Raw genomic sequence first — 55,668 nt, forward strand, 5'->3', positions numbered from 1 at the left:
TGGCCTCATGGGCCATCAACAAAGCCTCTTCGCCATCGGCGGCTTCAAGCACATCAAAGCCCTCTGATTTCAGGTTGTAGGCCAGAACCGCCCGCTGCGCAGGCTCATCTTCAACCAGCAGGACGACGGGTTTGGCTGTGCTCATGAGACGTCGCTCACATTGGTATTTGTAGACGTGATATCGCCTTTTTTGCGGGCTTCGTCAGGCTTTTGGCCAGTGACAAGATAAACCACTTGTTCGGCGATCGCGGTGACATGGTCGCCCATGCGCTCGGTGTTTTTGGCGATAAAATGCAGGTGCATACAGGCGCTGATGTTGCGCGGATCTTCGAGCATGAATGTGAGAAACTCGCGAAACAGCGCATTGTAGAGCTGGTCAATGTCGCGGTCGCGTTCGATCACATCCATGGCAAGCGTGGCGTCGCGCTCGATATAGGCGTCGAGCGCGTCCTTGAGCATATGCTGCACATCACGCGCCATCCGGCGCAGCGAGACATGGGCCTCGTCAATCGCGGGGAGCTGGGCCAGAACGCTGGTGCGCTTGGCCATATTCTTGGCATAATCGCCGATCCGCTCAAGGTTGCCCGAGATTTTGAGAACCGAGAGCACAAGGCGCAAATCAATCGCTGTGGGCGCGCGCAGGGCAATGAGCTGGGCAGCGTCGTCATTGATGCGCTCTTCAAGTGCATCAATCACCGCGTCTTTGGCGCGCACGTCTTCGGCTTTTTCCTCGTCGCGTGCGGCGAGCGCGTCGGCGGCGTCCAGAATGGACATTTCAACAAGCCCGCCCATCTTCATAATCTGGGCCTGGATGTCCTGAAGGTCGCGATCAAAGGCAGAGGCGATATGTTGGTCGTTCATGGGAGTGCTCCTTAGCCGATCCGGCCGGTGATATAACTTTCGGTGCGCGGGTCGGACGGCTTGGTGAAAATCTGCGAGGTGTCGCCAAATTCGACAAGATTGCCGAGGTGGAAGAAGGCTGTCTTCTGGCTGACGCGGGCGGCCTGCTGCATCGAGTGGGTGACGATCACGACCGAATAATCGCGGCGCAGCTCGTCAATCAGCTCTTCGACCTGTGCCGTGGCAATTGGGTCGAGCGCTGAGCACGGTTCATCCATCAAGAGGACTTCGGGCGAGGTCGCAATCGCGCGGGCAATGCAAAGGCGCTGTTGCTGGCCGCCAGACAGCCCTGTTCCGGGCGCAAGTAGCCTGTCTTTGACCTCGCCCCAAAGCGCGGCGCGCTTCAGAGCGGTTTCGACGATTTCGTCAAGCTCGGCCTTGGTGCGGGCGAGACCGTGAATTTTGGGGCCATAGGCCACATTGTCATAAATCGACTTTGGAAACGGGTTGGGCTTTTGAAACACCATGCCAACCTTAGCGCGCAGCTGCACGGGGTCCACTTTGGCATCATAAATGTCTTCGTTATCCAGCAGGATGTCGCCCTCAACGCGGCAGATATCAATCGTGTCGTTCATGCGGTTGAGACAGCGCAGGAAGGTCGACTTGCCGCAGCCCGAGGGGCCGATAAAGGCGGTGACGGTCTTGTCGGCGATATCAACGCTCACATCTTTGATGGCATGGGTGTCGCCATAATAGACCTGACAGTTGCGGGCCGTGATTTTTGTTGAACTTTGGGTCACGTCTTGCTCCAGATTGGGGGCTACTGCATCATACATGGGGTTTGGCCTTTCTTACCAGCGGCGCTCGAATTTGCGGCGCAAGAGGATGGCGGCAATGTTCATCAGGATCAGGAAAACAAGCAAAACAATGATCGCCCCTGATGCGCGCTCCACAAAGGCAGGGTCGCCGCGCTGTGTCCAGTTGTAGACCTGAACAGGCAAAGCAGCGGCAGGATCAAAGAAGCCGTCAGGCGGGCCTGCGGGGTATTCGCGCACAAAGGCAACCATCCCGATCAGCAGGAGCGGCGCGGTTTCGCCCAAAGCTTGGGCAAGGCCGATAATGGCCCCTGTCAAAATACCAGGCATCGCAAGGGGCAGCACGTGATGAAAGATCGACTGCATCTTGGAGGCGCCAACGCCGAGGGCGGCATCGCGGATCGAAGGCGGCACAGACTTAAGCGCGGCGCGGGTCGCGATGATGATGGTTGGCAGGGTCATCAAGGTCAGCACTAAGCCGCCCACAATTGGCGCAGATTGCGGCAGGCCGACGAGATTGATGAAAATCGCGAGGCCAAGAATACCGAAAACAATCGAAGGCACGGCGGCAAGATTGGAGATATTCACTTCAATCAGATCGGTGAAGCGGTTCTTGGGCGCGAATTCTTCAAGATAGATCGAGGCCGCCACGCCGAGCGGCAAGGACAGGCAGAGCACAATCAGCATCATATAGATCGAGCCGAGGATCGCGACGCCAAGCCCTGCGGCTTCGGGGCGGGTGTCAGAGGCGTCAGGTGCGGTAAAGAACGCCCAGTTGAACTTCGTATCAAGCACGCCTGCGGCCTTCAGCTCATCCGCGATCACGAGCTGCTCGGGGGAGACATTGCGATCAAGCGCAGCGCTGTCCATGGTCACGCGGCCTTTGAAATATCCGTCGATCCGCCCGTTTGCCAGCAGGCTGAAAGCCACGGTCTCGCCAATCTTGTCGGGGTTCTTCAAGACATAGTTGCGCAGTGTGGCAGGCGCTTCTTTGGAGACCATTGCGCCGAGAGCCTTTGGCTTGAGCGCGGATGTGTCCACGCCAGCCTCTTGCGCGGCTGTCAGCATGGCGGCCTGAATGAGCGGCGCATAGCCGAATGTTGAAACCTTGGCGATTTGGGCCAGATCGCCCGTGCCGGTCTTGTCGAGTTTGGCGGGGTCAAGGAACACCTCGACCTCGATGTAGGTCTGCTTGAAGGAGGACAGCCCATTGCTCAGGATCGAGCCGAGCAGCCCGACGAGCGCCAACATTCCGACGGAAACCGCCACCAGACCGAGCCTGCGAAAGCGCGTTTCGGCAGCATTGCGCGCTTTGGTGCGTGCATCTTGCACAAGCAGCGAGCCATGGCCCTTGCGGGCGGCCTCGGGTGCATTGGTTGCGGTGATATCGTTCATTCGTATTGCTCCCGATATTTGCGCACGACATGGAGGGCGATGATATTGAGGCCCAAGGTGAACACAAAGAGTGTGAGGCCAAGCGCGAAAGCGACGAGCGTTTCGGGGCTGGCAAATTCGGTATCGCCCGTCAGCTGGCTGACAATCTTGACGGTGACGGTTGTCATGGCTTCAAACGGGTTCAGGCCCAGTTTGGCTGCGGCCCCTGCCCCCATCACAACGATCATGGTCTCGCCAATGGCGCGGCTTGCCGCCAGAAGCACAGCCCCGACCACGCCAGGAAGGGCGGCGGGCAAAATCACTTGTTTGATGGTTTCCGAGCGTGTTGCGCCCAGCCCGTAGGAGCCGTCCCGCAGGGATTGGGGCACCGCATTGATAATGTCATCCGAGAGCGAGGACACAAACGGAATAAGCATGATCCCCATCACCAGCCCCGCTGTGAGAACCGAGGAGGACGATGTCCCCAGACCGAGCGGAGAGGCGATATAGTCGCGCAGGAACGGCCCGACCGTGATCAGCGCGAAGAGACCATAGACGATGGTTGGAATGCCCGCCAGAACCTCGATCGCGGGCTTGGCGACCGAGCGCAACGGCTTGCTTGCGTATTCGGCCAGATAAATCGCAATCATCAGCCCTATCGGCACGGCCACCACCAGCGCCAGAACGCTCACATAGAGCGTTCCCCAGAGAAGCGGCAGGATCCCAAGATCGGAGCCGCCGCGAAACTGCGGGTTCCAGACCGTGGAGAAAAAGAAGTCTTTGGCAGGATACATCTTGAAGAAATTGAGCGTCTCAAAGAGCAGCGAGCCAAGAATGCCGACTGTGGTCAGGATCGCCACAAGCGAGGCGCCGATCAGCAGGGAGAGCACAAATGCCTCGCTGGTGTTGCGCGCCCGCACCTCTGGCCGAATGCGCAGGAGCGTGGTGACAAAACAAAGTCCAGCCAGCGCAAGTGTCACAATGCCCATCCAGAAGCGACCCGTGATTTCGGCGGCTCGAAAAGCTTTGGAGGCTTCAAAAACGCTGGGTTGCACATCCGAGCCGATGGCCACCCCGACATCTGCAAGCTGTTTGCGGATATCGTTCTGATCGGCGCGTAGGGCCAGAAGATCGTCTTCGGACAGATCGCCCGCCTCTTTCAGCGCCTCAAGCCCGCCCGCAATGCGGCGCAGGTCGGCCATCACAAGGCTTTTGGCACCGCCCTCAGGGATCGCGCTGTCAGGAACCATTGCGGAAATACGTGTTTCAATCAGAACGGGCTGAACAAACAGCCATGTCATGAGACATAAAAGGGCAGGCACAACCGTATAAAGCGCAACGGTCTGGCCATAATAGGTTGGCAGGGAGTGAAGCTTCTGGCCCGTCGCCAGCGAGGCCGCCAAGGCCCGCTTGCGCCCGAGGACAAACCCCAAGACACCAAGCCCGAGAACGATCAAAAAGAGTGAGCTGGTGGTCATGTTCATCCTGCCAAATAGAGGAAGGAGCGGCCCTTAAGCGCCGCTCCTGTGAGTATAAAGCTTTAGTTCAACGGCCCCATGGGAACGCGGTTTGCCACCATGTCTTGGGTTTTTGCAAGCTCTGGGTCGGACACAAGACCATAGGCCGCGAGCGGGCCGTCAGGGCCAGCGATTTCGTCAGAGATGAAGAACTCGACATAGGCCTGCATCCCGGGGATCACGTCGAGGTGGGCGTTCTTGACGTAGAAATAAAGCGGGCGAGAGACAGGGTATTCGCCTGTCGAGATTGACTCAACCGAAGGCACAACGCCGTCCATGGTTGCGACTTGGAGCTTGTCTGTGTTGTTTTGATAAAACGACAGTCCAAAGACGCCGATGCCGTTTTTGTTGGCGTCAACGCGGGCCAAAGTCTCTGTGTAATCGCCATCAATGTCGATTGACTTGCCATCTGTGCGAAGCTGCATACAGGCCTTTTCTGCGGCCTTTTTGTCGCCGCCGTTTGCCGCCATATGGGCCTCAAACGTGCCATTTTCTTCACAGCCAGCGACGATGACTTTTTCGTCAAAGACTTCGCGTGTGCCATGCTTTGTGCCGGGCACAAACGCGAGAATGTCTTCTGCGGGCAGCGCGCCGTTTACGTCAGCCCATGTGGCATTTGTGTTGGCACTCAAAGCGCCATCTTTTGCGACTTCGGCGGCCAGTGCGCTGTGCCAATCGGCGGGGGTAAAGGCATAGCCCGGCCCTGCGATATCAGAGGCAAAGACGATCCCGTCATAGCCGATGCGCACTTCCATGATCTCTGTCACGCCGTTTGAGGCGCAAAGATCAATGTCGGATTGCTTGATTTTGGAAGACGAGTTGGCGATGTCGATTGTGTTTTCGCCAACACCTTCGCAAAGCTTCTTGCGGCCAGCGCCTGAGCCACCTGATTCTACAACAGGTGTCGGGAATTCGAAGTTCTCGCCAAAGGCTTCTGCCACGATGGCGGCATAGGGCAGAACAGTTGAAGAACCAGCGATCTGGACGTTGTTGCGGGCGGCGGCGGATGTCGCGGCGGCTGCGAAGAGGGCAACGGCGGAGACGGCTGTTTTTGCGTATGACATTTGTCACTCCTAGGTCAGGTTTCTGGCCCCTGCGATCAGGTGCCTTGCCCCGCTTGTTAGGGGCGCGTCACAATGCTTTTGTGACAGCCGTGTAACAGTTTGATGACATAGGTCTAAGTTGCTGTAATAAAGTGATAAATCTAAACACCCAGTGGCAGCAAAACACTGAATTCAGTGCCTTTTCCCAATTCCGATTCGATTTTGAGCCGCCCGCGGTGGCGCTGAACGATATGTTTTACAATCGCCAGCCCCAGCCCCGTTCCGCCAACTTCGCGCGAGCGGTGGGAATCAACCCGATAAAAGCGCTCGGTCAGGCGCGGAATATGGAGCGGGTCGATCCCTGCGCCAAAATCTGTGACGCTCACAAGAGCGCCTGATTGGCCACGCAGGGCGGGCTGCCCATCTGCGCGGCGCAGTTTGACAACAACTTTTCCCCCTGCCCCGCCGTATTTGATCGCGTTTTCAATCAGATTGGTGAAAACTTGCAAAAGCTGGTCAGCATGGGCCAAGAGCTCAATGCTCTCCTCTGGCAGCTCGGCCACAAGTGTTACACCGGCCTCCTCGGCGCGTGCGGCAAGCGTGTTGCGCACCGAGGACAGCAAAGGCCCAAGCTCGACCGTGTCGCGCAAGGGCAAGCGCTCTTCGGCTTCCACGCGGCTCAAAGACAAAAGATCACTCACCAGCCGCTCCATGCGGGCGGCTTCCGAAGCCATGATCCCTAAAAACTGCGCCCGCGCGGCGGCATCGTCTTTGGCAGGGCCTTGCAAGGTCTCGATAAAGCCCATGAGAGAGGTCAGCGGGGTGCGCAGCTCGTGGCTGACATTGGCCACAAAATCACGGCGCATCTGGCCCGCCTGCTCCAAATCGGAAATATCCAGAAAGCTGATCAAAACGCTGCCCTCAGGCGCAGCGGGGGCGCAAAACGCCTCATAAACGCTTTCTTTGCTGCCAGACTGTGCCAGATAGCGGGTTTTGCGCGGGGTCGCGTCTTTGAGCGTTGCCTCAAGCGCGTCTACAAGTGCGGGCTGGCGCAGAACCGAAACATAGGGCTGCCCTCTGGCTACCGCGCTGCCCAGCAAATCGCGCATATGCGTGTTGGCCATAAGCACGCGGCCATCGGCTCCAACCAGCAGCGCAGGAATGGGAAGCGCCGCCAGCAGCGCGGTTGTGGATTGGCTCGGGAGAGTATCAGACATTTTGCGGGGTTCCGTCTCGGCTCACATCCAATGCGCAAAAACAAGGCAGCCAAGCGCCCGCGCAGTTTATGGGTTTTGGCCCGCTTTGCAATTCCACAAAATAGGGAAGTTGCACAAGCGCTAAAGGCGGGCCATGTTATGACTGTGCGTGTCGTCAGCACACCCAAACATCTGGGGGGATGAGCGGGGCCAACGACATATTGAACGGTGATTTTTTGATGAGGACCCCAAACAAATGAGCTTTATTTCGCTGCCCGTGAAGCCCAAAATTGTGATTATAACCTCCAGTGGCGACACCGCCCCTGACGTATCTGCGCAATGGGTTGAAGCCCGCGTGCCTTTGGCGCATCTGACGTTTTTTGCCGCGCGCAGTGCCCCGCCTGCTGCCTATATGGGCTGGCTGATGTGCAAAGATTACGATGTGTTTGATTGGGCCGACTCGCTTGTCAAAGGCGGCTTTGTCGGGCGCTGCCTTCTGATCAGTCAGGAGGATTTGCCGCGCCCTGATATGGTTTTGGCAGAGTTGGGAGACGCGTTTAAGACGCTGTCTTTCTCGCTTTGGCGCGCAGACGATGCCGCCGAGCAGTGCCAAACCTATTGCGAAGCCCTGAGCTTTGCCCGCCCCGCCATGCCGCTTCCTGCCTAGAGCCGCGCAAGCTCTGCGCGAAAACGGCGCATATTGTCTTTGTAATGGCGTGCCGAAGCGCGCAAGCCTTCTATCGTGGGGGCGTCAACTGCGCGGACGACCTTGCCAGGGCTGCCCATGACAAGGCTGCCATCCGGTATCACTTTGCCTTCGGTGATCAAGGCCCCTGCCCCGATCAGGCAGTTTTTGCCGATTTTGGCGCCGTTGAGCACAATGGCCCCCATGCCAATCAGGGAGTTTTCGCCAATGGTGCAGCCATGTAGCATGACTTTATGCCCGATTGTGCAGCCTGCCCCGATGCTTAGCGGGTAGCCCATATCGCTGTGCATCACCGTATTTTCCTGCACATTGGTGCCGCTGCCAATGGTGATCGGCTCGTTGTCGCCCCGCAGAGTGGCCCCGAACCAAACCGAGACACCCGCCTCAAGCACCACATCCCCGATCACATTGGCATCAGGAGCGACCCATGTATCCGCGTCGATCTGCGGGGTTTTGTCGCCCAAAGCATAAACAGTCATGACATTTCCTCAAATTCGCTCTGAAGCTTGCGCACGTGTTCGACAAGCTGGGGCTGTTGAATACGGCGGTGACGGCGGCTTGTGATGATGGTCTTGAGCCGCTCTTCGGTGGCGTCCAGATCGTCGTTGATCAGAACATAATCATAGGCGTCCCAGCGGCTGATCTCGTCCCAGCTCTTGCGCATCCGCTTCTCGATCACTTCGGCGCTGTCTTGTGCGCGGCTCACAAGCCGTCGGTGCAGTTCTTTGATCGAGGGTGGCAGGATAAAGATACTGAGCGTGTGAGCGCCAAGAGCCGAGTTGCGGATCTGTTGTGCGCCCTGCCAGTCGATGTCAAAGAGCACATCTTTCCCCGCCCCGATTGCCGCTTCCACAGGGGCGCGCGGAGAGCCGTAAAAATTGCCAAACACATGGGCGTGTTCGAGCATACCGTCTGTGGCGACGGTCTTTTTAAACGCCTCCTCAGACAGAAAGTGATAGTCCTGCCCGTCCGTTTCGCCCGCACGCGGGGCGCGGGTTGTGGCGGAAACCGAGAAGGAAATGCTCGGATCCCAAGCGATCAGGCGTTTAGACAGCGTTGATTTGCCCGCACCCGACGGCGAGGACAGGATGATCAGAAGGCCGCGACGCTCGCTCATGGTTTACTCCACATTCTGGATTTGCTCTCGCATTTGGTCGATCACGGCTTTGAGATCAAGCCCAATGCGCGTCAGGGCGCTCATTTGCGCCTTGGAGCAGAGCGTATTGGCCTCGCGGTTGAACTCTTGCGCCAGAAAATCGAGCTTGCGCCCGACAGGGCCGCCTTTGGCAATCAGTTCGCGCGCCGCGACGACATGGGCGTTGAGGCGGCCCAGCTCTTCTGTGATATCGGCCTTCACGGCCAGCATGGCAAGCTCTTGGGCGATGCGGGCTTCGTCCACATCCACGGCCTCTGCCACGCGGGCAAGGCTGGCGCGAAAGGCGGCGGCGCTCTCCGCGCGGCGCGCCTCGGCGGCCTCGGTAGCGGCGTCTGTAAGCCGTTCGATCTCGTCGATCTGCTCAGATATCAAGGCTTCAAGCTGCGCGCCCTCGGCGGTGCGCATCTCGTTGAAGCTCTTCAAGACAGGCTCAAAGTCGGCCTTGAGGGCCGCCAGAAGCGGCGCAGGGTCGTCTTCTGTTGTGCTTTGTTCCAGAATGCCGCGCAGCCCGAGGATCTGGCTTGAGGTGCTCGGCGCGAGCGAAAGGCCTTGGTCCATGGCCTGCTGTTCGACATCCGCCATGGCCGCCAGAACGGCGCTTAACTGCACTGTATTCAGGCTGAGACTCGCGCTCGCCTCTTCGCGGGCGAGCCTGAGGCCGATGGTGATATTGCCACGCTCCGTTGCGCCGGAAACGGTGCTGCGCAAATGGGCTTCCAGCCCCGCGATCCAGTCTGGAACGCGGATGCGAATATCCTGCCCCTTGCCGTTGACGGCCCGCAGCTCCCAGCTCCAGCTGTGTGCGCCTATGCTGCCCTTGCCTGAGGCAAACCCTGTCATGGATGAAATCATCGTGGCACTCCTTATGGCTGGTCTGCGGCCTGACTTACGCGCTTCGGAGGGCATGAAGCAAGCCTTCCCGCCCTCTTCTGCGCCAAGCCGTTAACCAATCTTTCCAAATTCAATCAAATTTTCGCCCAATTTAGGCCATATTTGAAAGGCACTGGCGCGGCCCGCCTTGAGGCGGTCTGTCGTCAGCGCAGATCTTTGTTGGTGCAAACCGTTTACAGGGGAAGCAGTTATATGTCAGACTTGGTGCGCAGTGGGATTGTTTTAAATATGATGGACCGTTTGAGCCAAAACCAGTATCCTGCCTGTGCGCTTGTTCAAGCCTACTGGCAGAGCCTCAAGCCCAAGAACGGCTTGCCAAAACGCTCTGATATCGACCCGAGAGGCATAGAAGACGCCTTGAACTATGCGTTTATCTTGGAAAGCATCGGCACAGGTATTGCGCGCATCCGCATTGCAGGAATGCATCTGAACGAGCTTTTCGGCATGGAGGTGCGCGGAATGCCGATCAGCAGCCTGATCGCTCCGCCCTCGCGGGATACGTTTTCGCGCGTGCTTGTCGGCGTGCTCAATAGCCCTTCGATCATGACACTCAGCCTGACGCCGGAAGGCCAAATGAGAGAGGCCGCAGAGTCCCACGAGCGGATGCTGCTTCTGCCCATGGTAGATGAAAAAGGCCAGACGACCCGCGTTCTGGGCTGTCTGGAGACCAGAGGTCCAGTCAAAGCACCGCCACAGCGCTTTGAGATTGCGAATGTGGTAAAACACGCAATCGAAGCTGCCTCCACAACAGCCCGGAGCCACCCGCATTTGCAACCCGTGACAGGCTTTTCAGAAGCTCAGGCCGATTTTGAGCCAGCCCCCGAGGCGCGCCGCACAAAACGGCCTGATTACTTGCGGGTCGTAAAATCAAGCGAGTGAACGGGCCAATCTGGAAAAGACTGTCTCTAAGACTGGCCCGCCTCAGCGGTTAACCTGCTGCTTTTGCGAGGTTTGCGTTGCGCAAGCTTGTCAGCTCTTCAGCCACAAGGAAGGCCAGCTCAAGCGATTGCGACGCATTGAGGCGTGGATCACAGGCCGTATGGTAACGATCAGACAGGTCCTCATCGGTCACATCGCGCACGCCGCCTGTGCATTCGGTTACGTCTTGGCCCGTCATCTCAAAATGCACGCCACCCGGCTGGGTGCCTTCGGCTTTGTGAACCGCAAAGAACTCGCGCACTTCGCCCAAAACCTGCCCGAAGGGGCGGGTCTTGTAGCCAGTGGACGATTTGATCGTGTTGCCATGCATCGGATCACAGACCCAAACAACATTGGCGCCTTCCTCTTCCACAGCCCGAATAAGACGTGGGAGGTGCTCGCCTACCTTGCCCTGACCAAAGCGCGCAATCAACGTCAGGCGGCCTTCTTCATTTTCAGGGTTGAGCGTCGCCATCAGCTTTTTGAGATCATCGGCTTCCATAGACGGGCCACATTTCAAGCCGATCGGGTTGAGAACCCCACGGGCAAACTCGACGTGCGCGCCGTCAGGCTGGCGGGTGCGATCGCCAATCCAGACCATGTGTCCAGAGCCAGCCAGCCATTTGCCCGAGGTGCTATCAAGCCGTGTCAGCGCCTCTTCATACTCCAGCAAAAGGGATTCATGGCTCGTGTAAAAATCAACAGTGGAGAACTCATGGGTTGTTTTACCCGTGATACCTGCCGCCGCCATAAAGTCGATACTGTCCTGAATACGCGCGGAAATATCGCCATAGCGCGAGGCACCGTCGCCCTCGGCAAAGCCGAGTGTCCAGGAGTGCACGCGGTGCATATCGGCAAAGCCGCCCGTGGAAAACGCCCGCAATAGGTTCAGCGTCGCGGCAGATTGCATATAGGCTTGCAGCATCTTCTCAGGGTTCGGAATACGCGCCCCCGAGGTGAACTCAAGCTCGTTGATGATATCGCCGCGATAGCTTGGCAGCTCCTGACCGTCCACAACCTCGGTGGGGGCCGAGCGCGGCTTGGCAAATTGCCCCGCCATGCGGCCCACTTTGATCACAGGCACTTTCGCGCCATAGGTCAGAACCATGGCCATCTGCAACATCACTTTAAAGGTATCGCGAATGCCATCGGCGCTAAACTGGTCAAAGCTTTCGGCACAGTCGCCGCCCTGCAGCAGAAAAGCCTCGCCACGCCCTGCGGCGGCAAGCTGGGCTTTGAGCTTGCGCGCTTCGCCCGCAAAGACAAGCGGCGGATATTTGGAAAGCTGGCCTTCGACCGTCTCAAGCTGGGCTTGGTCGGTATAATCGGGCATCTGGACCCTCGGCTTTGCGCGCCATCCAGCTTTTGTCCACTCCGTCATCGTCTTGTCTCCAGTATTTGGTCTTGCGAGGCTGCCTTATAACGGTGGTTCAGCCTGAAAACCATATCAGAAATGAAATGGGCTTGCATGAGGCCTTAGAATCGCACAAGAGGCAGAAAGGTATGAGTGAATGACCTTTTTGCGACACGAGATGTCTTGACCTAAGAGCCAAGCTCTGACCAAGTGACAAAAAGCGACAAATACTGGCGCTTACGACTGACGAAAGCCCTCCATGAGCCTGCAACAACGCCCCACGATCAAACTGGATGCCACGCCAGAAAAGCCACGGCGCTTTATCTTTGCTTTGCTCGACAATTTCACGTTGCTGAGCTTTGCCTCGGCGATTGAAGCCTTGCGGATCGCAAACCGCATGGCCGAAGCGACGCTCTACGAATGGAAGCTCGCAGGCGAAGGCGGCGAAACAGTCACCTGCTCGGCGGGCACAGAGTTCAAGCTTGATATGGATCTGGGCGAGCTGAGCCGCGACGATACCTTGCTCGTTTGCAGCGGTATCAATGTTCAAAGCGCCACAACCAAACGCCTTGTCTCTTGGTTGCGCCGCGAGGCCCGCAAAGGCCCGATCATTGGCGGCCTCTGCACAGCCGCCTTTTCGCTTGCCAAAGCCGGCCTCCTCGATGGCCGCCGCGCCACGATCCACTGGGAAAATCAGGACAGCTTTTCCGAAGAGTTTGATGAAGTCGAATTGACAAAATCAGTGTTTGTCATTGACAAAAACCGCCTCACCACGGCGGGCGGCACAAGCTCGATTGACCTCATGCTCAAAATTATTGCCGATGATCATGGCGAAGAGCTGGCCAATGCCGTGGCCGACCAGCTGATCTACAGCTCGATCCGCACCGACCAAGACACACAGCGCCTCTCCGTGCCCACCCGCATTGGCGTGCGCCACCCCAAGCTCAGCCTTGTGATCCAGATGATGGAAAGCCACATTGAAGAGCCAATCAGCCCTGCTGTTCTTGCCAAAGATGTGGGGATGTCCACACGACAGCTCGAACGGCTCTTCCGGCGCTACCTCAACCGCTCGCCCAAACGCTACTATATGGAGCTGCGTTTGCAAAAGGCGCGCAATCTGTTGATGCAAACCGACATGAGCGTGATCAATGTGGCTCTGGCCTGCGGATTTGCCAGCCCTAGCCACTTCTCCAAATGCTACCGCGCCCATTACAACACCACACCCTATCGCGAGCGCGGCTCCCAAGCGAGCCGTCTCTCGATCTGAGCCAAAGACCTGTTTTTCTTTCCAGAAATATCCTGGGGAGTGTGATTTCAAAGGCCCTTTCGCCTTTGAAATCGAGAGGGGCAAAGCCCCTCTGGCCGGGTGATTTGACGCAGTCAAAGCACAAGGTTGTTGCGCAGGGCGCATTTGGTGTCTGGGCGCGTCACAGCCTATGCGTGCATCAAGCACAGCAGTTTCCCGTGGTGCGCCATGGGAGGATCGATCCGTTGTCAAAACAGAGTTAACGCTTGGTCAACAGGCCCAAAATCCAGCTTTTCTTTTTTATCCACTGCGCTATTCTGCTCGTCAGTCAAAAAACAAAAACACCTTGGGAGACGACACATGAAAAAATTCCTTATGGCCACGGCCGCATCCGCCCTTATGGCTGGTGGCGCTTTTGCAGAAGATGTCAAAATCGGCATCATCCTCGGCTTCACAGGCCCGCTTGAATCCATCACACCCGCCATGGCGGCCGGCGCTGAACTCGCGATGAAAGAAGTCACGGACAGTGGCAAGTTCATGGGCGGTTCTGCTGTTGTGCCGGTGCGTGGCGACTCAACCTGTATTGATGCCGCCGCGGCGACATCAGCCGCCGAGCGTCTCGTCACATCAGACGGCGTTGCTGGCATCATGGGCGCGGACTGCTCAGGCGTCACAGGCGCAATCTTGCAAAACGTCGCGCGTCCCAACGGCATCGTGATGGTCTCACCATCCGCCACATCACCCGGCCTTTCAACGGCTGAAGACGATGGTCTCTTCTTCCGCACAGCGCCCTCGGATGCGCGCCAGGGTGTGATCGTGACAAACATCCTGCAAGACCGCGGCTTTAAAGAAATCGCGATCACCTATACAAACAACGACTACGGCAAAGGCTTGGCCGATGCGATTCAAACCGAGTTTGAAGCTGCTGGCGGCACAGTCACAATCGTTTCAGCGCATGAAGACGGCAAGGCCGACTACTCTGCCGAAGTTGGCGCACTGGCCTCAGCGGGCGGCGAAGTTCTCGTTGTCGCTGGCTATGTGGACCAAGGCGGCTCGGGCGTTGTGCGCTCGGCTCTGGACACAGGTGCCTTTGAAACCTTCTACTTCCCAGACGGCATGGTCGGCGCGAAGCTCAACGAAAACTTCGGCGCAGAACTCAATGGCTCGTTTGGCGCCTATCCTGGCACAGACAGCACAGGTGCTGCGACGTTTGTTGGCATGGCCGAGGGCGCGGGCTTTGACGGCACAAGCGCTTTTGCACCAGAAAGCTATGACGCCGCCGCTCTGATCATGATGGCGATGGCCAAAGCAGGCTCAACCGCCTCAGCGGACTATAAAGATCACATCATGGATCTGGCAAATGCACCGGGCGAGCAAATCTTCCCGGGCGAGCTGGCCAAAGCGCTTGATCTGATCGCCGCTGGCACCGAGATCGACTATGTGGGCGCGACCGCCGTCGAGCTTGTGGGTGCGGGCGAATCTGCTGGCAACTACCAAGAGATCGAATTCGCCGATGGCGTTTATTCGACAATCGGCTACCGCTGATCTCTAGGTCTTAAACTCAAACAGCCCGAGGCTTGCTTCGGGCTGTTTTTTCTTATCTGGACACGACAACTTGGGGATGACTGCATGATTGAAGTGCATGATCTGCATAAGCACTTTGGCGGCTTTCACGCGGTCGATGGCGCGACGCTGACCATTGAACAAGGCTCTATCACAGGGCTGATCGGCCCGAACGGGGCGGGCAAGACCACATTGTTCAATGTGATCGCCGGCGTGTTGCCGCCCACATCGGGGCGCGTGATTATGGATGGTGAAGACATCACAGGGCTGCCGCCGCATGAGCTGTTTCACAAGGGACTGTTGCGCACCTTCCAGATTGCACATGAATTTTCCTCCATGAGCTGCCGTGAAAACCTCATGATGGTCCCTGCGGGGCAATCGGGCGAAACCCTGTGGAACACATGGTTCGGCCGCAAGCGGATCGCGGATGAAGAGCGCGCGCTGCGCGCCAAGGCTGACGAGGTTCTTGAGTTTCTCACCATCGAGCATCTGGCCGACCATAAGGCGGGTCAGGTTTCGGGTGGACAGAAAAAGCTTCTGGAGCTTGGCCGCACCATGATGGTGGATGCCAAAATCGTCTTTCTCGACGAGGTCGGCGCGGGCGTGAACCGCACGCTGCTCTATACGATTTCCGACACCATCAAACGCCTCAACGAAGAGCGCGGCTATACTTTTGTGGTGATCGAGCATGACATGGATTTCATTGATATGCTCTGCAATCCCGTGATCTGTATGGCCGAGGGCCATGTTCTGGCCGAAGGCACGCTGGCCGAGATCAAAGCCAACCCCGAGGTCATTGAAGCCTATCTTGGCACGGGCCTGAAGAACAAAGATAAGGTGGGCGCATGAGGAGCCTGTCACTCTTGGGGCTTTGCCCCAAACCCCAGGATATTTTTAGAAAGAAAAAGGGGAGCGCGGATGTCTGAGCCATTTTTGATTGGTCAGAATATGACAGGCGGCTATTCCAAAGCCGGCCCTGATATTTTGCACGGCTGCACCATTTCTGTGGATCGTGGCGAAATCGCTGTGATTGTTGGGCCGAACGGCGCCGGCAAATCAACCGCTATGAAGGCGGTATTTGGGATGTTGGATTTGCGCGAAGGCTCGGTGACGCTGGATGGGGAGGATATCACCTCCCTCTCCCCGCAAGACCGCGTTGTCAAAGGCATGGGCTTTGTGCCGCAAACCTCCAATATTTTCCCGTCGCTCACGGTTGAGGAAAATCTCGAGATGGGCGCCTTTATCCGCCAAGATGATTATTCTGACACCATGGCGCAGATTTATGACTTGTTTCCGATCCTGAAAGACAAACGGCTTCAGGCGGCGGGCGAGCTTTCGGGCGGGCAACGTCAGCAAGTGGCCGTGGGCCGCGCGCTTATGACGAAGCCCAAGCTTCTGATGCTGGACGAGCCGACAGCCGGCGTCTCGCCGATTGTGATGGACGAGCTGTTTGACCGGATCATCGATGTGGCGCGCACTGGCATTCCGATCTTGATGGTGGAACAGAACGCCCGACAAGCTCTTGAAATTGCTGATAAAGGCTATGTTCTCGTGCAAGGGGCCAATGCGCATACGGGCACCGGCAAAGAGCTTCTGGCCAATCCCGACGTGCGCCAGAGCTTCTTGGGGGGCTGAGGGGTGCGGTTGCTTTTCCTCATTGGCCTGATCTGTCTTGGCTCTAGCGCGCAGGCCTTCCTGTGCCGCTTTGAGACCCAGTGTTATGAGGCCGAAGCCTGCGCCGCGGCGGATTTTGAAATCGAGGTGCAGCTCGCGAACCAAAGCATCTCAACGGAGGATGGCGACTGGATCATTGTGGCCAAGAAATCCGAAGACGCCCTCATCACGATCTTTGCCGCCGCCAAAGGCGTGGAATATCTCGTCTCAATTACGCCAGAGGCCGCGCGCCTCAGCGGACATCTTAACGCTGGGCCGCGCGCGATCCAGTATCTTGGCACTTGTGAAGGAGCCTTCTAAATGGACCTTTTGAACGCATTCGTGGCTTTGGCCAACTTCGTTCTGATCCCCGCGACCGCCTATGGCGCGCAGCTCGCGCTTGGCGCGCTCGGGGTCACGCTTATCTACGGTATCCTTCGGTTTTCAAACTTTGCCCATGGCGACACGATGGCCTTTGGCGCGATGGTCACCGTGCTCTTTACATGGTGGTTCCAGTCAATGGGGATCAGCTTTGGCCCGCTGCCGACAGCGCTTTTGGCCCTGCCCTTCGGTATCCTCGGCTGCATTGGCCTCGTGCTCTTCACCGACCGTGTGGTTTATAAGTTTTACCGCGCCCAAAAGGCCAAGCCTGTGATCCTTGTGATCGTCTCCATGGGGGTCATGTTTATCATGAACGGCCTCACCCGCTTTATCATTGGCCCGGATGACCAGCGCTTTGCGGATGGTGAACGTTTTATTGTCTCGGTGCGCAGCTTCAAAGAGATGACAGGGCTGAGCGAGGGCCTTGCCATTCGCACGACCCAAGGCATCACGGTGGTGACGGCTGTGGTTGTCGTGGCGGCGCTGTTTTGGTTTCTCAACCGCACCCGCACGGGAAAATCCATGCGCGCCTATTCTGACAACGAAGATCTCGCGCTGCTTTCAGGGATCAACCCCGAGCGTGTTGTCATGGTGACATGGATCATTGTTGCGACGCTCGCCACCATTGCGGGCGTGCTCTACGGGCTTGATAAGACGTTTAAACCCTTCGTCTATTTCCAGCTTTTGCTGCCGATCTTTGCCGCCGCCATTGTGGGCGGCCTCGGCAACCCTCTGGGCGCGATTGCGGGCGGCTTTGTCATCGCTTTCTCCGAGGTCACGGTGACCTATGCGTGGAAAAAAGTGCTGGTCTACGCTATGCCCGAGCGCCTTGAGCCAGACGGGCTGGTCCAGCTTCTCTCCACAGATTATAAATTCGCGGTGAGCTTCGTGATCCTTCTGATCGTGCTCATCTTCAAACCCACAGGTCTATTCAAGGGGCAGTCGGTATGAGCGATACACTCCGCAACAGCATCTATTTTGCACTCGTCGCGGTGCTGATCATCGGCACAGGCATTCTCCAGTCTTGGAACTCGGCGCTGTTTATCCTCAACATGGGGCTGATCTCGGCCATCATGGCGCTCGGCGTCAATCTTCAGTGGGGCTTTGCGGGCCTCTTCAATGTCGGGATCATGGGCTTTGTTGCGCTTGGCGGCCTCGCCACAGTGCTCGTCTCGATGCCCCCTGTCGAGGGCGCGTGGAGCGCAGGCGGGATGCGGATCCTCGCAGGTCTGACCCTCGGGATCATGAGCATTGTCTCGACCATCCTCGTGTTCAAACGCATGGACGCAGGGCGCAAGCGCACGATCGTGATGCTGGGCGTTCTCCTCATCGGCTTCTTTGCCTTTCGCGCCGTTTTTGACGGCGGCGTTGAAGCGGTTGAGGCGATCAACCCTGCCAATGCAGGCAACATCGGCGGCCTTGGCCTGCCCGTTCTGCTCGCATGGCCGATTGGCGGCGTTTTTGCGGCGGGCGCGGCTTGGATCATCGGCAAGACAGCCCTTGGCCTGCGCTCCGATTATCTCGCCATTGCGACACTCGGCATTGCCGAGATTGTCATTGCCGTGATGAAAAACGAAGACTGGATGGCGCGAGGCGTGAAAAACGTGATCGGCCTGCCCCGCCCTGTGCCTTATGAGATCGACTTGCAAAATTCGGCCGAGTTCGTTGCCAAAGCCAACGCCTACGGCATTGACCCTGTCACGGCTTCTACCCTCTGGGTCAAGCTGCTCTATGCAGGCCTTTTCGCGGTTGTGCTGCTTGTCCTATTTGCCATGGCGCAAGCGGCGCTGAAAAGCCCGTGGGGCCGCATGATGCGCGCGATCCGCGACAATGAAGTGGCCTCAGAAGCCATGGGCAAAGACGTCACCGCGCGGCATTTGCAAATCTTCATTCTCGGCTCCGCCATTTGTGGCATAGCGGGCGCCATGATCACCACATTGGACGGCCAGCTCACGCCAACCTCCTATCAGCCTCTGCGCTTTACCTTCCTTGTCTGGCTCATGGTGATCGTGGGTGGCTCGGGGAACAATCTTGGCGCCGTCTTGGGCGGCTTTGTGATCTGGTTCTTCTGGGTTCAGGTCGAGCCGATGGGCCTCGCCTTCCTGACGCTGATCACCTCGGGCATGGCCGAAGGCAGCGCGTTCAAAGCGCATCTCTTGGACTCAGCGGCTCATATGCGCCTGCTGACAATGGGGATCATTCTGCTTTGTGTGCTCAGGTTTAGCCCGCGTGGGCTGATACCCGAGAAATGAGCCAGATGCATCCGCTCCTGCGCCCCGCTCTCAAAGGCATTATCTTCTTTGGCGTGGTCTGTGCCGCCCTCGTGGCGCTCTGGCTCTTTATGCCAAAGGGCGAGACCAAGTGGTATCCGTCGCTTTGGATGCGCCTCGCGGCGGTCAGCCCCCTGTTCTTCTCGACCCAGCTGGGGCGCGGTGTCTTTGCTGTGCTGCGGCGGCGGATGGACGGGCGCGAGCGTATCATTTTTGCGAGCCTCTTTTGTGGCGGCGTCGGAGGTGTCGCTGTCTTGACAGAGGCGGCTGTGGTCTACGCAAGTTTTGGGGCTGCCGACGGGCTTGGATATCTTGAAATCCTGTTTCAGCCGCTCACCTCTCGCTACACCTTGCAGATCTTCGCAGGGATCGGCTTTGCCAGTTCCGCCGTTCTGGCGGCTGGCTTTGTTGCGCTCATGTCCGTGCCCATTCGCGTGCTCAGCATGGAGCAGCAAAACCGTAGAGACACCAGCCGTTAAGTCAGCGCCCCTTGAAAAGCCCGCCCAGAAGCCCGCGAATGATGCGGCGGCCTGTGGTGCCCTTGAGCTCTCGCATCACTTGTTTGGTCAGGGCTTCACCAAAACTCTCGCCCCGTGAGCTACGCGAGGACGAGCGGCTCACGCCTTGGCCTTGATAGCGCCGCGCCGCCTTGAATTCGCGCTCTTCTGCCTCTGCCGCCGCTTCGGCGCGTTCGGCTGCTTCGGCCTCGGCAGCGGCTTTGTCAGCGCGCTCGCTCAAGATTTCAAAGGCAGAGCGGCGGTCAAGCACAGCCTCATATTTCCCCGCAATATGGGAGCGCGCAATCACCTCGGCGCGCTCGGCAGCCGTGATTGGCCCGAGCTGGGAGCTTGGCGGGCGAATAAGCGTGCGCTCGGCAATCCCCGGGACGCCTTTCTTTTGCAAAAACGAGGTCACAGCCTCGCCGACACCGACCTCGCGAATGGCGGTCTCGATGTCAAAGCGCGGGTTCTTGCGATAGGTCTCTGCTGCGAGCCTGAGCGCTTTTTGGTCGCGCGCCGTAAAGGCGCGCAAGGCGTGCTGCACCCTGTTGCCAAGCTGACCGAGAATATCTTCGGGCACATCGTCAGGGTTTTGGGTGATAAAATAAACGCCCACCCCCTTGGAGCGGATGAGCCGCGCCACTTGTTCGACCTTATCCACCAAGACTTTGGGCGCGCCATCAAACAGAAGATGCGCCTCATCAAAGAAAAACACGAGCTTGGGCTTGTCGGGGTTGCCGACCTCAGGCAGCTCTTCAAAGAGCTCGCTCAAAAGCCAGAGCAAAAATGTAGAATAAAGCCGTGGCGATGACATCAAAGTGTCAGCCGCCAGCACATTGATGCGCCCGCGCCCGTCAGGATCAATGGCCATAATATCGCTCAAGGCTAAGGCCGGCTCGCCAAAGAGCTTGGCTCCGCCTTGGTTCTCAAGCACAAGCAAGCGCCGCTGGATCGCGCCGATAGAGGCGACAGAGACATTGCCATAGCGCAGGCTCAAGCTGTCTTTGTTTTCACCGACCCAAACCAGAAGCGCCTGAAAATCCTTCAGGTCCAGAAGCGGCATCCCCTCTTCGTCTGCCACGCGAAAGGCAATATTCACAACCCCTTCCTGCGCCTCGGTCAGCTCGAGAAGCCGCGACAGAAGCAAAGGCCCCATCTCCGCCACCGTGGTGCGGATCGGGTGGCCCTGTTCGCCAAACAAATCCCAGAAGGTGACAGGGAAACTCTCGTAGGCATACTCCTCAAAGCCGATCTTTTCAGCGCGGCTCATAAAGGCCTCATGCAGCTTTGTGCTCTCGCTGCCCGCCTTGGCCAGCCCCGAAAGGTCGCCTTTCACATCTGCCATAAAGACAGGCACACCCATGTTGGAAAAGCTCTCGGCCATGATCTGCAAGGTCACGGTTTTGCCTGTTCCCGTTGCGCCCGCGATCAGCCCGTGACGGTTGGCATATTTCAGCCCCAATACCTGCGCTTCTGCGTAATCCGCGCCACCGCCACCCATAAAAATACCATCAGTCAAAAGACGTCTCCCACTTAAATATCACTGATGCGCAGAATTGCGCACGCCTCCCTTACAGTATTTTAATGTTTTTGCTTCAGGATCAAGCACACTTCGCGCCTCATGTCCTCTTGGTGCGAAGTTGACTTCCTCCCTGTCAGACTGGGCCGCGCTTCTTGGCGCGGCCATTTTTATGCCTAGGCCGCAAAGTGCTGTTGACGGCTTCAATCATGTAACGTAGCATTCGACTTACTATAAGTCGGCCAAGTCCGACGGGGAGAAGACATTACGAAAAAGGAGCCGCTCGGCTCCTTTTTCTTTTGGTCAAACAGCCTCCATTGCGCCCTTTGTGTCAGGCCTCTGCGTCATATGCGCAGAAAAATGCTCATGGCTCAGACCGCCGCGCCCTTTTGGCCCTGACAGGCCCAAGCCTGCATGGTAAGCCCTTTGCAACGTTATAATTACAGGTGGACCATCTCATGTTAAATCCCTCGCGCATTGCGCTTGTTATTGCGCTTCTGGCGGCGCCGCTGAGCCTTTCGGCCCAAACCGCAACCGAGCAGACCCCCACCCAAACAGGTGAAACAGCCGAGACACCCGCCGCGCCTGCGCCCGAGGTTTTGAGCCTTGGAGAAGAGGCGATCCCCGAGCCCTATTTCAAATCAGAGTCAGGCGACTGGAAAATTCAGTGCTTGCGCGACCCTGCTCTGCCCGAAGGCAGCGAAAACCCGAATGAGGCGTGCCAGCTGTTTCAGGTTCTTCAGGACAGCAACGGCACAAATGTAGCCGAAGTCACAATTTTCCCTCTGCCCGCAGGCGGCAAAGCTGTGGCTGGTGCCAATATCCTTGTGCCGCTTGAGACGCTGCTCTCGGCCCAGCTGACCATGCAGGTCGATACAGGCAAGGCCCGCCGCTATCCCTATAGCTTCTGTAGCCCGATCGGCTGCTTTGCCCGCGTCGGCTTTACCGCCGAAGATATTGCAGCCATGAAAAAAGGCGCGGTTGCCAAGGTGATCTTGCGCCCCGCCCCTGCCCCAGATGAAGTTGTCACATTGGATATGTCCCTGTCAGGCTTCACAGCTGGCTTTGACTCGCTCTTGGCAAAATAAAAGCTTAAATCAGACAGATAAAGAAAGCCGCTTGCGAGGTGCAGGCGGCTTTTTTACTTTGCCACTCACACTTTGCGCAGTGCGATCACAGCGTTCAGCCCGCCAAAAGCAAAGGCATTGGACAAAACGGCGCTAACACGCGCCTCGCGCGCCTCATTGGGCACCACATCAAGCGCACATTCAGGATCAGCCTCTTCATAGCCAATCGTCGGCGCAATGATCCCGTCGCGCAGCGCCATAATACAGGCCAGAAGCTCGACAGCCCCCGTTCCGCCGATCAAGTGACCATGCATCGATTTGGTCGACGATATCATAAGCCTGTCGGCATGGGCGCCAAAGGCGTCCGCCACAGCGGCGCATTCGGTTTTGTCGTTTGCGGCTGTGCCCGTGCCATGGGCGTTGATATAGCCGACATCTTCACGGTTGAGCTTGGCGTCTCTGAGCGCGCCAGAGATGGCCCGCGCCGCGCCCTGTTTGGAGGGCATCACAATATCGGCCGCATCCGAACTCATGGCAAACCCTGCCACTTCAGCCAGAATTTCAGCGCCGCGCGCGCGGGCGTGCTCATATTCCTCAAAAACAAAGATCCCCGCGCCCTCGCCTTGCACCATACCGTTGCGGTTGGCGCTGAAGGGGCGGCACGCGTCTTTGGACATGACGCGAAGCCCCTCCCAAGCCTTTACGCCGCCAAAACAGAGCATGGACTCAGACCCACCCGTCACCATCACAGGCGCAATCCCGCCATGCACCATCTGAAACGCTTGCGCCATGGCGTGGTTTGAGCTTGCGCAAGCGCTTGCCACGGTAAAGCTCGGCCCCTTGAGGTTAAATTCCATGCTGACATGGCTTGCGGCTGCATTGTTCATCAGCTTTGGCACAACAAAGGGGTGAACGCGGTTCTTGCCCTCTTCGTAAACCGAGCGGTAATTCTCATCCAGCGTGGTCATACCGCCGCCCGAATTGCCCAAGACAACCCCCGACCGCGCCGCCAGCTCGCCCGAAAAGCTCAGGCCAGACTGCGCCACAGCTTCGCGCGCCGCAATCAATGTAAATTGTGTAAAACGGTCAAACAGCGACAACTGCTGACGGTTGAACAGGCGCTCAGGCTCAAACCCTTGCACCTGCGCTCCGATCTGGACGGCAAGCCGCTCCACATCCTGCATCACAAGCGGGCCAATGCCACAGCGCCCCTCAGCCATGGCCTTGAGCGTGTCAGGCACATTCTGCGCCAGCGCGTTGATCGTGCCTGCGCCCGTGATAACAACGCGCTTCATCAGCCTTAGCCCTGCTGCTCGGCGACGAGTGCTTCAATTCCCGCAATGATGCTCGCGACATTTGAAATGTCAAAATCCGATTTCGTCGGCTCATTTGCATTGAAGGGGATCGAAATATCAAACTCTTCCTCAATCGCGAAAATGCTTTCCACGAGGCCGAGACTGTCAATTCCGAGGCTTTCAAGCGTGCTGTCTACGCTGACATCAGATGGGTCCAGCAGAGCTTGCTCTGCAATGATCCTGATCACTTTGTCCTGCACGCTCATGTCACACCCCCAAAGTTGCTTAGGGTCCGTTTAGTCGGTCTCGGTGTTTTTGAAAACAGCTTTTTGCAACTCGGCGACCTGTTTAAAGAGCCGTGGCAAGCGTCTGATTGCCTTATAGCTTTCGACATGGGTGTCCATTTTCACAGCAGGATAGCCAAGCAAAACGCGCCCCTTGGGCACATTGGTGAAAATCTTGGTCGCGCCGCCAGCAATCACATTGTCGCCCACAAAGATATTGTCGTTGAGGCCGACCTGCCCCGCAAAAACGCAGTTGTTGCCGATGGTCGAGCTCCCCGCCATGCCAACCTGTCCACAAATCAGACAGTCGGTCCCGATCACCACATTATGGCCAATATGCACGAGATTATCGAGCTTGGTGCGCGCGCCAATCTTGGTGTCGCGCACAGTGCCACGGTCGATACAGGCGTTCGCGCCGATCTCGCAGTCCTCACCAATATACACAGCGCCGAGCGAATGGATCCGCTCCCAATGCTGGCTCTCACCGTCGCCTTGGTCGCCCAAAGAGGCCCGCGTGCGCTCGACAGCGCTCTGCTCAGGCGTCACAAAGCTGAAGCCGTCACCGCCAATCACAGCGCCAGGTTGCACAATGACCCGCGCTCCCAGCGTTGTGCGCGCCCCGATCCGAACGCCCTCGCGCAGAAAGCAGCCCTCGCCCAGCGTGGCACAGGCGCCGATAAAGCTTTGCGGCCCGATCACGCTCCCCGCACCAATGCGCGCCCCCGCAGACACAACAGCCAAAGGCCCGACAGTAACATCCGCGCCAAGCTCTGCCGCAGGATCAACAAAGGCCGAAGGATGAACCCCCTTGGGATAGCTTTCGCCGGGGTCAAACTGTTTTGACAGCCCCGAAAGCGCATAACGCGGGCGCGGCGGCACAATCGCCGCCTTTAGCCCAAGCGCTTCAAAATCGGCCCCCTCCCAAAGCACAGCCGCAAGGGCTGCACCCTCTGGGAGCCTCTCGGCAAAGCTGGGCTTCATCGCAAGCGCAAGCTGGCGCGGGCCGGCGTCTTGCGGCTCGGCCACCCCGTCGATCTCAAGAGACAGATCGCCAAGAGCCGTCGCTCCCAGCGATTTTGCTATGGCGTCAATCGTATAGCTCATGGACCCGATCCTGCTTGTGGGCCTTTTGCTTAGCCCTGAACCGCGCGGAGCACCACCCCTGCTTTTTGCAGAGCCGACCAGATTTTGGCATCCCGACCATAGACATCACGACGAAAGCGCGCTGGCCCCTTCACATCCGTAAAGGCCGTGCGATAAATCAGATGAACAGGCACAGACTCTTCCAGTTGCACAACCGTTTCGTTTTCTGTCTTCAGGTGTCTGTGAAACTCGCCCTTCGGGTCCTTGCTCTGCTTGGCAAGCAAGGCATAGGCAAACTCAAACGGTTCGCCCAAGCGGATACAGCCATGGCTATAGGCGCGGGTTTCGCGGCTGAAGAGGTTCTTGGCAGGCGTATCATGTAGGTAGATGTTATATTTATTAGGGAACATAAACTTCACAAGCCCGAGCGCATTGCGCCGTGAGGGCGGCTGCTTGATCGCATAAGGAAAGCTCTTTTCCGTGTATTGCGCAAAATTGATCTGGCTGCGCGCAACCTTGCGGCCACGATTGTCATAAAGCTGCATATGCCCCGCTGCATTCGGGTTTTTCTTCATCATGGGCAGATATTCTTTGGTCGCAATCGAGCGTGGCACATTCCATGTCGGATTGATCACCATAAACTCCATCACATCCGAAAACTCGGGCGTGCGGCGGTCGCTGTCATTCGCGCCCACAACAGAGCGGGTCTCAAAGGTGACTTTGCCGTTGTCGACAATCCGCGCACTAAAGTCGGCGATATTCACCAAAACATGGCGCTTGCCACGCTCCTGATTGAACCAGCGCTCGCGCTCCATCGCCACAATAATCGACTTGAGGCGATCAGCGGCTGAGGTGTTGATCTCGGCCAAAGTGCCTGCCCCCGCCACCCCATCAGTGGCAAGGCCGTTGTCGGCCTGAAAGACCTGAACGGCTTTTTGCATCGTGGCGTCATAGCTCGGCGTGGCCGAGCGGCGCAGATACCCCATAACAACCAAGCGGTCGCGCAGCGCCACAACATCGGCGCCCGTTTCGCCGGGCTTTAGGGCTTTGGCAGCCACAGGCTCACCATAACCGCCCGCGGCGATCAGCTTTTCAAAGCGCAGTTTTTCTTTCAACAGCCTCGCATATTCGGGCGTTCGGGGCGGCAACGCGCGGAAAAAACTGTTGGGGTTGGATTTGACAAAATTGACAAGATAGCTCTCGCGCGCCCGATAGGGCACAGCCCGCACAATGCCGCTGTCAATCTTTGAGGGCACAAGAACCCCCGTCTGCATATTCTGGGCAAGCTCGACAAATGTTTTGCTCATCTGGACTTCCACCAGCCCACGCGCCCGTGGGGTTGTGGCGCTGCGCAGCGCGTCCATCAGCCCCTCAGCGTCATAGCGCTGGCTCGGCAGCCCGTGCACATCTGCCTCCGATATGGCCTGAAACAGAGCGCGGCGGCGTTGGGCGTCCTTGCCGAAACTGCCCGTCCAGATCGGCTCATAGCCGTTGGCTTTATAAAACGCCGCAATATCAGCATCTCGGGCCGAGGCTTCCGCAACAGCCTGCTTAAACGCAGTGACCTGCGCCTCTGTCGCGGACGGGACAATCAGAAGGCCTATCGCAAAGACCAGCCCTGCTAAAATCAAGGATTTAAATCGGTTTGCGGAAATATACATAGAGCCCCCACTCGTGCTGAATACCTGTTCACCTGTTGTAAACAGTGTTTTGATATACCTCACAAGCGCTGTCCACTCACAATAGGCGGATCAGCCAAACAGAAAGGGGAAGATTTGCATCAAAGCCTCAATATATGGGCAAATGGGGCAGTTTCGCAGATTTTCAGCAAAATTTTGCCGAAAATGCTGGCTATTCAATAAATTGAACAATCAAAACTTGGCCCTTGATTCGATCTGTGCCATAAGATCGGAGCATCTGGGGAGATGAAGGCAGGACACGCGGGATACACCGCGAAACAGGTAAGAGCGACGGGACGGCGCTATGACTATGAACACAACATCCAGCTCCACGAGCCTTTCGAGACGTGCATTGCTCGGCGCATTCGCCGCAACAGCCCTTGTCTCGGCCCCCACATACTCCAAAGCCGCAGGCTTTTTGCGCGGCTCAGGCGACATCCGCCGCATAAAAATGTATTCCTCTCGCACCGGCGAGAAGATCGATATGATTTATTGGGTCGATGGCGACTATATCAGAGATGCGGTTCAGGAAGTGAACCACTTCATGCGCGACTGGCGCACGGGGGATGTCAAAAAAATGGATCTGCGCACGGTTGATATTATGGCCGCCTCGCTCAATCTGCTTGACGTCAACGAGCCGTTTTTGTTGCTGTCTGGCTATCGCAGCCCAAAGACAAACGCCATGCTGCGCTCGCGCTCAAGCGGTGTTGCCAAAAACTCCCTTCATATGAAGGGTCAGGCCGCTGACCTGCGCCTGAGCTCGCGCTCAGTCAGCCAGATTGGCCGCGCCGCAGCCTCCTGTGCCGCAGGTGGCGTTGGCCGCTACTCGGGGTCAAACTTTGTCCATATGGACTGCGGACCCGTCCGCACATGGGGCGGGTAAGATTGCGCGGCTAACACGCGCAAAGCGCCTTCACTCTATAAAACCATCTGATTTATAAGGATAAATCTTCGCCCTCGAGGATATCTCTGATTTCGCCAAGGCGCTCTGGCGTTGGCACATCTATCAAGAGCGGAACGATCTTGCGAACCGTCTCCAAATCGCGATTCCACCATTGAAGCGCGTCGAGTGCCTCCATAATTTCTAAGGGAAAGCGATGCTTCAAGAGCCTTGCGGGGTTGCCACCCCAGACTTCGTAACGCCCCACATCCTTGCTCACAAGTGACCCCGCCGCAATCACCGCGCCATTGCCAATCGTGACGCCGGACATGATCGTGGCGTTCATTCCGATCCAGACATCATGCCCAATGGTCACATTGCCGTTGGTCGCTGCCGCCGTGCCCGACATGCGCGGATATAGCTCGTTCAAATGGATCACACCAAAGGGATAGGTCGTGGCCCAATCCATACGATGATTGCCGCCTAAAAGGATGGTGATATTGGAGGCCAACGAACAAAACGAACCGATGGTTAATGAGGCCCCCTCGCCCCATTCCTTCAGGTTCAGATGACGCGTTCCATAAGTAAATCGTCCGACACTGACCAAAGACGCGCCGAAATAGGCCTGGCGCAGACTATTCCCGCCCGACTTGGGCAGGCGAAGCGCTTTTTTACGCCTGAAAATCTTGGGAAGCTTCAAGGGTGCCCTCCGAGCAGAGAAAACGGCCAATGGCCCGAAAACCGCTCTTTACCCTAATCAGCTTCGGCGAACTAGGCAAATCGCCCGATAGGCTCACCACAACTCCATCAGGCGCACGCCATGGGGCAAGGTCGCAAGATAGGCGCCCCCGCCAGATGTGGCGATGGTATATCCGAGGCGTGCAAGCCGCCTCTGACGGGTTTGAAAACTCTCGTGGCTGCTCACGATCGGTCCGACAAGCGCCTTGATCTGATTGCGCACAACAGGGTCACATCGTTGTATCATCGCTCACCCCATCAGCACACAAAGATCATTGCCGCGCAAAAGTGAAGTCACATAAGCGCCCTTCTCCGTATCGCGGATCGCATAGCCATAGCCGCGCAGGCGGTGCTTCCACTCCCGATCCGACACGGCCATCTTGCGCTCGTGAAGGACAACGTCTCGTATCGTTTGAATATCAGTCATCATTTTTCTGCTCCTTTACCACATTGCTGAAAACACACTGTTTACAAAATCAGCATTGTTCGCAGCTGTGGCGCAGGTTTAGCCAAAAAGAGGAATTTTAACGATTGTGAAGGTCATATTAAGGCAGATCAGCCCTTTAGCCCTGCTTCTGCCTCAATCTGGCGGCGCGATTTGCGCTCCCGCTCTGTGGCAGACTTGAGCTGCCCACAGGCCGCCATGATGTCTTCACCACGCGGGCGCCGAATGGGCGAGGAATAGCCCGCCTTGTAAACGATCTCGGCAAATTTCTCGATCTGCGCCTGATCAGAACGCTCATAGGCAGAGCCGGGCCATTCGTTGAACGGAATCAGATTGATCTTCGCAGGTATGCCCTTGATCAGCTTCACGAGACGGCGCGCATCCTCCAAAGAGTCGTTCACCCCCTTTAGCATCACATACTCAAAGGTGATCCGCTCAGAATTGGAGAGCTTGGGGTATTCGCGCAGCGTCTGAAGCAGCGTCTCGATGTTCCAGCGCTTGTTGATCGGCACAAGCACATCGCGCACCTCATCTGTCGTGGCATGAAACGAAACCGCCAGCAAACAGCCGATCTCTTCCGCCGTCTTGGCAATCTCGGGCACAACCCCCGAGGTCGAAAGCGTGATGCGGCGGCGCGACAGGGCAATCCCCTCCCCGTCCATGGCGATTTTCATAGCGTCGCGCACGTTGTTAAAGTTGTAGAGCGGCTCGCCCATGCCCATTAACACGATGTTGGAAAGCAACCTTGGCGGCGCATCCGCCGTGCTCGCGCCCGGCTCAGGCCACTCGTCCAGATCGTCCCGCGCGACCATGACTTGGCCGATGATTTCGCCCGCCGTCAGATTGCGCACAAGCTTCTGCGTGCCGGTGTGACAGAAGGTGCAGGTCAGCGTGCAGCCCACTTGCGAGCTGATACAAAGCGTCCCGCGGTTCGTCTCGGGGATATAAACCACCTCGACTTCATGGCCGCCCGCAATTTTGACAAGGTATTTGCGCGTGCCATCATCCGAAACCTGTTTCGTTACAACCTCAGGCACCTCAATCACAAAATGCGCCTCAAGCTCGGCGCGAAACGCTTTTGACAGGTTGGTCATAACGTTAAAGTCGCGCTTGCCCCACTGATAGACCCACTGCCAGACTTGGTTGAGGCGCATCTTGAGCTGCTTTTCAGGCGTGCCAATGCGCGCCAGCTCGGCTTTGAGCGCCTCGCGCGTCAGGCCAACAATATTCACCCGCCCCGCATCATACTCAGGTATTTTGCGCGGCACGGTGAGCATATCGGGCGTGATGGGTGTGTCTTCTGTCATAGGTCCTGTCCGCTTGGCTTAGGCTCTCATATAGCATTCGCGCGCCAAAGCAAAACCCCTCCCCGCCCATTAGGCAGGAAGGGGCTGTTTTCTGACTGAGTTCTGTCTTTAGAAGTGAGCCGAGTTGGCCCCCAGCGGGATCTGCTGGGGCGGGGCAAACTTCGTAAGGTCGATGCCCTCAACAGCGGCTTTGTATTCTTCCACAGTCGGGGTGCGGCCCAAAATAGCCGCCAGCACAACAACAGGCGTCGAGGCCAAAAGGCTCTCGCCCTTCTTCTCGCTGCTGTCTTCCACAACACGGCCTTGGAACAGGCGTGTCGAGGTCGCCAGCACAGTGTCGCCCTTGGCGGCTTTTTCTTGGTTGCCCATGCAAAGGTTGCAGCCCGGGCGCTCAAGATAGAGCACATTCTCATACTCGGTGCGCGCTTTGCTCTTTGGCGCAAAATCATCAAACTCAAAGTCCGAATAGCGCTGCAGGATTTCCCAGTCGCCCTCTTCTTTCAACTCGTCAATGATATTGTAAGTCGGTGCCGCCACAACCAGAGGCGCCTTGAACTCGACCTTCCCAGTGGCCGCCTCCAGATTGCGCAGCATCTGCGCAACAATCTTGATATCGCCCTTATGCACCATGCAAGAACCGACAAACCCGAGATCGACCTTCTTTTCGGCCTTATAGTAAGAGATCGGGCGGATCGTATCATGCGTGTAGCGCTTTGAGACATCAATGTTGTTCACATCAGGGTCCGCAATCATCGGCTCATCAATCACGCTGAGGTCAACAACAACTTCCGCAAAATACTTGGCGTTGTCGTCAGGCGTAAGCGCCGGCACCTTGCCAGATTTGATCTCGGCAATGCGCTTGTCCGCAATGTCGACGAGGTTCTGAAGCATTCCGTTCTCGTGCTCCATCCCCTTCTCGATCATGATTTTGATGCGGCTCTTGGCAATCTCAAGGCTTTCCACCAGCGTCTCGTCATTTGAGATACAGATAGAGGCCTTCGCCTTCATCTCGGCGGTCCAGTCGGTAAAGGTAAAGGCTTGGTCGGCCAGAAGCGTGCCAATGTGAACTTCGATGATACGGCCTTGGAAGACGTTGTCGCCATGCTGCTGAAGCATCTGCGCCTGCGTTGCGTGCACAACGTCGCGGAAGTCCATATGCTCTTGCATCTTGCCCTTGAAGGTCACTTTCACAGACTCAGGGATCGGCATGGTCGCCTCCCCCGTCGCCAGCGCAAGCGCAACAGTGCCCGAATCCGCGCCAAAGGCCACGCCCTTGGACATCCGCGTGTGGCTGTCCCCGCCGATAATGATCGCGCGATCATCCACAGTGATATCGTTCAGCACCTTGTGAATAACGTCTGTCATCGCGTGATACTGGTCTTTCGGGTCGCGCGCCGTAACAAGGCCGAAGTCGTTCATAAACTTCATCAGGCGGGGCGTGTTCGCCTGCGCCTTCAAGTCCCAGACAGAGGCCGTGTGACAGCCCGACTGATAGGCGCCATCCACCGAGGGCGACAAGACTTTCGCCGCCATCGCCTCAAGCTCCTGGCTTGTCATCAGGCCAGTGGTGTCTTGCGAGCCAACGATATTCACTTTTACCCGCACATCGGAGCCGGCGTGAAGCGGTTTGTCTGTCTTCACACCGACAGCGTTGCGGTTGAAGATCTTCTCAACAGCCGTCAGGCCTTGGCCTTCGTTGTGGATCTCTTTTGAGGGCGCATAAACAAGCGGCATCTCGATGCCCAGTGTCTCGGCGGCAAAGGTCTGAAGCTTCTTGCCAAAGACGATCGCATAAGAGCCACCCGCCTTCATAAATTCCATCTTCTGGGGCGTAAACGAGCTTTCCAGCGAAACAAGCTCAGTGTCGCCCGCCTCGTTATAGAGCTTTTTCGCCTTGCTGTTGATCGTCAAGACCGTGCCTGTCGCAACAGAATAGACCTGCTCCAGCACAGGATCGCCCGCATCATTCAAGATGGTCTTGCCCGCAGCATCCGTCTTCTTGACCCAGTTCTTAAGATCAAGTCCGATACCGCCCGTCACGCCGACGGTGGTCAGGAAAATCGGTGAAATACCGTTCGTGCCCGCCACAATCGGCGCATAGTTCACAAAAGGCACATAGGGGCTGGCTGGCTTGCCCGCCCAGAGCGCCACATTGTTCACCCCCGACATCCGCGAAGAGCCAACGCCCATCGTGCCTTTTTCGGCAATGATCATGACCTGCTTGTCAGGATGGGCCGCCTTGAGCGCCCCAATCTCCTCTTGCGCGGCTTTCGAAATAAAGCACTGACCGTGCAGCTCACGGTCGGCGCGCGAGTGCGCCTGATTGCCTGGCGAAAGCAGATCGGTCGAAATATCGCCCTCCCCCGCAATGAAGGTCACAACTTTGATTTCTTCCTGAACGTCTGGCAGCTTGGTGAAGAACTCAGCCTTGGCGTAGCTGTCCAGCAGGTCTTTGGCGACAGGGTTGCCCGCCTTATACGCCGCTTCAATGCGGTCGGTATCGGCTTCATAGAGAAAGACCTGTGTCTTCAAAACATCCGCCGCCTGCGCCGCAAGCGCCGCATCCTCGCCAAGCGCGATATCCAGCAACACCCCGATAGATGGGCCGCCCTTCATGTGCGACAAAAGCTCAAAGGCAAAGGCCGGCGTGATCTCAGCCAAAACAACCTGCCCGAGGATCACCTCTTTGAGAAAAGCCGCCTTCACACCCGCCGCAGGCGTTGTGCCGGGCAATGTGTTGTAAATCAGAAAGTTCAGCGAGCTGTCGCGCTCGGCGTGACCCGCGTCTTTGATCTGCGCAATCAGCTCGCCCACAAGCGCCGCATCATCAATCGGCTTGGGGTGCAGCCCCTCTTCTTTGCGCGCTTCAATCTCGGTCAGGTAGTCGGTATACAAGCTCATCTTAAACCTCGTGGATCTCTATTGGCAGGACAGGGCTGACAGCTCGACATTCGCGTTCTCAAGCCCTCAGTTGCTATTTGTATGCAGCGGTATACCAATGCGATCAAAAAAGCAAGAGCGCGCTGCAGCATTTCGCACGCAATTTACACAGTTTCCAAAGGCTCAACAGCCAAAAATTGCTCATTACCCATCACCCAAAGCGCGGCCTGAGTGCCCACAACCAATACCGCCCCGATCCCCTGCGCCTTTTTCTTTCTAAAAATATCCTGGGGGGAGCGCGAGGGGGGCAAAGCCCCTCTCGCACAAGCGACGACACAGTCGGCGCAAACCCCGTTCGCGCCCACATCCACCCTGCGCCGTTTAGTATCTGATATGAAAATGGCGCACCCGAGAGGATTCGAACCTCTGGCCTCTGCCTTCGGAGGGCAGCGCTCTATCCAGCTGAGCTACGGGTGCATCAAGGGCTCTATAGCTTCCCCCGCCGCGCCCCGCAATCGCGAAAATGACTGGACAAGCGCGCCATCTTGCCAAAACTAGCCGTCATGATCACACGCATCCCGCCGCTCTGGCTCCTCGTTTTTTTGCAAACGGTCGTTTCCGCGGCCTCCCTCGTCGTCGAGATCGTTGCAGGCCGTATGCTTGCGCCCTACGTTGGGATGTCGCTTTACACATGGACAGCCGTGATCGCCGTGGTGCTCGCAGGCTTCTCGGTCGGCCACTGGTGGGGCGGCCTCATGGCCTCCAAGCCCCAAGATACAGCCCTCAGGCAAACCGGCTGGGTGCTGCTCGCCGCCGCCCTCAGCACAGGTCTGGCCGTGGTCGTGCTCCAAAGCATCGCAGGACCCGTTCTCGGCGCTGTCACCCATCCGCTTTGGGCCATCATTGCCCTGTGCACGGGCGCATTTTTTCTGCCCTCGCTCTTTGCGGGCGTGCCCGCCCCCGTGCTCGCCCAGATCGGCGCCAATACTGCGCCCGACTCTGGCCGCGCGCTCGGCGCGCTCTTCGCCGCAGGCGCAATCGGCGCCATCGCAGGCACATTGCTCGCAGGCTTTGTCTTTATCTCCTATCTCGGCTCCGCGCTGACACTGGCGCTCGTCGCGCTCGTCTATGTCGCCATGGCGCTCTTGTCCTTCTGGCTCGCAGGCAGGCTGCCGCGCGCAGCGCTCCTCGCCAGCCTCATATCCCTCGCCTTTGCAGGCTACGCGCTGGCCACACCAAGCCCCTGTGACACCGAAAGCAAGTATTTTTGCATCCGCACGATAGATGTTTCAGACAGACCTGACGCCCCTGTCAATATGATGGTCCTCGATCACCTCGTCCACGGCAGCAGCGCCGCCCATGATCCGACGCTCATGTATACCGATCACGCCGCAATGCTCGACGCGCTCACCCTACTGCGCGCGCCGCAGGCGGGGTTCACCAGTTTCTTCATCGGCGGTGGCAGCTTCTCCATGCCCCGTGCCATCGCCGCACGCGGCAACCACGGCGCAATCACTGTGGCCGAAATCGACCCTGCCGTTACAAGAACCGCTGCCCGTGATTTCTGGTTTGATCCCGCCTCCGCCACCGTCCTTCACAGCGACGCCCGCGTGGCGTTGCGCCAGAACCCGACGCATTATGACATCATCATCGGCGACGCCTTCACAGATATCGCCGTGCCCCAGCACCTGATCACACAGGAGTTCTTTGAACTGGTGCGCAAAAGGCTCACGCCCGAGGGCAGTTACCTGATGAATGTGGTCGACTATGAAGACAACTTGCAGACCCTCGGCGCCATGCTGCGCACGCTTGCAACGGTCTTTCCCGTGGTCGAGGTCTGGGTCGAGCAGCGCCAGCCCGTCGCAGGCGCGCGCATGGTCTTTATCATCGCCGCAGGGACAGAAGCCACACCAGAGAACAGCTTCGTCACCCGCACACCAGACATCAAGCGCTTCGCTGCTCTGTCAGAGAGCATGGTCACGCGCCTCATGGCGCGCGACAGCCTAGTCCTCACAGATGATTTCGCGCCCGTAGATCGCCTGATGGGCCTGCGCGCAGATTAACCCAAAAGATTATGCGCCAGCTCCAGCGCATCGACGAGCACATCGACCTCATGTTTGGTGTTATAAAGCCCAAAGCTCGCACGGCAGGTCGCATTGACGCCCATATGCTGCATCAAGGGCTGCGCACAGTGGTGCCCTGCGCGCACGGCAACGCCCTTCTTGTCAAGGATCGTAGAGATGTCATGCGCGTGCGCCGCGCCCTCCATCGTAAAGCTGAAGATCGCCGCCTTGTCAGGGGTTGTGCCTTGCAAGCCAAGCCAGTTCAGCCCCGTCAGCTTTTCGCGCGCATAGCGCGCAAGCTCGGCCTCATGCGCCGCGACGTTCTCCATACCAAGCGCCATAAGATACTCAAGCGCCGCGCCAAGCCCGATGGTCTGCACAATGCCCGGCGTGCCCGCCTCAAACTTCATCGGCCCTGTGTTGTATGTGATAACGTCCTTACTCACATCGCGGATCATATCGCCACCGCCCATAAAGGGGCGCATCTCCTCCATGCGCTCTGTCTTCACATAAATCGCGCCAGAGCCTGACGGCCCATAGAGCTTGTGGCCCGTGATCGCATAGAAATCACAGCCCATCTCGGCGACATTCACAGGCGCATGAACCGCGCCCTGCGACCCGTCGACCAAAACCGCCACGCCCTTGGCGCGCGCCGCCTCACAAATCCGCGTCACATCGACATGGGTGCCGAGCACGTTCGAGAGCTGCGTAATCGCAACCAGCTTGGTCTTCGGCCCGATCGCCTCAATCACCTTATCCGCGTCCAAAGCGCCCGTCGCGTCCACATCAACCCACTTAAGGCTGACGCCCTGACGCTCGCGCAAAAAGTGCCATGGCACGATATTGGCGTGATGTTCCATGACCGAAAGGACAATTTCGTCGCCCGCCTCCATGCGCGGCGCCGCCCAAGCATAAGACACCATATTGATGCCCTCGGTTGTGCCCGAGTTGAGGATAATCTCGTTCTCAGAGCCTGCGCCCAAGAAGCGCGCAATGATCCCGCGCACGGCTTCATAGCGCTCGGTCGAGATATTGCTGAGGTAATGCAGCCCGCGATGCACATTGGCGTATTCTTCGGCGTAGCCCCGCGTGATCGCATCAAGCACAACCTGCGGCTTCTGCGCCGAGGCCCCGTTGTCCAGATAGACCAAAGGCTTGCCATTCACCTCACGCGACAGGATCGGAAAATCCGCACGGATCGTGTTTACATCATACATTGCTGGCCTCCAGTGGCGGCAGTCCAAAGCCGATAAGGGTCAGGATAATCATCAGGCCCACGGCCATCAGAAAAAGCGAAAGCGCAACAGTGCCAATACCTTTAAACATCGTCTCAAAACGGTGCGCGCCCGTCAGCAGGCCAATCAGCGCAAACAAAAGCCAGACATTGCCCACAAACGACAACATCGCCGCCAATGCCACCGACAGCACACCAATCGCCATAATGACACCGCTCATACCCAGCCCGACAAACTGCCACCACGTGACAACAGCCAGAATGTCCTGAAGCCGCCCCTGCCCGCCCAGAAACTTGCCAGCGAAGAAAAAGGCAAAGACAGACATCACAAGCGACAGCCCCAAGACAATCGCAACCCGCACAGGGCTGCCCAGAAGGCCGAGCATAAACGCCATCTGCGCTTCTTCTTCGGCGCTGATCCCCTCAAGGGGTATCGGCGGCGCGGCGTGAAAACTCACCGAGAAAAACAGCGCATTGAGAACGGCCGCAAGAACAAGCCCAAGCCAGAGCACATCGCGCTTCAGCCCAAGCGCCATAAGCTCTCCCGCAGCCCCCGCAGGCTGGGTCAGCGTGCGCATCACAAGCTCTTTAATCACCATGAGAGGCACTTTCCTTTGCAGCCGCACGGCTGCCGCTGATCCAAAACCACATAAACACTACGAACCAAAGCGCCCCCACGATCATTTGTGGTGTGCCCTCGCCGATAAATCCGCGCACAAGCCCGTGCAAAAGCATCAAGGGCGAGGCCGCCAACAGCGCCCAAAACAGGGCAAGCCTGAGCGCCCAAAGCGCGGCCTTACTGCGCAGCGCGCGAAACCCGCCCCAAACGAGAAAGGCCAGCCCGTACAGCACAAGCGGCATGATAAAAAGCCACGCAAACAGCGCACCGCCCAAAAGCATACCAATGTCCTGCCCCGTCAGATGGGCCTCCCGCGCCGCCCCCGGCCAAGCGCTGACAAACACCACAGCACAGCCCGCCATCAAAATGGCAATGGCGCGGTCCTCGCGCTGCCCCGCCGCCGCAAACCTGCGCAAAACCTGCGCAGGCCCACGGTATGTGGCGATAATGTCCATCACGACTGACATCAATCAGCCACGCGAATGGCGCAAGAGCCAGCCCTCAAGCCGCCCTGTCAACTCGTCCTTGAGGCCGTCGTCTTCGATCTCTTCGACAGCTTCCGCAAGGAAGGCCAGCGTCATGAGGTCGGTCGCCATATTGTGCGGCACACCGCGCGCGCGCAGATAAAAGAGAGCGTCCTCATCAATCGCGCCCGACGTTGAGCCATGCGAACAGGCCACATCATCGGCATAGATCTCAAGCTCTGGCTTGGCCAAGAACTGGCTGTCGCCATCCAGCAAAAGAGATTGTGACTTCTGATAGCCGTCTGTCTTCTGCGCACCAGGCTGCACAAGGATCTTGCCTTGGAACACACCGGTCGCCCCGTTGCGCAGCACCTTTTTGAAAACCTGACGGCTCTCGCAGTTGACGGCGTCATGGGTGATAAAGACGGTATCATCATGCACAAAATCACCATCCCCAAGCGCCGCACCAGCGACATGGGCAATCGCGTCATCGCCTGTAAATTCGATGATACATTCGTTGCGCGTCAGACGGCCATTGACCGTCAGGGTAAAGCTCTTGAAGACGCTTTCGCGGCCCAGCTCGACAAACATATGTGTTACAGCGCGGCGCTCGTGGTCGCGCCCCTGTGCGCGCACATGGTGAAACTCGGCCCCATCCGCCACAAGCACTTCAAGGCATTTGTTAAAGCGCGCCGCCGCCGGACCGTTCTCCAAAAGCGTCAGCGAGGCCCCCGCCTCGACCTTTACAACATGGTGCAGCGTCGCGTCCGATGTTGTGCTCTCATGGCGATAAATCAGGCTCACAGGCTTGCTCGGCGTGCGCACACAGCGGATCAAAACGCCATCACTGGCCAGCGCCGTATTGAGCGCCGCCAAGGGCCGCTCCACAGGGCTTTGCCCCTTGGTCTCAAGCACGCCGTAAAGCTCGCTCGCCCAAGAAATATCGGCCTGATCCGCGAGCCGTGCAATCTCGATCCCCTCAAGGCTGAGGTCATCTGACTGCGCCGCACTAAACACACCGTCCACAAACACGATCTTGAGCCTGTCAAAATCATTGAACACAGGCGCTTCGTCCGTCGCAAACAGCGCCGCCTCGGGCGCATCCGCCTGCGTCAGCGTGTCAGGGCGGGTATACTTCCAGTATTCGTCGCGCCGCGACGGCAAGCCCATCTCGCGCACCCGCGCCAGCGCATCCTTGCGCGCCGCTTTGCTCCAGCCCGCCGCATCAGGCAAAGTCACGCCGTCAAGCCGCGTTGCCGCCGCCTCCTGCTTTGATTTCAAAATCGCATTCATCACGCAGCCACCTCGGCCAGAATGTCCGCATAGCCGTTGTTTTCAACCTCAAGCGCAAGCTCGGGCCCGCCCGTTTTCACGATCCGACCCTCGGCCATAATGTGCACAACATCAGGCTTGATGTGGTCCAGAAGGCGCTGGTAGTGGGTGATCACAAGAAAGCCACGGCCCTCGTTGCGCAGCGCATTGACGCCATCGGCCACAAGCTTCATCGCGTCCACATCAAGGCCTGAGTCTGTCTCATCCAAGATGCACATCCGTGGCTCAAGCATCGCCATTTGCAAAATCTCGTTGCGCTTCTTTTCGCCGCCCGAAAAGCCGACATTGACGGGGCGCTTGAGCATTTCCGCATCAATCTTCAGCTCTTTCGCCTGTGCGCGGATCACTTTGAGAAACTCGGTTGAAGACATTTCCTCTTCGCCGCGTGCCTTGCGCTGCGCGTTCACAGCCGTGCGCAAGAAGGTCATATTGCCCACACCGGGGATCTCGACAGGATATTGAAACGCAAGGAAAAGCCCGAGCGCCGCCCGCTCTTCCGGCTCCAGATCCAAGAGGTCGTCGCCATCCAGCGTGGCGCTCCCACCCGTGACTTCATAGCCCTCTTTGCCAGACAAAACATAAGACAGCGTTGACTTGCCCGAGCCGTTCGGCCCCATGATCGCGTGCACTTTGCCCGCCTCAACAGTCAGGTTCACACCCTTCAGGATCTGCTTGTCTTCTTCTTCCAGTTTGACCCGCAGGTCTTTGATTTCCAACATATTCGCGCCTTTCTCTTATCTTCTGTATTTATGCTCCAGCCTTCAAATCGGCTGGAAAATTCTCAATCAGTCGGTCTTTCGCCTCAGCAATGCCGCTTGCATAGGGCAGATCGCCCATCGCAAGCTGGGGCAGCGCCGCGGCTATCTCGTCGTGCTTCAAAGGCAGCGGCATCACACGCCCCACCCCTGCCGCGTAATCGTAATATTTCAGCCGCGCGTGCTTCATCGGATCAAGCCATGTGTTGGGAACACCATAGCTGTCCGCCACAATCAGCCCGTGCAGGCTTGACGAAATCACGTGCGCACAGGCGCCGATCTCGCGGCAGACCTGCTCAGGCGCGCCCTGCACATCAATATACTGCACAGACGGCTCGGCCTTCAAAAGCGCAGCAATGCGCGGATCGCCCAGCTGGCTGTGGTGCAGCACCAAGCCGATTTTGTCGTGCCGCAGGGGCCGCGCGCCAAGCGCTTCGGCGGTCAAAAGCCCAGGATCGCCATAAGCCTCTGTTTTTACGCCCAAAAGAGAGGCCGTAATCGGCCCGCGCAGCATATGAATATCGACATTGGCGACAAACTCGGGCTTCAGCGGCCCCATCATGCCTGTCCCCCAGATCGCGGGGCGATGAGCGGGGTGCTTTTCGTTGCCCCAGACCCGCTTGGCAAACTGCATAATCGAACCAACCGCAAAAATCTCGGCCTCGCGCGGCTCGCAATGCGCCACAGCCCGCCCGGAGGCATAGGCGGTCACAAGCTGGCTCAGCGCGTCGCCAAAGTTCGGCTTGGCGTTCCACCAGTAAAGAGAGAGAGGCGCATCAGCCATGCTCAATACTCCTCACGGCGCGCATTGATCTTGGGCGCAATCTTGCTGTCATAAGTCTCCATCAGCTTGCCGCTCCAAAGCGTCACAACAGCGGCCACCGCCCCGCCGATCATCCAAGCTGGCAAATCGGCCCAATTGAGCACAAGACCAATGATGGCTCCCGCCGTAACAGGCACAATTAGCTTTTTGTTCTTTTCGATAAATTCCATAGTGTTACCCTACACTTTTCATGCAAAAAAGGGAGCCGGAACCAGACCGGTTCAGACGCCCAAAAGCAGCCCTGCCAGGTAAGGCAAGACTGCTCCTATTGGTAAAAAACAGGTTTGAGAAGCTTAGATACTGCTCTGTAGAACGCCCGCGAAGGTGCGCAGATTGTTTGCCATATTGCCGGTCTGTCCCAGCACCCGCGCGGTATACTCTGGCGAAAACAGGCTTTCCCAAAGGACGGGCATCTGCCCCGCCAGATCGGCTTCTGCGAGTACCATCACAGCAAAGCCCGCCATCAACGCAGACTTGGCTACGCCGCCCCGAAAGCCGATAAACGTCGCCGCTGCGATCAACACCACAACTCCAACCGCCAGCTCGCCCGCGTGGCGCATAATGACCATGGTCATATTGCCCCCCGCCATGAACTGCCCCAAGACATGAAAGCCGGCGAGCCGCCCCGCAAGCATCGCCACCGCGCCCATCGCAAAGGCCAAGGCCCAGTTGGGCAGCGCCAGAATGAGCGTGCCGCTTGGCCGCTTGGACCTCTTGGCCGCGCGTTTGAGCGCGCTCGGGCTGATTTGCGTCTCGCGCAGATCGCCCTCGCCTGCAATCAGCTTGTGATTGCCTGCCTCTTGCGCCGCAAGGCGCTTGATCCGCGCCTCGAAGGCGTCGAGATTTCTGTTGAACATGACCACACCTCACATCTTGGCTTGCCAACAAAGCTAGCAAACCAGTTCGGCACAAATGCGGCAGAACCCTGCCTTCATTCGGGCAATATGTGAGGCGCAGGCGCTGCATCAGCCAACCGAACCTTCAAGGCTGATCGCCACAAGCTGCTGCGCTTCCATGGCAAATTCCATCGGCAGCGCTTGCAGCACTTCCTTGGCAAAGCCATTGACGATCAAGGCAACCGCCTCTTCCTCGCCGATCCCGCGCTGACGGCAGTAAAACATCTGCTCGTCATCCACCTTGGAGGTCGTCGCCTCATGCTCCACGCGGCTCGAGTTGTTCTTCACCTCGATATACGGAACCGTATGTGCCCCGCATTTATCACCAATCAGCAAGCTGTCGCATTGCGTGTAATTGCGCGAGTTCTTGGCTTTCGGGTGCATAGAGACAAGCCCGCGATAGGTATTCTGCGCCACACCCGCGCTGATGCCTTTAGAGACAATCCGCGACTTGGAGTTCTTGCCGAGGTGGATCATCTTCGTGCCCGTGTCGGCCTGCTGGTGGTTGTTGGTAATGGCAATCGAGTAAAACTCGCCCTGACTGTCATCGCCGCGCAAAATACAGCTCGGATACTTCCACGTCACAGCAGAGCCGGTCTCCACTTGCGTCCACATCACTTTGGCACGGTCCCCGCGGCAGTCTGCGCGCTTGGTCACAAAGTTATAGATCCCGCCCTTGCCATTCTCATCCCCGGGATACCAGTTCTGGACCGTGGAATACTTAACTTCCGCATCTTCCTCGATGATAATCTCGACAACCGCCGCATGAAGCTGCGCCACATCGCGCTGCGGCGCGGTGCAGCCCTCAAGATAGCTCACATAAGAGCCCTTATCCGCAATGATCAATGTTCGCTCAAACTGCCCCGTGTTTTCCGCATTGATGCGGAAATACGTCGAAAGCTCCATAGGACAGCGCACACCGGGCGGCACATAAACAAACGAGCCGTCAGAGAAAACAGCCGAGTTCAGCGTCGCGTAATAGTTGTCCGTCACAGGCACAACAGAGCCGAGATACTTCTTCACAAGCTCCGGGTGATCGCGGATCGCCTCCGAAATCGAGCAAAAGATAACCCCCGCGTCCATAAGCTCTTTCTGGAAGGTCGTGCCCACCGAAACAGAGTCAAACACCGCGTCCACAGCCACCTTGCGCGGCGCATCCGTCAGCGCCTCGGCGCCCTCGACACCCGCCAAAATCATCTGCTCTTTCAAGGGAATACCGAGCTTCTCATAGGTCGCCAAAAGCTTGGGGTCGACCTCCTCCAAAGACTTCGGCTTCACTTCCATGCTCTTGGGGCGCGCATAATAATACTGGTCCTGAAAGTCGATCTCGGGATAGTCGACCATGGCCCAATCAGGCTCTTTCTGCTCTTTCCAGCGCGCATAAGCATCCAGCCGCCAATCCGTCATCCATTGTGGCTCTTCGTTCTTCTCAGAAATCAGCCGCACAATATCTTCATTCAGACCAAGCGGCGCATATTCCATCTCGATCTCGGTTTCCCAACCGTATTTGTATTTTTCGCCAAGCGAGCGAACGGCCTCAACCGTTTCTTCCTCAACACCGTCTTTGACAATCACTTCATTCATCGCTTGCTTCCTTTTTCCGTCCTGTTCGTGTCACGCCGCGCGCGCAACCTGCTTTTTTGCTTGCGCCGCCCAGACCTCGGCAAAGCGCAAAATATCGTCCCGTTTCGTCTCAAGCCCAAGGCTCACGCGGATCCCGCAGCCCGCCTCGGCCTCATCATATCCCATCGCCCTGAGCACAGGGCTCGTCTTCACCTTGCCACTGGAGCAAGCAGACCCCGCCGAAATAGCGTAGCCCGCAAGGTCCATCTGCATCACCTGCGTCTCCCCCTTCCAGCCCCTGCTGAGCAAACAAGAGGTGTTGGGCAAACGCGGCGCATCTTTCCCGACTAAAATAGGTGGAATATCGCCCGCCACAAGAGCCGCCTCCATTTCGTTGCGTAACGCTTCTACGGCTGCCCATCGGCCTTGGTTCACATCTCGCGCCGCAGCCTCAGCCGCCGCCGCAAATCCCGCAATCCCGATCAGGTTCTCGGTGCCCGCACGACGGCCCATCTCCTGACCGCCCCCCTTGAGCACAGGCTCAAGATCAATCCCGCGCCGCATCACAAGCGCGCCAACGCCCTTCGGCCCGCCAAGCTTATGCGCCGACACAATCGCCATCAAAGGCCCGGAGCGCAGAAAATCAACAGAGAGCTTGCCAAAGCCCTGCGTGAAATCACTCATCCAAAGCCCCTCAGGCAATTCCTGCACCACGCCCGTCTCAGAATTGGCCAGTTGCAGCGTCGCAAACCCCGCCTCAGCCACGCTCACACGCCCATGAGCATCAGTGTCCAAAGACGGCTCACACCAAGAGGCCACAGCATCATGCTCCACACCGGAGCAAACAAGGCCCCGCCCCGCAAGCGCCATCGCCGCCGCCTCGGTGGCCGAACCGGTAAAGACAATCTCGGCCCCCTCAGCCCCAAGCGCCGTGGCCAGCCGCGCGCGGCACCCTTCCAAAAACGCCTTCGCGCGCCGCCCCTCGGAATGCACAGACGACGGGTTGCCAACAATATCACAGGCCTCAGCCATCGCCGCACGCGCCTCAAGCCGCATGGGCGTGGTCGCATTGTGATCAAGATAGATGCGCATCACAAAGACACCCCCGCCGCGCGCCTGTCTTCTGCGCCCCTGCCTTCCTCTTTCCCCAAATATCCTGGGGGTCTGGGGGCAAAGCCCCCAGCTCGGCGTGGCCGCAGGCCGCGCAATCCCTGAACAGAAAAGACCTCGCTCATTCCTCGTCCACCACAGCAAAGAGCGAGGGCACAGCAGGGCAAGGCGCAAGCTCGTTCTGGATCACATCCGAAAGCCGCGCCGCGTGCAAATAGACATAAACATGAGCCGAAAGACCCTCCCACAAGCGGTTGGTCACAGATTGCGCGCGGCTGCCTGAGGCGGCGCCGCTGGCGCCAGCGCCCTTTTGCAAGGCATCCACAGTCTCGTCTACCGCCGCCAAAACATCCACCACGCGGATGTCCACAGGCCGCTGCGCCAGCTTATAGCCCCCGCCCGGCCCGCGCACCGAAGCCACAAGCTCCGCACGCCGCAGCTTGACAAACAATTGCTCAAGATAAGGCAGGGAAATATCCTGCCGCTTGGAAATATCGCCCAAGCTCACCAAAGCCTCTTCGCCTTGAAGCGCAATATCGGCCAAAGCGACCATAGCATATCTGCCCTTTGTGCTCAGCTTCATGACCGGCTCCTTTTGCGACAAGAAAAACAGGCGCTTGTTGACCTCGCCCTTGTCACAGACTATCTCGCTACCAACCCCAAGCGCAAAACTTGGATTTAGAATAGTTCTAATATGCTCGACGGATTTAGTCAAGAAAGCCCGTGCGCATTTTCAAGGAAGAGACAAACTATATGCCCGAGGTAATCTTTCCAGGCCCAGAAGGCCGTCTTGAAGGCCGCTATCACCCGCAGCCAGAGCGCGACGCACCGATTGCAATCGTGCTTCATCCGCACCCGCAATTTGGCGGCACGATGAACAACAAGGTGGTCTATAATCTACATTATGCGTTTTATAACATGGGCTTCACGGTCCTGCGGTTTAACTTCCGCGGCGTGGGCCGCTCACAGGGCGAATATGACCAAGGCGTGGGCGAGCTGTCTGATGCGGCCTCGGCACTTGATTACTTGCAGTCGATGAACAACAACTCCAAACATTGCTGGGTGGCGGGCTTTTCCTTCGGCGCGTGGATCGGAATGCAGCTTTTGATGCGCCGCCCCGAGATCACAGGGTTTATTTCGGTGTCCCCGCCCGCAAATATGTATGATTTTTCATTCCTTGCGCCCTGCCCCTCGTCGGGCCTTGTGATCAACGGCACAGCCGACCGCGTCGCGCCGCCGGCCGATACGGTGACATTGGTCGACAAGCTCCATGAGCAAAAAGGCATCACCGTGACCCATGAACAAGTCGAAGGGGCGGGCCACTTCTTTGAAAACAACCACATGGACACGATGGTGGACAGCGTGCAGGGCTACGTCAAACGCCGCCTCACCGAGAATTCGCGCTGATGTCGACGATGCAGGAAACCGCCTCGCAACTGGCGGATGACACGATCAAGATCATGGAGCAATCGGGCGATGACCGGTTGCACTTTGAAGTCGCAGACCTCTTGGGAAAGTCCTCGCAGACTCTCGAGGAAGCCTATCTCACCGAGGTGCGCGTGCGCATGGCAGGCAAAGCGGCACGGGCGTTTCTGCACAAAAAGGCAAAAGCCTTGGTGGATGCCAAGACCCCGAAGGCATGACAAGCCGACTGGATGCCCAAATGGCCTTCCTGATGGAGGCCGACAAGCTCAAACAGATCGTTCGCGGCACCACACTGGCCGATGGCTCCCGTTATGAAAACTCTGGCGAACACAGCTGGCACATCGCGCTCTATGCGCTGGTGCTCGGCCCCGACGCCCCCGCCGATGTCAGCGTGGATCGCGTCATCAAGATGTTGCTTTTGCACGATATTGTCGAAATAGACGCAGGCGACGCGCCGATCTTTGGCGACCATGACGCCACCGAGATGGCCGCCAAAGAAGACGCCGCTGCAACGCGGCTCTTTGGCCTCTTGCCTCCCGATCAAGCCCAGAGTTTCCGCGCGCTCTGGGACGAATTCGAAGCCGCTGAAACACCTGACGCACGCTTTGCCAAATCACTTGACCGCTTCCAGCCGCCCAACCAGAACCTCGCTGCGAACGGCGGCTCATGGGTCGATTATGACACACGCTACAGCCAGTTCGAGGCCCGCGTCGGCAGCAAGATCAAACGCGGCGCACCCTGGCTTTGGGACTGGTTGCACCCCAAGGCCAGCGCCTGGTTTGAGGCGCGTGGCAAGCTTTAAGGATCGAATTTTCGCTGCGCGAAAATCCGACCCAGCGAGGGGGCCAGCCCCCTCGTGCTCCCCCGGGATATTTTTGGAAAGAAAAAGACCTAGAGCCGCGGGATCTGCGGGGCGGCGCTTTTGGGCAGATGCCCTGTGAGGCGCGCATCAGGGGCGACTTCAACCGCGCGTTTGTAGGGCACAAAGCCCGAGCGGATATAAAAGGCCAGCGCTTTGGGGTGATCGAGGGTGCAGGTGTGCACAAAAAGCCGCGAGATATCCTCATCCCAGGCCCGTGTCAGCGCCTCGTTCATCAGCCAACGCCCCGCCTGACCGCCGACGTGCTCTGGCGTCAGACCGAAAAACGCCAGCTCACAGCCCGTATCGGCGCGAAAATCAAGTTCCAGCAGCCCCGCCTGTTCTGCGCCGCTCATGGCCACATAAAGATGCACCCTCGGGTCAGATAGAACCGCGAGCAAAGCCGCATCCGTCATCTCAAGGCGGCTTGACCAGAGATAATCGCCCCCGACCTTTTCAAACAGCGCCCGATAGCGCGCCGCGTCGGGCGTTGTGATCCGCGTGAGACGAAGCCCCCCCGCCGCACAGGGCCGCAGCGGCGGGCGCGCGTGCATCTCAAGGTAAGTCACAACCGAGGCCGTATAGCCCTCGGGCAACTCATGATATCCGCTTTCAAGCATTTTTCGCAGCCTTTCTGGCCTTCTTCTCATCAGCCACTTTCTGCGCCAGATCGCGCGCAATCGCGAAAGCGCCTTTGATTTTGTCGCCGTCACTCTTCCAGTCGCGGCGCACAACGATCTTGTTGTCTTTGACCTTGGCCAGCCCCTTCTGGTCGCGGATAAACTCGACAAGCCCCACCGGCGAGGCGAATTTGTCGTTGTGAAACTGCACAGTCGCGCCCTTCGGTCCGCCGTCAAGCTTGGCAATGCCTGCCTTCTTGCACATCGCCTTAATGCGCACGACAAGGAGCAATGTGTTCACTTCGCGCGGCAAGGGCCCGAAGCGGTCAATCAGCTCGGCAGCGAAGCCCTCTAGTTCAACTTTGCCGTCCAACCCACTGAGACGGCGATACAATCCGAGACGCACATCCAGATCAGGCACATAATTTTCAGGGATCAACACAGGGACACCCAGCCCGATCGAGGGCGACCAGTCGCCCGCCTCCACAATGCCCTCGGCCTCGCCCGCGCGGATCTTGGCAATCGCCTCTTCCAACATCGACTGATAAAGCTCATAGCCCACATCGCGCATCTGGCCGGATTGCTCTTCACCAAGCAGGTTGCCCGCGCCGCGAATGTCCAAGTCCTGTGACGCAAGCGTAAAGCCCGCACCCAGCGTATCAAGGCTCCCAAGAACGCGCAGACGCTTCTCGGCGGTGGCGGTCAAAGGCTTCCTTGGCCGCGTTGTCAGATAGGCATAGGCGCGGGTTTTGGAGCGGCCCACCCGCCCTCTGATCTGGTAGAGCTGCGCCAGACCAAACATATCAGCACGGTGAATAACCATCGTATTGGCGGTCGGAATATCAAGCCCACTCTCCACAATCGTCGTCGCCAAAAGCACATCATATTTGCCGTCGTAAAAAGCGTTCATCCGCTCATCAAGCTCGCCCGCCGCCATCTGCCCATGCGCCACAATATAGCTCACTTCCGGCACATGGGTTTTGAGGAAATCCTCAATCTCGGGCAAATCCGTGATGCGTGGCACCACATAAAAACTCTGGCCGCCGCGATAATGCTCGCGCAAGAGCGCCTCGCGGATCGTCACCCCGTCAAATTCGCTCACATAGGTGCGAATGGCGAGACGGTCCACAGGCGGCGTGCCAATGATACTCAGATCGCGCACCCCCGACAAAGACAGCTGAAGCGTGCGCGGAATAGGCGTCGCCGTGAGCGTCAGCACGTGCACATCCGAGCGCAGCTCCTTGAGGCGCTCCTTATGTGCGACGCCAAAATGCTGCTCCTCGTCAATGATCAGCAGGCCCAAATCGCGAAAGCGCGTGTCTTTGGCCAAAAGCGCGTGCGTCCCGATCACAATATCAACCGTGCCGTCTTTCATGCCCGCGCGGGTGAGCTTGGCGTCCTTTGCGCTGACAAACCGGCTCAGCGGGCGCACCTGCAAGGGAAAGCCGCGAAAGCGCTCGGCAAAGCTTTTGTAATGCTGACGCGCCAGCAAAGTCGTCGGCGCAATCACCGCAACTTGCGCGCCCTGCATCGCAGCAATAAAGGCCGCGCGCATCGCCACTTCGGTTTTGCCAAAGCCGACATCGCCACAAATCAGACGGTCCATCGGCTGGCCAGAGCCAAGATCGTTTAGCACATCTTCAATCGCGGCGAGCTGGTCATCGGTTTCCTGATAGGGAAAGCGCGCGGCAAACTCTTCCCAAGCGTGCGCCATCGGCTCCATAATCGGCGCACGGCGCAGCGCACGCTCGGCCGCAACCCGAATGAGCTTATCCGCCATCTCGCGAATGCGCTCTTTAAGGCGGGCCTTTTTCGACTGCCACGCGCCGCCGCCGAGACGGTCCAGCAAGCCTTCTTCATGGCCATAGCGGCTCAAGAGTTCGATATTTTCAACCGGAAGATAAAGCGTTGAGTTTTCGGCATATTCAAGCTTGAGGCACTCATGCGCCGCGCCCAAAGCCGTAACAACTTCAAGGCCGTGATAGCGCCCGACGCCGTGATCGACATGAACAATCAGATCGCCCGCAGAGAGGCTCTGGGCTTCGGTCAGGAAGTTTTCGGCTGTGCGCTTGCGGCGCGGCGCGCGGATAAGCCTGTCGCCCAAAATGTCCTGCTCGGCGATGACAACCAGATCAGGCGTCTCAAAGCCCTGCTCAAGCGGCCAGACGGCCAGATGAAGCCCGCGTTTGCCAATCCGGCGGGCGTCCTTGACAGTGACCGCGCCGATCAGACCTTCATCATCAAGCAGACCTTCGATCCGCTCACGCGCGCCCTCTGAGTAGCTCGCGAGAAGCACAGGTTTTTCGCCCATTTTGGCGAGGATATGGTCTTTCAGAACGCTGAACAGATTGGTGTTTTCCTGCTGACGCTCGGGGGCAAAGTTGCGCCCGATCCGCCCGCCTGCGTCTATCACGCCCGCACCCGTGGGCTGGGGCAATGTCACAAGCTTGAGCGCGCGCAACGGCGCTATGGCTTTGGCCCAAGCCGCCTCATCAAGGTAAAGCTGTTCTGCTGGCACAGGCTTATAGACAGAGTCCATCCGCCCGCGCGCGCCAAGCGCGATCTTGCGGGTTTCGTATTGGTCGACAATGCCCTCCCACCGCGCCTCGCGCTTGGCATCAAGACCCTCATCAAAGGTCAGCCTGGCATTTGGCACATAGTCAAACAGCGTTTCCAGACGCTCATGGAAGAAGGGCAGCCAATGCTCGACCCCTGCGTGTTTGCGCCCCGCCGAGACGGCCTCATAAAGCGGATCATCGGTGCCCGCCGCACCAAATTCGAGGCGGTAGTTCTGGCGAAACCGCGTGATCGAGGCCTCATCAAGCAAGACTTCGGAGACAGGCGCAAGCTCGACGCCACCTAGGGTCTCGGTGGTGCGTTGCGTGGCCGCATCAAAGCGGCGCACCCCGTCAAGCACATCGCCAAAGAAATCAAGCCTGACAGGCCCGCCATCGCCGGGCGGAAAAATATCAATGATCCCGCCGCGAATGGCGTAATCGCCGGGCTCCGTAACGGTGGGGCTTTGCGAGAAGCCCATGCGCACCAAAAAGTTGCGCAAAGCCTCCTCATTGACGCGCTCCCCCACCGTGGCCTTGAACGCCGCCTCGCGCAGCACCTCGCGCGCGGGAATATACTGCATCGCCGCACTCAGCGTGGTCAGCAGGATATAGCGCTGCGGCATCTCATGCACGAGCGCCGCCAGAGTGGCCATCCGCGCCGCCGAAATATCAGGGTTGGGCGACACACGGTCATAGGGCAGACAATCCCACCCTGGAAAGGCAAAGACAGGCAGATCAGGCGCATAAAACTGCAAACTCGCGCGCATCATCGCCAGCCGCTTGTCATCGCGCGCAATATGCAAGGCCGCGCCCGCCTTTTCGGCCTCCGCCACCAGAAGCTGCGCATCAAAGCCCTCAGGCGCACCGCTCACGGTGATATGGTCTGTCCCCAGCTTGGCCATATCCTAGCCCAGCACGCCATAGGTGAGGTTCTGATACATCCCCCAAAGCGCCGTCACAAAGATCGAGATCATCCCGATCACCTGTGTGATGGTGCGCTGACGAAACATCAGCTGTTGTAGCCGCGCCCCCGCCGCATCTTCCTCACGGATCAGCCGCGCCGTCGACAAAGACAAAGCCCCAATCAGCGACATCGGAAACCCGAGCAAAAACAAAGCCTGCGCAAATTCATAGCCATAAAGAAACCCCAACATTCCGAGCATCGTCAGGAAAAAGCAGGCAAACCCCAAAAGCCAAAGCCCCGAGACCGAGCCAATATGCAGCAAACGGTTGGTGTTGATCCGCACGATATCCAATAAGTCGTCCTCATATTGCCCGCTATCGCGCTGCGCCCGCAAAACCATATCCCACGGCACCCCCAAGACCCAATGCGAGGTCGTCGACCACATCACAGCCAAGGCAATCCAGAACCAAAGGTTGCTGAACGAGCGCATATCAATCAGCTCAAAAACCGTAGAATACCAGTCCAAGGCCCGCGCCCCTCACATTGTTTCGCCCCTCATAGCGCGCGTTTCTGGCAATTCCAACCTTGAGGTGGCGCAATTTCCATGACAGTTTCAGCACGCATAGATTTTCGGAGAGACACGATGCGCGCGATCCAGGCCCCCTTCCCCGCAACACGGCTGCGCCGCACCCGTCAAAGCGAAGGCATCCGCGCGCTTGTGGCCGAAAACACCCTCTCCCCAAGCGATCTGATCTGGCCGCTCTTCGTGCGCGATGGCGCAGGCGTAGAAGAGCCTGTGCCCTCCATGCCGGGCGTGATGCGCCGCTCGGTTGATAAAGTGGTCGAGGCCGCCCGCGAGGCCAAGGCCCTCGGCATTCCCGCAATCTGCCTCTTCCCCTATACAGACACCGCCCATCGCACCGCCGATTGCGCCGAGGCGTGGAACCCTGACAATCTCTCCAACCGCGCCACCCGTGCCGTCAAAGCGGCTGTGCCAGAAATCGCGGTGATGACAGATGTCGCGCTTGATCCTTACTCTGACACAGGCCATGACGGCTTTGTCGTCGATGGCAAAATCGTCAATGACGAAACAATAGACGCGCTGATCAAACAGGCCCTCTCCCAAGCCGAGGCTGGCGTCGATATCATCGGCCCCTCTGATATGATGGATGGCCGGATCGGGGCCCTGCGCGCCGCCCTTGAGGGCGCTGGGCACAAAGATGTGCTCCTGCTCTCCTATGCCGCCAAATATGCCTCGGCCTTTTACGGCCCCTTCCGCGACGCGGTCGGCGCGGCCGATGCGCTCAAAGGCGATAAGAAAACCTACCAGATGAACCCCGCCAATTCCGACGAAGCCCTGCGCTGCGTTGAGCGCGACCTTTCTGAGGGCGCCGATATGGTCATGGTCAAACCGGGGATGCCCTACTTGGACATCTGTCGCCGCGTCAAAGAGGCTTTTGGCGCGCCGACCTACGCCTATCAGGTCTCTGGCGAATACGCGATGATAGAGGCCGCGGCGCAAAACGGCTGGATTGATGGCGACAAGGCGATGATGGAAAGCCTAATGTGCTTCAAACGCGCAGGCTGCAACGGCATCCTGACGTATTTTGCCCCCCGCGCCGCACGGCTCTTGGGCTCCTAAACGGCCCCAAACTCGCCTCAAAGGCGATTGATCGGGCAGATTTACGCTCAATTTTTAGAGTTTGGGGTGACAGCACCGCTCAAAAGGCGTATGATTAATACAAGCTGGGCAAAACCAGCACTTTATTCAGGCAATACGGCAGTGAAATCATGACAATACTTTCTCGCAGATCTTTTGCGCTTGGCGCAGTCGTTAGCACAGCTCTTCTGGCGGGCTGCGGCAACGGCGTCGGCTCCAAGGGCAGCGCCTCTATTGATGCGCGCGTTGAGCAGACCCTCAATTTCCTCTACGGCCAATACCCCTCCACACAGGATTTGGCGCAAAAATCAGCAGGTATGCTGGTGATGCCACTGGTCACAGAGGCAGGCTTCGGGATCGGCGGCGGCTACGGGCGCGGCGCCTTGCGGGTCAATGATGTCACGGTCGATTATTACTCCGCCACCAAAGGCAGCGTCGGCCTTCAGATCGGCGCACAGCAATACGCCCATGTTCTCTTTTTCATGACAGATGACGCCTTGATGAATTTCCGCCGCTCCAGCGGCTGGGCCGCAGGGGCAGATGTGGAATATGTCTTCCGAGATCAGGGCGAAAACATTCGCGCCGAAACAACCACAGCGACCTCTCCTGTGCTGGCCGTGATCTTCGGACAAGCGGGCCTGCTCGCAGGCGCGTCTTTGGAAGGTGTGAAATACAGCCGCATCATTCCCTAACCGATCTGGGCCGCGGGTCTTCTCCCACCCGCAAGCGCCCATAAGTCTCCCTCCCCAGACGATCGGGGGGGGCTTTTTCTGGGCAGCATCTCCCTTTTGGCGTGAGACAAAACACATAAGCAACAACAGCTGCGCCAAGACAGCCGCGCGCCGTCAGCCGTCTCCCGCCGCCCTTTCTTTTTGCCAAAAATATCCAAATCAACGGCCCGCACCACGGGCTGCCTTTGCGTTGACGTGCTCCGCCGCATCAAGACCTGTAAACATTCTCCTATAGCTGCGCACGCGGCCTTAGCTAATTTTCTCTTAACACAAGCGGTGTTTGGGGGGTGCACGCCCGGTGCACACAAAGTGCACGCTTATCACCCCCCTAGAATCAGCCGCTCCAAGCGGCGTTAACCAAGCGGTGCGCAGCCTTAACGATTGGCATATTTTAAGCGCTCCGCATCGCGTCGCGCTCAGCAGCTACAATTTCAAACTAAAAGTCATTAAATATCAATGTATTAACCCCATAATCCGCAGTCAGCCCAAATGAGCCAGCCCGCCCCCATTGCACCCTATATCATGGCTCTGATATAAGAATTACAACAAGATATAGATCCACAGGACAGGCGAGAAAATCACGTGAACGACACGCCCGAAACACCTGAAAACAAAGACGAAAACACGCCTGCGCGTTACGTCTATGATGGCCCCAAAATCTCGATCGTCGATGAGATGAAAAGCTCCTATCTCGATTACGCCATGAGCGTGATCGTGAGCCGCGCGATTCCCGACCTCAGAGACGGCCTCAAACCCGTGCACCGCCGCATCCTGTATGCCATGCACGAAACCAACAACGCGCATGACAAGCCCTACCGCAAATCAGCCCGTCCTGTGGGCGATGTGATGGGTAAATATCACCCGCACGGGGACTCCGCGATCTATGACGCGCTGGTGCGTATGGCGCAGGATTTTTCGATGTCGCTGCCGCTTCTGGACGGTCAGGGCAACTTTGGCTCCATGGACGGCGATAACGCCGCCGCGATGCGCTATACGGAAGTGCGCATGGACAAGCCCGCCGCCTTTATTCTGGCGGACATCGACAAAGACACCGTTGATTTTCAAGACAATTATGACGGCAAAGACCGCGAGCCGACGGTTCTTCCCGCACGTTTTCCCAATATGCTGGTCAATGGCGCGGGCGGGATTGCGGTTGGGATGGCGACCAATATTCCGCCGCATAATCTTGGTGAAGTGGTTGATGCCTGCCTTGCCCTGATCGAGCAGCCCGACCTTTCCAGCGAGCAATTGATCGACTATGTGCCCGGCCCCGATTTCCCCACAGGCGGGATCATGCTGGGCCGCACAGGCGCGCGCAAAGCCTATCTTGAGGGCCGTGGCAGCGTCGTCATTCGCGCCAAAACCCGCGTCGAGGAGATCCGCAAAGACCGCTTTGCCATTGTGATCGACGAGATCCCCTATCAGGTTAACAAAGCGACGATGATCGAACGCATCGCCGAAGCCGCCCGCGACAAGAAAATTGAAGGCATCTCCCACGTCCAAGACGAATCCGACCGCAACGGCGTCCGCGTCGTCGTCGAGCTCAAACGGGATGCGACGGCCGAGGTTGTGCTCAACCAGTTGTTCCGGTTTACGCCCATGCAAACCTACTTTGGCTGCAATATGCTGGCGCTCAATGGTGGCCGCCCCGAGCAGCTCACACTGCGCAATTTCTTGACGTATTTCATAGACTTCCGCGAAGATGTTGTTGCACGTCGCACAGCTTACGAGCTTCGTAAAGCGCGGGAACGCAGTCATATCCTCTGTGGCTTGGCCGTTGCCGTTTCCAACGTCGATGAGGTCGTCGCCACGATCCGCGCCTCCGCCGATGCCGCCGAAGCGCGCTTCAAACTGATGGAACGCCGCTGGCCTGCGGGCGATATCGTAGGATATCTTAAACTTATTGATGATCCGCTCCATCCCGTGAATGACGATGGAACCTACAACCTCTCCGAAATCCAAGCCCGCGCCATCCTCGAATTGCGTCTTCAACGCCTCACCCAAATTGGCGTCAAGGAAGTCACCGATGAACTTGAAGAATTGGCAGGTAAGATCAAGGAATATTTGGAAATTCTCGGGTCGCGTGAGCGCATCATGGGGATTATTTCTGACGAGCTGAAAGAGGTTCGCGAGCTTTTCGCCGTGCCCCGTCGGACCGAGATCGTTGATTGGTCAGGCGACATGGACGACGAAGACCTGATCGAACGCGAAGACATGGTCGTCACTGTTACCTCGGGCGGCTATATCAAGCGCACCCCTCTGGCCGATTTCCGCGCTCAAAAGCGTGGCGGCAAGGGCTTGTCGGGTATGCAAACCAAAGAAGAGGATGTCGTCACAAACCTCTTCGTCGCAAACACCCACACGCAGCTCTTGTTCTTCACAACCGATGGTATGGTCTACAAACTCAAGACATGGCGTCTGCCCCAAGGCTCACGCACTTCAAAGGGCAAGGCAATTGTTAATATCCTGCCAATTCCGCCTGGTGTGTCTGTTGCAGCAATCCTCCCGATCGACCGCGACGAAAAGGACTGGGCAGAGCTTCAGATCATGTTTGCGACCTCTGCGGGGGATGTGCGCCAAAACCGTCTTTCAGACTTCACCAACGTCATGCGCAACGGCAAGATCGCGATGAAGCTTCCTGAAGATGGATCAGTGCATATGGTGAATGCGCGGATTTGTTCTGATCAGGACGATGTCATGCTCGTAACGAACGGTGGCCGCGCCATTCGCTTCCCGACAACAGATGTGCGGGTGTTCAATTCCCGCGCCTCTACCGGTGTGCGTGGTGTGCGCCTCCAACCAGGTCAACGCGTTGTTTCTATGTCCATTATTCGCCACTTTGAGGCCAGCTCGGATGAGCGCGCGGCCTATCTCAAAATGCGCCGTGCCATGGCGGGCCTTGCCGATGATGCCGAGGGCATTGATGACGAGGGCGATGCAAATGCCAGCATCTCGCAGGAGCGTTATGTCGAAATGTCAGCACAGGAAAACCTGATCCTGACCCTGACAACAGGCGGCGCAGGCAAGCTCAGCTCAAGCCATGATTATCCCGTTCGCGGGCGTGGTGGCATGGGTGTTACGGCGATGGACAAAGCCATGCGTGGCGGTGAAATCGTCGCCTGCTTCCCCGTTGAGATGGAAGATCAGATCATGCTCGCAACCTCTAAGGGCCAATCCATTCGCGTGCCTGTAGAGGGTATTTCCTTCCGCTCGCGCAGTGCGGGTGGTGTTAAGGTGTTCAATACAGGAAAAGGCGAAGAGGTCGTTTCTGTGGCGTGGATCGCGGACCCCAGCGATGATGATGAAACAGCCGCAGCGGCTGAAGAAGAGTAACGCAAAAAGCGTTTAATTTTGCACAGTATATGTGCGAAATTCTGTGTTGTGGCACAGCGCCGACAATATTACGTGCGTGGCAAGTTTGAAATACTGTCAGACGGGCCACTGGGGCTGGA

The 55,668-nt window shown here is 57.9% G+C and carries 54 protein-coding genes and 1 tRNA gene (1 of these 55 cut by a window edge); 19 read left to right on the forward strand and 36 right to left on the reverse strand.

Features of this window, described 5'->3' with window-relative positions:
* The 7 genes from phoB to ACTF58_RS00295 form a co-directional block, all read right to left on the reverse strand.
* A protein-coding gene (gene phoB, locus ACTF58_RS00265; protein WP_438989954.1) for a phosphate regulon transcriptional regulator PhoB crosses the window boundary here: on the reverse strand, positions 1-145 show its start. Its footprint begins 545 nt before the window's first position; the window shows 145 of its 690 coding nt (coding positions 1-145); its start codon is at positions 143-145; its stop codon lies beyond the left edge, outside the window.
* A complete protein-coding gene (gene phoU / locus ACTF58_RS00270) occupies positions 142-861 on the reverse strand; it encodes a phosphate signaling complex protein PhoU (protein ID WP_438989955.1) in 720 nt (239 codons plus the stop codon). Before phoU ends, phoB begins: the two co-directional genes overlap by 4 nt.
* Positions 862-872: 11 nt before the next feature.
* The gene (gene pstB / locus ACTF58_RS00275) at positions 873-1,676 is read right to left on the reverse strand and encodes a phosphate ABC transporter ATP-binding protein PstB (protein ID WP_438989956.1); all 804 of its coding nucleotides are present in this window, start codon (positions 1,674-1,676) and stop codon (positions 873-875) included.
* Positions 1,677-1,691: 15 nt separating this feature from the next.
* The gene (gene pstA / locus ACTF58_RS00280; RefSeq protein ID WP_438989957.1) at positions 1,692-3,050 is read right to left on the reverse strand and encodes a phosphate ABC transporter permease PstA; all 1,359 of its coding nucleotides are present in this window, start codon (positions 3,048-3,050) and stop codon (positions 1,692-1,694) included.
* Positions 3,047-4,507 carry a phosphate ABC transporter permease subunit PstC gene (pstC, locus tag ACTF58_RS00285; RefSeq protein ID WP_438989958.1) on the reverse strand — a complete coding sequence of 487 codons (1,461 nt, stop codon included), beginning with the start codon at positions 4,505-4,507 and terminating at the stop codon, positions 3,047-3,049. Before pstC ends, pstA begins: the two co-directional genes overlap by 4 nt.
* Positions 4,508-4,569: 62 nt before the next feature.
* Positions 4,570-5,610, reverse strand: a complete 1,041-nt coding sequence (locus ACTF58_RS00290; protein ID WP_438989959.1) for a substrate-binding domain-containing protein — start codon at positions 5,608-5,610, stop codon at positions 4,570-4,572.
* A 140-nt stretch (positions 5,611-5,750) separates the two neighbouring features.
* The gene (locus tag ACTF58_RS00295; protein ID WP_438989960.1) at positions 5,751-6,806 is read right to left on the reverse strand and encodes an ATP-binding protein; all 1,056 of its coding nucleotides are present in this window, start codon (positions 6,804-6,806) and stop codon (positions 5,751-5,753) included.
* A gap of 235 nt (positions 6,807-7,041) precedes the next feature.
* Here ACTF58_RS00295 and ACTF58_RS00300 point away from each other — a divergent pair, with 235 nt between their 5' ends.
* Positions 7,042-7,452, forward strand: a complete 411-nt coding sequence (locus tag ACTF58_RS00300; RefSeq protein WP_438989961.1) for a hypothetical protein — start codon at positions 7,042-7,044, stop codon at positions 7,450-7,452.
* On the opposite strand, the gene ACTF58_RS00305 is transcribed toward ACTF58_RS00300, so the two are convergent.
* The 3 genes from ACTF58_RS00305 to ACTF58_RS00315 are packed head-to-tail and all read right to left on the reverse strand — an operon-like array spanning position 7,449 to position 9,499.
* Positions 7,449-7,970 carry a gamma carbonic anhydrase family protein gene (locus ACTF58_RS00305; protein WP_438989962.1) on the reverse strand — a complete coding sequence of 174 codons (522 nt, stop codon included), beginning with the start codon at positions 7,968-7,970 and terminating at the stop codon, positions 7,449-7,451. The two genes, ACTF58_RS00300 and ACTF58_RS00305, sit on opposite strands and share 4 nt — an antisense overlap.
* Positions 7,967-8,608, reverse strand: coding sequence for a guanylate kinase (gmk, locus tag ACTF58_RS00310; RefSeq protein WP_438989963.1), 642 nt, complete (start codon positions 8,606-8,608; stop codon positions 7,967-7,969). Before gmk ends, ACTF58_RS00305 begins: the two co-directional genes overlap by 4 nt.
* A 3-nt stretch (positions 8,609-8,611) precedes the next feature.
* Complete coding sequence (locus tag ACTF58_RS00315) at positions 8,612-9,499, reverse strand: YicC/YloC family endoribonuclease (RefSeq protein WP_438989964.1); 888 nt, start codon at positions 9,497-9,499, stop codon at positions 8,612-8,614.
* Positions 9,500-9,730: 231 nt separating this feature from the next.
* On the opposite strand from ACTF58_RS00315, the gene ACTF58_RS00320 reads away from it, so the two are divergent.
* A complete protein-coding gene (locus ACTF58_RS00320) occupies positions 9,731-10,417 on the forward strand; it encodes a PAS domain-containing protein (RefSeq protein ID WP_438989965.1) in 687 nt (228 codons plus the stop codon).
* 49 nt (positions 10,418-10,466) lie between these two features.
* Here ACTF58_RS00320 and ACTF58_RS00325 read toward each other — a convergent pair whose 3' ends face one another.
* Positions 10,467-11,837: a class II 3-deoxy-7-phosphoheptulonate synthase gene (locus ACTF58_RS00325; protein WP_438989966.1), complete on the reverse strand. Its 1,371-nt coding sequence runs from the start codon at positions 11,835-11,837 to the stop codon at positions 10,467-10,469.
* Positions 11,838-12,069: 232 nt separating this feature from the next.
* Between ACTF58_RS00325 and ACTF58_RS00330 the strand changes: the two genes are divergently transcribed.
* From ACTF58_RS00330 to ACTF58_RS00365, 8 genes are all read left to right on the forward strand, one after another.
* The gene (locus tag ACTF58_RS00330; RefSeq protein WP_438989967.1) at positions 12,070-13,077 is read left to right on the forward strand and encodes a GlxA family transcriptional regulator; all 1,008 of its coding nucleotides are present in this window, start codon (positions 12,070-12,072) and stop codon (positions 13,075-13,077) included.
* Positions 13,078-13,416: 339 nt separating this feature from the next.
* Positions 13,417-14,601 (forward strand): ABC transporter substrate-binding protein, encoded by a 1,185-nt coding sequence (locus ACTF58_RS00335; RefSeq protein WP_438989968.1) that lies wholly within the window; start codon positions 13,417-13,419, stop codon positions 14,599-14,601.
* Between the two features lie 84 nt (positions 14,602-14,685).
* Positions 14,686-15,468 carry an ABC transporter ATP-binding protein gene (locus ACTF58_RS00340; protein WP_438989969.1) on the forward strand — a complete coding sequence of 261 codons (783 nt, stop codon included), beginning with the start codon at positions 14,686-14,688 and terminating at the stop codon, positions 15,466-15,468.
* Positions 15,469-15,537: 69 nt separating this feature from the next.
* Entirely contained in the window at positions 15,538-16,254 is a 717-nt protein-coding gene (locus ACTF58_RS00345) for an ABC transporter ATP-binding protein (protein WP_438989970.1), read from the forward strand.
* 3 nt (positions 16,255-16,257) lie between these two features.
* Positions 16,258-16,593 (forward strand): hypothetical protein, encoded by a 336-nt coding sequence (locus ACTF58_RS00350; protein WP_438989971.1) that lies wholly within the window; start codon positions 16,258-16,260, stop codon positions 16,591-16,593.
* Positions 16,594-17,604, forward strand: a complete 1,011-nt coding sequence (locus ACTF58_RS00355) for a branched-chain amino acid ABC transporter permease (protein WP_438989972.1) — start codon at positions 16,594-16,596, stop codon at positions 17,602-17,604.
* On the forward strand, positions 17,601-18,905 hold the full coding sequence (locus ACTF58_RS00360; protein ID WP_438989973.1) for a branched-chain amino acid ABC transporter permease: 1,305 nt from the start codon (positions 17,601-17,603) through the stop codon (positions 18,903-18,905). Before ACTF58_RS00355 ends, ACTF58_RS00360 begins: the two co-directional genes overlap by 4 nt.
* A complete protein-coding gene (locus ACTF58_RS00365) occupies positions 18,902-19,402 on the forward strand; it encodes a hypothetical protein (RefSeq protein WP_438989974.1) in 501 nt (166 codons plus the stop codon). The genes ACTF58_RS00360 and ACTF58_RS00365 overlap by 4 nt, the downstream gene beginning before the upstream one ends.
* A 1-nt stretch (position 19,403) precedes the next feature.
* Here ACTF58_RS00365 and ACTF58_RS00370 read toward each other — a convergent pair whose 3' ends face one another.
* Entirely contained in the window at positions 19,404-20,924 is a 1,521-nt protein-coding gene (locus ACTF58_RS00370; protein ID WP_438990130.1) for a helicase HerA-like domain-containing protein, read from the reverse strand.
* Between the two features lie 476 nt (positions 20,925-21,400).
* Between ACTF58_RS00370 and ACTF58_RS00375 the strand changes: the two genes are divergently transcribed.
* Positions 21,401-22,030 (forward strand): invasion associated locus B family protein, encoded by a 630-nt coding sequence (locus ACTF58_RS00375; RefSeq protein WP_438989975.1) that lies wholly within the window; start codon positions 21,401-21,403, stop codon positions 22,028-22,030.
* A 65-nt stretch (positions 22,031-22,095) separates the two neighbouring features.
* Here ACTF58_RS00375 and ACTF58_RS00380 read toward each other — a convergent pair whose 3' ends face one another.
* Genes ACTF58_RS00380 through ACTF58_RS00395 form a run of 4 tightly spaced genes read right to left on the reverse strand, consistent with a single transcriptional unit; the run spans position 22,096 to position 26,332 of the window.
* The gene (locus tag ACTF58_RS00380; protein ID WP_438989976.1) at positions 22,096-23,304 is read right to left on the reverse strand and encodes a beta-ketoacyl-[acyl-carrier-protein] synthase family protein; all 1,209 of its coding nucleotides are present in this window, start codon (positions 23,302-23,304) and stop codon (positions 22,096-22,098) included.
* 5 nt (positions 23,305-23,309) lie between these two features.
* Positions 23,310-23,570: an acyl carrier protein gene (locus tag ACTF58_RS00385; RefSeq protein ID WP_438989977.1), complete on the reverse strand. Its 261-nt coding sequence runs from the start codon at positions 23,568-23,570 to the stop codon at positions 23,310-23,312.
* A gap of 30 nt (positions 23,571-23,600) precedes the next feature.
* Positions 23,601-24,692: a UDP-3-O-(3-hydroxymyristoyl)glucosamine N-acyltransferase gene (gene lpxD, locus ACTF58_RS00390; RefSeq protein WP_438989978.1), complete on the reverse strand. Its 1,092-nt coding sequence runs from the start codon at positions 24,690-24,692 to the stop codon at positions 23,601-23,603.
* Positions 24,693-24,721: 29 nt separating this feature from the next.
* Positions 24,722-26,332 (reverse strand): L,D-transpeptidase family protein, encoded by a 1,611-nt coding sequence (locus ACTF58_RS00395; protein WP_438989979.1) that lies wholly within the window; start codon positions 26,330-26,332, stop codon positions 24,722-24,724.
* Positions 26,333-26,654: 322 nt separating this feature from the next.
* Here ACTF58_RS00395 and ACTF58_RS00400 point away from each other — a divergent pair, with 322 nt between their 5' ends.
* Positions 26,655-27,233: a YcbK family protein gene (locus ACTF58_RS00400; protein ID WP_438989980.1), complete on the forward strand. Its 579-nt coding sequence runs from the start codon at positions 26,655-26,657 to the stop codon at positions 27,231-27,233.
* Positions 27,234-27,285: 52 nt separating this feature from the next.
* Here the strand turns inward: ACTF58_RS00400 and ACTF58_RS00405 are convergent, their stop codons facing one another.
* From ACTF58_RS00405 to ACTF58_RS00430, 6 genes are all read right to left on the reverse strand, one after another.
* Positions 27,286-27,930: a CatB-related O-acetyltransferase gene (locus ACTF58_RS00405; RefSeq protein ID WP_438989981.1), complete on the reverse strand. Its 645-nt coding sequence runs from the start codon at positions 27,928-27,930 to the stop codon at positions 27,286-27,288.
* 93 nt (positions 27,931-28,023) lie between these two features.
* Positions 28,024-28,215: a hypothetical protein gene (locus ACTF58_RS00410; RefSeq protein WP_438989982.1), complete on the reverse strand. Its 192-nt coding sequence runs from the start codon at positions 28,213-28,215 to the stop codon at positions 28,024-28,026.
* Between the two features lie 3 nt (positions 28,216-28,218).
* The gene (locus ACTF58_RS00415; RefSeq protein ID WP_438989983.1) at positions 28,219-28,398 is read right to left on the reverse strand and encodes a hypothetical protein; all 180 of its coding nucleotides are present in this window, start codon (positions 28,396-28,398) and stop codon (positions 28,219-28,221) included.
* A gap of 125 nt (positions 28,399-28,523) precedes the next feature.
* Complete coding sequence (rlmN, locus tag ACTF58_RS00420; RefSeq protein ID WP_438989984.1) at positions 28,524-29,720, reverse strand: 23S rRNA (adenine(2503)-C(2))-methyltransferase RlmN; 1,197 nt, start codon at positions 29,718-29,720, stop codon at positions 28,524-28,526.
* Positions 29,721-29,828: 108 nt separating this feature from the next.
* Positions 29,829-32,621 carry a bifunctional aconitate hydratase 2/2-methylisocitrate dehydratase gene (locus ACTF58_RS00425; RefSeq protein WP_438989985.1) on the reverse strand — a complete coding sequence of 931 codons (2,793 nt, stop codon included), beginning with the start codon at positions 32,619-32,621 and terminating at the stop codon, positions 29,829-29,831.
* Between the two features lie 379 nt (positions 32,622-33,000).
* Positions 33,001-33,077: transfer RNA gene (locus tag ACTF58_RS00430), tRNA-Arg, on the reverse strand.
* A 68-nt stretch (positions 33,078-33,145) separates the two neighbouring features.
* On the opposite strand from ACTF58_RS00430, the gene ACTF58_RS00435 reads away from it, so the two are divergent.
* On the forward strand, positions 33,146-34,663 hold the full coding sequence (locus tag ACTF58_RS00435) for a fused MFS/spermidine synthase (protein ID WP_438989986.1): 1,518 nt from the start codon (positions 33,146-33,148) through the stop codon (positions 34,661-34,663).
* On the opposite strand, the gene ACTF58_RS00440 is transcribed toward ACTF58_RS00435, so the two are convergent.
* The 11 genes from ACTF58_RS00440 to ACTF58_RS00490 form a co-directional block, all read right to left on the reverse strand.
* Entirely contained in the window at positions 34,660-35,880 is a 1,221-nt protein-coding gene (locus ACTF58_RS00440; protein ID WP_438989987.1) for a cysteine desulfurase, read from the reverse strand. The two genes, ACTF58_RS00435 and ACTF58_RS00440, sit on opposite strands and share 4 nt — an antisense overlap.
* Positions 35,873-36,496: a YIP1 family protein gene (locus ACTF58_RS00445; protein WP_438989988.1), complete on the reverse strand. Its 624-nt coding sequence runs from the start codon at positions 36,494-36,496 to the stop codon at positions 35,873-35,875. The genes ACTF58_RS00440 and ACTF58_RS00445 overlap by 8 nt, the downstream gene beginning before the upstream one ends.
* Positions 36,486-36,983 carry a YIP1 family protein gene (locus ACTF58_RS00450; protein WP_438989989.1) on the reverse strand — a complete coding sequence of 166 codons (498 nt, stop codon included), beginning with the start codon at positions 36,981-36,983 and terminating at the stop codon, positions 36,486-36,488. The genes ACTF58_RS00445 and ACTF58_RS00450 overlap by 11 nt, the downstream gene beginning before the upstream one ends.
* A 3-nt stretch (positions 36,984-36,986) precedes the next feature.
* Positions 36,987-38,273: a SufB/SufD family protein gene (locus ACTF58_RS00455; RefSeq protein WP_438989990.1), complete on the reverse strand. Its 1,287-nt coding sequence runs from the start codon at positions 38,271-38,273 to the stop codon at positions 36,987-36,989.
* Positions 38,273-39,031, reverse strand: a complete 759-nt coding sequence (sufC, locus tag ACTF58_RS00460) for a Fe-S cluster assembly ATPase SufC (RefSeq protein WP_438989991.1) — start codon at positions 39,029-39,031, stop codon at positions 38,273-38,275. The genes ACTF58_RS00455 and sufC overlap by 1 nt, the downstream gene beginning before the upstream one ends.
* 28 nt (positions 39,032-39,059) lie before the next feature.
* Positions 39,060-39,851, reverse strand: coding sequence for a polysaccharide pyruvyl transferase family protein (locus ACTF58_RS00465; protein ID WP_438989992.1), 792 nt, complete (start codon positions 39,849-39,851; stop codon positions 39,060-39,062).
* 2 nt (positions 39,852-39,853) lie between these two features.
* On the reverse strand, positions 39,854-40,060 hold the full coding sequence (locus ACTF58_RS00470) for a hypothetical protein (RefSeq protein WP_438989993.1): 207 nt from the start codon (positions 40,058-40,060) through the stop codon (positions 39,854-39,856).
* Between the two features lie 123 nt (positions 40,061-40,183).
* Entirely contained in the window at positions 40,184-40,747 is a 564-nt protein-coding gene (locus tag ACTF58_RS00475; protein WP_438989994.1) for a hypothetical protein, read from the reverse strand.
* Positions 40,748-40,855: 108 nt separating this feature from the next.
* The gene (gene sufB / locus ACTF58_RS00480) at positions 40,856-42,370 is read right to left on the reverse strand and encodes a Fe-S cluster assembly protein SufB (protein WP_438989995.1); all 1,515 of its coding nucleotides are present in this window, start codon (positions 42,368-42,370) and stop codon (positions 40,856-40,858) included.
* A gap of 30 nt (positions 42,371-42,400) precedes the next feature.
* Positions 42,401-43,441 carry a cysteine desulfurase family protein gene (locus ACTF58_RS00485; protein WP_438989996.1) on the reverse strand — a complete coding sequence of 347 codons (1,041 nt, stop codon included), beginning with the start codon at positions 43,439-43,441 and terminating at the stop codon, positions 42,401-42,403.
* A gap of 139 nt (positions 43,442-43,580) precedes the next feature.
* A complete protein-coding gene (locus tag ACTF58_RS00490) occupies positions 43,581-44,042 on the reverse strand; it encodes an Rrf2 family transcriptional regulator (protein ID WP_438989997.1) in 462 nt (153 codons plus the stop codon).
* A 170-nt stretch (positions 44,043-44,212) separates the two neighbouring features.
* Between ACTF58_RS00490 and ACTF58_RS00495 the strand changes: the two genes are divergently transcribed.
* The 3 genes from ACTF58_RS00495 to ACTF58_RS00505 are packed head-to-tail and all read left to right on the forward strand — an operon-like array spanning position 44,213 to position 45,686.
* Positions 44,213-44,866: an alpha/beta hydrolase gene (locus ACTF58_RS00495; protein WP_438989998.1), complete on the forward strand. Its 654-nt coding sequence runs from the start codon at positions 44,213-44,215 to the stop codon at positions 44,864-44,866.
* Positions 44,866-45,102 carry a hypothetical protein gene (locus tag ACTF58_RS00500; RefSeq protein WP_438989999.1) on the forward strand — a complete coding sequence of 79 codons (237 nt, stop codon included), beginning with the start codon at positions 44,866-44,868 and terminating at the stop codon, positions 45,100-45,102. Before ACTF58_RS00495 ends, ACTF58_RS00500 begins: the two co-directional genes overlap by 1 nt.
* Positions 45,099-45,686: an HD domain-containing protein gene (locus tag ACTF58_RS00505; RefSeq protein ID WP_438990000.1), complete on the forward strand. Its 588-nt coding sequence runs from the start codon at positions 45,099-45,101 to the stop codon at positions 45,684-45,686. The genes ACTF58_RS00500 and ACTF58_RS00505 overlap by 4 nt, the downstream gene beginning before the upstream one ends.
* Positions 45,687-45,775: 89 nt before the next feature.
* On the opposite strand, the gene ACTF58_RS00510 is transcribed toward ACTF58_RS00505, so the two are convergent.
* Genes ACTF58_RS00510 through ACTF58_RS00520 form a run of 3 tightly spaced genes read right to left on the reverse strand, consistent with a single transcriptional unit; the run spans position 45,776 to position 50,351 of the window.
* Positions 45,776-46,363: a GNAT family N-acetyltransferase gene (locus ACTF58_RS00510; RefSeq protein WP_438990001.1), complete on the reverse strand. Its 588-nt coding sequence runs from the start codon at positions 46,361-46,363 to the stop codon at positions 45,776-45,778.
* Positions 46,356-49,823: a transcription-repair coupling factor gene (gene mfd, locus ACTF58_RS00515; protein WP_438990002.1), complete on the reverse strand. Its 3,468-nt coding sequence runs from the start codon at positions 49,821-49,823 to the stop codon at positions 46,356-46,358. Before mfd ends, ACTF58_RS00510 begins: the two co-directional genes overlap by 8 nt.
* A gap of 3 nt (positions 49,824-49,826) precedes the next feature.
* On the reverse strand, positions 49,827-50,351 hold the full coding sequence (locus ACTF58_RS00520; protein ID WP_438990003.1) for a component of SufBCD complex: 525 nt from the start codon (positions 50,349-50,351) through the stop codon (positions 49,827-49,829).
* 117 nt (positions 50,352-50,468) lie between these two features.
* On the opposite strand from ACTF58_RS00520, the gene hemB reads away from it, so the two are divergent.
* The 3 genes from hemB to gyrA all read left to right on the forward strand — a co-directional run bounded on the left by hemB (position 50,469) and on the right by gyrA (position 55,549).
* Complete coding sequence (gene hemB, locus ACTF58_RS00525) at positions 50,469-51,467, forward strand: porphobilinogen synthase (RefSeq protein ID WP_438990004.1); 999 nt, start codon at positions 50,469-50,471, stop codon at positions 51,465-51,467.
* Positions 51,468-51,616: 149 nt separating this feature from the next.
* Positions 51,617-52,177, forward strand: a complete 561-nt coding sequence (locus tag ACTF58_RS00530; RefSeq protein ID WP_438990005.1) for a YSC84-related protein — start codon at positions 51,617-51,619, stop codon at positions 52,175-52,177.
* Positions 52,178-52,798: 621 nt separating this feature from the next.
* Positions 52,799-55,549, forward strand: coding sequence for a DNA gyrase subunit A (gyrA, locus tag ACTF58_RS00535; RefSeq protein WP_438990006.1), 2,751 nt, complete (start codon positions 52,799-52,801; stop codon positions 55,547-55,549).
* Positions 55,550-55,668 lie beyond the last annotated feature (119 nt).

The sequence above is a fragment of the Lentibacter sp. genome (assembly GCF_965657785.1).
Taxonomy (GTDB): Bacteria; Pseudomonadota; Alphaproteobacteria; order Rhodobacterales; family Rhodobacteraceae; genus Lentibacter.

Bases quoted from the DNA above. Each gene is read 5' to 3' on its own strand.
- ACTF58_RS00495 (WP_438989998.1), top strand. From the start codon at position 44,213: ATGCCCGAGGTAATCTTTCCAGGCCCAGAAGGCCGTCTTGAAGGCCGC.
- lpxD (WP_438989978.1), bottom strand. From the start codon at position 24,692: ATGAGCTATACGATTGACGCCATAGCAAAATCGCTGGGAGCGACGGCT.
- ACTF58_RS00455 (WP_438989990.1), bottom strand. From the start codon at position 38,273: ATGAATGCGATTTTGAAATCAAAGCAGGAGGCGGCGGCAACGCGGCTT.
- ACTF58_RS00320 (WP_438989965.1), top strand. From the start codon at position 9,731: ATGTCAGACTTGGTGCGCAGTGGGATTGTTTTAAATATGATGGACCGT.
- ACTF58_RS00440 (WP_438989987.1), bottom strand. From the start codon at position 35,880: ATGTATGATGTAAACACGATCCGTGCGGATTTTCCGATCCTGTCGCGT.
- pstA (WP_438989957.1), bottom strand. From the start codon at position 3,050: ATGAACGATATCACCGCAACCAATGCACCCGAGGCCGCCCGCAAGGGC.
- ACTF58_RS00510 (WP_438990001.1), bottom strand. From the start codon at position 46,363: ATGCTTGAAAGCGGATATCATGAGTTGCCCGAGGGCTATACGGCCTCG.
- ACTF58_RS00530 (WP_438990005.1), top strand. From the start codon at position 51,617: ATGACAATACTTTCTCGCAGATCTTTTGCGCTTGGCGCAGTCGTTAGC.
- ACTF58_RS00445 (WP_438989988.1), bottom strand. From the start codon at position 36,496: ATGGTGATTAAAGAGCTTGTGATGCGCACGCTGACCCAGCCTGCGGGG.
- ACTF58_RS00490 (WP_438989997.1), bottom strand. From the start codon at position 44,042: ATGAAGCTGAGCACAAAGGGCAGATATGCTATGGTCGCTTTGGCCGAT.
- ACTF58_RS00325 (WP_438989966.1), bottom strand. From the start codon at position 11,837: ATGACGGAGTGGACAAAAGCTGGATGGCGCGCAAAGCCGAGGGTCCAG.
- ACTF58_RS00315 (WP_438989964.1), bottom strand. From the start codon at position 9,499: ATGATTTCATCCATGACAGGGTTTGCCTCAGGCAAGGGCAGCATAGGC.
- ACTF58_RS00470 (WP_438989993.1), bottom strand. From the start codon at position 40,060: ATGGAATTTATCGAAAAGAACAAAAAGCTAATTGTGCCTGTTACGGCG.
- ACTF58_RS00380 (WP_438989976.1), bottom strand. From the start codon at position 23,304: ATGAAGCGCGTTGTTATCACGGGCGCAGGCACGATCAACGCGCTGGCG.
- ACTF58_RS00300 (WP_438989961.1), top strand. From the start codon at position 7,042: ATGAGCTTTATTTCGCTGCCCGTGAAGCCCAAAATTGTGATTATAACC.
- ACTF58_RS00305 (WP_438989962.1), bottom strand. From the start codon at position 7,970: ATGACTGTTTATGCTTTGGGCGACAAAACCCCGCAGATCGACGCGGAT.
- ACTF58_RS00385 (WP_438989977.1), bottom strand. From the start codon at position 23,570: ATGAGCGTGCAGGACAAAGTGATCAGGATCATTGCAGAGCAAGCTCTG.
- pstC (WP_438989958.1), bottom strand. From the start codon at position 4,507: ATGACCACCAGCTCACTCTTTTTGATCGTTCTCGGGCTTGGTGTCTTG.
- phoU (WP_438989955.1), bottom strand. From the start codon at position 861: ATGAACGACCAACATATCGCCTCTGCCTTTGATCGCGACCTTCAGGAC.
- ACTF58_RS00465 (WP_438989992.1), bottom strand. From the start codon at position 39,851: ATGGCTGATGCGCCTCTCTCTCTTTACTGGTGGAACGCCAAGCCGAAC.
- ACTF58_RS00505 (WP_438990000.1), top strand. From the start codon at position 45,099: ATGACAAGCCGACTGGATGCCCAAATGGCCTTCCTGATGGAGGCCGAC.
- hemB (WP_438990004.1), top strand. From the start codon at position 50,469: ATGCGCGCGATCCAGGCCCCCTTCCCCGCAACACGGCTGCGCCGCACC.
- ACTF58_RS00330 (WP_438989967.1), top strand. From the start codon at position 12,070: ATGAGCCTGCAACAACGCCCCACGATCAAACTGGATGCCACGCCAGAA.
- ACTF58_RS00290 (WP_438989959.1), bottom strand. From the start codon at position 5,610: ATGTCATACGCAAAAACAGCCGTCTCCGCCGTTGCCCTCTTCGCAGCC.
- ACTF58_RS00355 (WP_438989972.1), top strand. From the start codon at position 16,594: ATGGACCTTTTGAACGCATTCGTGGCTTTGGCCAACTTCGTTCTGATC.
- ACTF58_RS00500 (WP_438989999.1), top strand. From the start codon at position 44,866: ATGTCGACGATGCAGGAAACCGCCTCGCAACTGGCGGATGACACGATC.
- ACTF58_RS00425 (WP_438989985.1), bottom strand. From the start codon at position 32,621: ATGAGCTTGTATACCGACTACCTGACCGAGATTGAAGCGCGCAAAGAA.
- ACTF58_RS00340 (WP_438989969.1), top strand. From the start codon at position 14,686: ATGATTGAAGTGCATGATCTGCATAAGCACTTTGGCGGCTTTCACGCG.
- ACTF58_RS00395 (WP_438989979.1), bottom strand. From the start codon at position 26,332: ATGTATATTTCCGCAAACCGATTTAAATCCTTGATTTTAGCAGGGCTG.
- ACTF58_RS00295 (WP_438989960.1), bottom strand. From the start codon at position 6,806: ATGTCTGATACTCTCCCGAGCCAATCCACAACCGCGCTGCTGGCGGCG.
- ACTF58_RS00370 (WP_438990130.1), bottom strand. From the start codon at position 20,924: ATGGGTGGCGGTGGCGCGGATTACGCAGAAGCGCAGGTATTGGGGCTG.
- ACTF58_RS00345 (WP_438989970.1), top strand. From the start codon at position 15,538: ATGTCTGAGCCATTTTTGATTGGTCAGAATATGACAGGCGGCTATTCC.
- pstB (WP_438989956.1), bottom strand. From the start codon at position 1,676: ATGTATGATGCAGTAGCCCCCAATCTGGAGCAAGACGTGACCCAAAGT.
- ACTF58_RS00365 (WP_438989974.1), top strand. From the start codon at position 18,902: ATGAGCCAGATGCATCCGCTCCTGCGCCCCGCTCTCAAAGGCATTATC.
- ACTF58_RS00400 (WP_438989980.1), top strand. From the start codon at position 26,655: ATGACTATGAACACAACATCCAGCTCCACGAGCCTTTCGAGACGTGCA.
- mfd (WP_438990002.1), bottom strand. From the start codon at position 49,823: ATGGCCAAGCTGGGGACAGACCATATCACCGTGAGCGGTGCGCCTGAG.
- ACTF58_RS00450 (WP_438989989.1), bottom strand. From the start codon at position 36,983: ATGTCAGTCGTGATGGACATTATCGCCACATACCGTGGGCCTGCGCAG.
- ACTF58_RS00485 (WP_438989996.1), bottom strand. From the start codon at position 43,441: ATGCGCATCTATCTTGATCACAATGCGACCACGCCCATGCGGCTTGAG.
- sufC (WP_438989991.1), bottom strand. From the start codon at position 39,031: ATGTTGGAAATCAAAGACCTGCGGGTCAAACTGGAAGAAGAAGACAAG.
- ACTF58_RS00410 (WP_438989982.1), bottom strand. From the start codon at position 28,215: ATGATACAACGATGTGACCCTGTTGTGCGCAATCAGATCAAGGCGCTT.
- sufB (WP_438989995.1), bottom strand. From the start codon at position 42,370: ATGAATGAAGTGATTGTCAAAGACGGTGTTGAGGAAGAAACGGTTGAG.
- rlmN (WP_438989984.1), bottom strand. From the start codon at position 29,720: ATGACAGAAGACACACCCATCACGCCCGATATGCTCACCGTGCCGCGC.
- ACTF58_RS00415 (WP_438989983.1), bottom strand. From the start codon at position 28,398: ATGATGACTGATATTCAAACGATACGAGACGTTGTCCTTCACGAGCGC.
- ACTF58_RS00475 (WP_438989994.1), bottom strand. From the start codon at position 40,747: ATGTTCAACAGAAATCTCGACGCCTTCGAGGCGCGGATCAAGCGCCTT.
- ACTF58_RS00335 (WP_438989968.1), top strand. From the start codon at position 13,417: ATGAAAAAATTCCTTATGGCCACGGCCGCATCCGCCCTTATGGCTGGT.
- ACTF58_RS00375 (WP_438989975.1), top strand. From the start codon at position 21,401: ATGTTAAATCCCTCGCGCATTGCGCTTGTTATTGCGCTTCTGGCGGCG.
- gmk (WP_438989963.1), bottom strand. From the start codon at position 8,608: ATGAGCGAGCGTCGCGGCCTTCTGATCATCCTGTCCTCGCCGTCGGGT.
- ACTF58_RS00360 (WP_438989973.1), top strand. From the start codon at position 17,601: ATGAGCGATACACTCCGCAACAGCATCTATTTTGCACTCGTCGCGGTG.